At 55.9% G+C, this 57,671-nt stretch carries 39 protein-coding genes (2 of these 39 cut by a window edge); 16 read left to right on the top strand and 23 right to left on the bottom strand.

Going from position 1 to position 57,671, the window contains the following annotated elements:
• Together Pla52nx_RS06760 and Pla52nx_RS06765 are read right to left on the bottom strand one after the other, a co-directional pair.
• Window positions 1–363, bottom strand: partial view of a transposase gene (locus Pla52nx_RS06760; protein ID WP_197454928.1) — the beginning only. It extends 489 nt beyond the left edge of the window; 363 of the gene's 852 nt are visible here — the first part of the coding sequence; its start codon is at window positions 361–363; its stop codon lies off the left edge, out of view.
• A 780-nt stretch (window positions 364–1,143) separates the two neighbouring features.
• Complete coding sequence (locus Pla52nx_RS06765; protein WP_146522305.1) at window positions 1,144–3,825, bottom strand: tetratricopeptide repeat protein; 2,682 nt, start codon at window positions 3,823–3,825, stop codon at window positions 1,144–1,146.
• A 943-nt stretch (window positions 3,826–4,768) separates the two neighbouring features.
• On the opposite strand from Pla52nx_RS06765, the gene Pla52nx_RS06770 reads away from it, so the two are divergent.
• Window positions 4,769–6,034 carry an exo-alpha-sialidase gene (locus tag Pla52nx_RS06770; RefSeq protein ID WP_146522306.1) on the top strand — a complete coding sequence of 422 codons (1,266 nt, stop codon included), beginning with the start codon at window positions 4,769–4,771 and terminating at the stop codon, window positions 6,032–6,034.
• A 38-nt stretch (window positions 6,035–6,072) separates the two neighbouring features.
• On the opposite strand, the gene Pla52nx_RS06775 is transcribed toward Pla52nx_RS06770, so the two are convergent.
• A complete protein-coding gene (locus tag Pla52nx_RS06775; protein WP_146522307.1) occupies window positions 6,073–6,507 on the bottom strand; it encodes a hypothetical protein in 435 nt (144 codons plus the stop codon).
• 239 nt (window positions 6,508–6,746) lie between these two features.
• Between Pla52nx_RS06775 and Pla52nx_RS06780 the strand changes: the two genes are divergently transcribed.
• Window positions 6,747–8,378: an arylsulfatase gene (locus Pla52nx_RS06780; RefSeq protein WP_146522308.1), complete on the top strand. Its 1,632-nt coding sequence runs from the start codon at window positions 6,747–6,749 to the stop codon at window positions 8,376–8,378.
• Window positions 8,379–8,429: 51 nt separating this feature from the next.
• Window positions 8,430–9,206 (top strand): hypothetical protein, encoded by a 777-nt coding sequence (locus tag Pla52nx_RS06785; RefSeq protein ID WP_146522309.1) that lies wholly within the window; start codon window positions 8,430–8,432, stop codon window positions 9,204–9,206.
• 1,031 nt (window positions 9,207–10,237) lie between these two features.
• On the opposite strand, the gene Pla52nx_RS06790 is transcribed toward Pla52nx_RS06785, so the two are convergent.
• Window positions 10,238–10,657 carry a hypothetical protein gene (locus tag Pla52nx_RS06790; RefSeq protein WP_146522310.1) on the bottom strand — a complete coding sequence of 140 codons (420 nt, stop codon included), beginning with the start codon at window positions 10,655–10,657 and terminating at the stop codon, window positions 10,238–10,240.
• A 255-nt stretch (window positions 10,658–10,912) separates the two neighbouring features.
• On the opposite strand from Pla52nx_RS06790, the gene Pla52nx_RS06795 reads away from it, so the two are divergent.
• Window positions 10,913–11,320 (top strand): reverse transcriptase domain-containing protein, encoded by a 408-nt coding sequence (locus Pla52nx_RS06795; RefSeq protein ID WP_261344273.1) that lies wholly within the window; start codon window positions 10,913–10,915, stop codon window positions 11,318–11,320.
• Window positions 11,321–12,074: 754 nt separating this feature from the next.
• Here the strand turns inward: Pla52nx_RS06795 and Pla52nx_RS06800 are convergent.
• From Pla52nx_RS06800 to Pla52nx_RS06815, 4 genes are all read right to left on the bottom strand, one after another.
• Entirely contained in the window at window positions 12,075–12,851 is a 777-nt protein-coding gene (locus Pla52nx_RS06800) for a hypothetical protein (RefSeq protein ID WP_146522311.1), read from the bottom strand.
• 1,586 nt (window positions 12,852–14,437) lie between these two features.
• On the bottom strand, window positions 14,438–15,007 hold the full coding sequence (locus tag Pla52nx_RS06805) for a hypothetical protein (RefSeq protein WP_146522312.1): 570 nt from the start codon (window positions 15,005–15,007) through the stop codon (window positions 14,438–14,440).
• A 488-nt stretch (window positions 15,008–15,495) separates the two neighbouring features.
• Complete coding sequence (locus tag Pla52nx_RS06810) at window positions 15,496–16,893, bottom strand: DUF1501 domain-containing protein (protein ID WP_146522313.1); 1,398 nt, start codon at window positions 16,891–16,893, stop codon at window positions 15,496–15,498.
• A 59-nt stretch (window positions 16,894–16,952) separates the two neighbouring features.
• Window positions 16,953–19,736, bottom strand: a complete 2,784-nt coding sequence (locus Pla52nx_RS06815; protein ID WP_231742361.1) for a PSD1 and planctomycete cytochrome C domain-containing protein — start codon at window positions 19,734–19,736, stop codon at window positions 16,953–16,955.
• Window positions 19,737–19,862: 126 nt separating this feature from the next.
• On the opposite strand from Pla52nx_RS06815, the gene Pla52nx_RS06820 reads away from it, so the two are divergent.
• The 5 genes from Pla52nx_RS06820 (at window position 19,863) to Pla52nx_RS06840 (ending at window position 25,915) form a co-directional block, all read left to right on the top strand.
• Window positions 19,863–20,132 carry a hypothetical protein gene (locus Pla52nx_RS06820; protein ID WP_146522314.1) on the top strand — a complete coding sequence of 90 codons (270 nt, stop codon included), beginning with the start codon at window positions 19,863–19,865 and terminating at the stop codon, window positions 20,130–20,132.
• A gap of 28 nt (window positions 20,133–20,160) precedes the next feature.
• A complete protein-coding gene (locus Pla52nx_RS06825) occupies window positions 20,161–20,817 on the top strand; it encodes a sigma-70 family RNA polymerase sigma factor (protein WP_146522315.1) in 657 nt (218 codons plus the stop codon).
• Window positions 20,818–20,822: 5 nt separating this feature from the next.
• Window positions 20,823–23,600, top strand: a complete 2,778-nt coding sequence (locus Pla52nx_RS06830) for a serine/threonine-protein kinase (RefSeq protein ID WP_146522316.1) — start codon at window positions 20,823–20,825, stop codon at window positions 23,598–23,600.
• Between the two features lie 201 nt (window positions 23,601–23,801).
• On the top strand, window positions 23,802–25,145 hold the full coding sequence (locus Pla52nx_RS06835) for a fatty acid desaturase (protein WP_146522317.1): 1,344 nt from the start codon (window positions 23,802–23,804) through the stop codon (window positions 25,143–25,145).
• Window positions 25,142–25,915, top strand: coding sequence for an SDR family NAD(P)-dependent oxidoreductase (locus Pla52nx_RS06840; RefSeq protein ID WP_146522318.1), 774 nt, complete (start codon window positions 25,142–25,144; stop codon window positions 25,913–25,915). Before Pla52nx_RS06835 ends, Pla52nx_RS06840 begins: the two co-directional genes overlap by 4 nt.
• 23 nt (window positions 25,916–25,938) lie before the next feature.
• On the opposite strand, the gene Pla52nx_RS06845 is transcribed toward Pla52nx_RS06840, so the two are convergent.
• Window positions 25,939–27,291 (bottom strand): condensation domain-containing protein, encoded by a 1,353-nt coding sequence (locus Pla52nx_RS06845; protein ID WP_146522319.1) that lies wholly within the window; start codon window positions 27,289–27,291, stop codon window positions 25,939–25,941.
• 291 nt (window positions 27,292–27,582) lie between these two features.
• Here Pla52nx_RS06845 and Pla52nx_RS06850 point away from each other — a divergent pair, with 291 nt between their 5' ends.
• The gene (locus Pla52nx_RS06850) at window positions 27,583–28,167 is read left to right on the top strand and encodes a sterol desaturase family protein (protein WP_146522320.1); all 585 of its coding nucleotides are present in this window, start codon (window positions 27,583–27,585) and stop codon (window positions 28,165–28,167) included.
• A gap of 9 nt (window positions 28,168–28,176) precedes the next feature.
• Here Pla52nx_RS06850 and Pla52nx_RS06855 read toward each other — a convergent pair whose 3' ends face one another.
• The 3 genes from Pla52nx_RS06855 to Pla52nx_RS06865 are packed head-to-tail and all read right to left on the bottom strand — an operon-like array spanning window position 28,177 to window position 31,399.
• Window positions 28,177–29,205: a bile acid:sodium symporter family protein gene (locus tag Pla52nx_RS06855; RefSeq protein ID WP_146522321.1), complete on the bottom strand. Its 1,029-nt coding sequence runs from the start codon at window positions 29,203–29,205 to the stop codon at window positions 28,177–28,179.
• Window positions 29,206–29,211: 6 nt separating this feature from the next.
• The gene (locus Pla52nx_RS06860) at window positions 29,212–30,213 is read right to left on the bottom strand and encodes a hypothetical protein (protein WP_342190355.1); all 1,002 of its coding nucleotides are present in this window, start codon (window positions 30,211–30,213) and stop codon (window positions 29,212–29,214) included.
• 46 nt (window positions 30,214–30,259) lie between these two features.
• Window positions 30,260–31,399, bottom strand: coding sequence for a hypothetical protein (locus Pla52nx_RS06865; RefSeq protein ID WP_231742363.1), 1,140 nt, complete (start codon window positions 31,397–31,399; stop codon window positions 30,260–30,262).
• A 219-nt stretch (window positions 31,400–31,618) separates the two neighbouring features.
• Here Pla52nx_RS06865 and metK point away from each other — a divergent pair, with 219 nt between their 5' ends.
• Window positions 31,619–32,779, top strand: a complete 1,161-nt coding sequence (metK, locus tag Pla52nx_RS06870) for a methionine adenosyltransferase (RefSeq protein WP_146522323.1) — start codon at window positions 31,619–31,621, stop codon at window positions 32,777–32,779.
• Window positions 32,780–32,827: 48 nt separating this feature from the next.
• On the top strand, window positions 32,828–33,670 hold the full coding sequence (locus tag Pla52nx_RS06875) for a metallophosphoesterase family protein (RefSeq protein ID WP_231742365.1): 843 nt from the start codon (window positions 32,828–32,830) through the stop codon (window positions 33,668–33,670).
• Between the two features lie 450 nt (window positions 33,671–34,120).
• On the opposite strand, the gene Pla52nx_RS06880 is transcribed toward Pla52nx_RS06875, so the two are convergent.
• The 3 genes from Pla52nx_RS06880 to Pla52nx_RS06890 are packed head-to-tail and all read right to left on the bottom strand — an operon-like array spanning window position 34,121 to window position 37,324.
• On the bottom strand, window positions 34,121–34,885 hold the full coding sequence (locus Pla52nx_RS06880) for a 2-phosphosulfolactate phosphatase (protein ID WP_146522324.1): 765 nt from the start codon (window positions 34,883–34,885) through the stop codon (window positions 34,121–34,123).
• Window positions 34,886–34,889: 4 nt separating this feature from the next.
• Window positions 34,890–36,311: an MATE family efflux transporter gene (locus Pla52nx_RS06885; protein WP_231742366.1), complete on the bottom strand. Its 1,422-nt coding sequence runs from the start codon at window positions 36,309–36,311 to the stop codon at window positions 34,890–34,892.
• Complete coding sequence (locus tag Pla52nx_RS06890) at window positions 36,308–37,324, bottom strand: rhomboid family intramembrane serine protease (RefSeq protein ID WP_146522325.1); 1,017 nt, start codon at window positions 37,322–37,324, stop codon at window positions 36,308–36,310. The genes Pla52nx_RS06885 and Pla52nx_RS06890 overlap by 4 nt, the downstream gene beginning before the upstream one ends.
• Window positions 37,325–37,691: 367 nt before the next feature.
• On the opposite strand from Pla52nx_RS06890, the gene Pla52nx_RS06895 reads away from it, so the two are divergent.
• A complete protein-coding gene (locus Pla52nx_RS06895; RefSeq protein ID WP_146522548.1) occupies window positions 37,692–38,024 on the top strand; it encodes an iron-sulfur cluster assembly accessory protein in 333 nt (110 codons plus the stop codon).
• Window positions 38,025–38,439: 415 nt separating this feature from the next.
• Here Pla52nx_RS06895 and Pla52nx_RS06900 read toward each other — a convergent pair whose 3' ends face one another.
• Window positions 38,440–39,861 (bottom strand): DUF6666 family protein, encoded by a 1,422-nt coding sequence (locus Pla52nx_RS06900; RefSeq protein WP_146522326.1) that lies wholly within the window; start codon window positions 39,859–39,861, stop codon window positions 38,440–38,442.
• A gap of 88 nt (window positions 39,862–39,949) precedes the next feature.
• On the opposite strand from Pla52nx_RS06900, the gene Pla52nx_RS06905 reads away from it, so the two are divergent.
• Window positions 39,950–40,906 (top strand): SMP-30/gluconolactonase/LRE family protein, encoded by a 957-nt coding sequence (locus Pla52nx_RS06905; protein ID WP_146522327.1) that lies wholly within the window; start codon window positions 39,950–39,952, stop codon window positions 40,904–40,906.
• 328 nt (window positions 40,907–41,234) lie between these two features.
• Here Pla52nx_RS06905 and Pla52nx_RS06910 read toward each other — a convergent pair whose 3' ends face one another.
• On the bottom strand, window positions 41,235–41,915 hold the full coding sequence (locus Pla52nx_RS06910) for an RNA polymerase sigma factor (RefSeq protein ID WP_146522328.1): 681 nt from the start codon (window positions 41,913–41,915) through the stop codon (window positions 41,235–41,237).
• A gap of 103 nt (window positions 41,916–42,018) precedes the next feature.
• On the opposite strand from Pla52nx_RS06910, the gene Pla52nx_RS06915 reads away from it, so the two are divergent.
• The gene (locus Pla52nx_RS06915) at window positions 42,019–44,340 is read left to right on the top strand and encodes a serine/threonine-protein kinase (protein ID WP_231742369.1); all 2,322 of its coding nucleotides are present in this window, start codon (window positions 42,019–42,021) and stop codon (window positions 44,338–44,340) included.
• Window positions 44,341–44,655: 315 nt separating this feature from the next.
• Here Pla52nx_RS06915 and Pla52nx_RS06920 read toward each other — a convergent pair whose 3' ends face one another.
• Window positions 44,656–45,498 (bottom strand): hypothetical protein, encoded by an 843-nt coding sequence (locus tag Pla52nx_RS06920; protein ID WP_146522329.1) that lies wholly within the window; start codon window positions 45,496–45,498, stop codon window positions 44,656–44,658.
• 443 nt (window positions 45,499–45,941) lie between these two features.
• Between Pla52nx_RS06920 and Pla52nx_RS06925 the strand changes: the two genes are divergently transcribed.
• Window positions 45,942–47,903 (top strand): alpha/beta hydrolase family protein, encoded by a 1,962-nt coding sequence (locus tag Pla52nx_RS06925; RefSeq protein WP_146522330.1) that lies wholly within the window; start codon window positions 45,942–45,944, stop codon window positions 47,901–47,903.
• Window positions 47,904–48,084: 181 nt separating this feature from the next.
• On the opposite strand, the gene Pla52nx_RS06930 is transcribed toward Pla52nx_RS06925, so the two are convergent.
• The 5 genes in view from Pla52nx_RS06930 to Pla52nx_RS06950 are tightly spaced (at most 51 nt apart) and all read right to left on the bottom strand, a layout consistent with a single transcriptional unit that may run on beyond the window.
• Window positions 48,085–50,448, bottom strand: a complete 2,364-nt coding sequence (locus Pla52nx_RS06930) for a WD40 repeat domain-containing protein (RefSeq protein ID WP_146522331.1) — start codon at window positions 50,446–50,448, stop codon at window positions 48,085–48,087.
• 16 nt (window positions 50,449–50,464) lie between these two features.
• Complete coding sequence (locus tag Pla52nx_RS06935) at window positions 50,465–52,864, bottom strand: DUF4062 domain-containing protein (protein ID WP_146522332.1); 2,400 nt, start codon at window positions 52,862–52,864, stop codon at window positions 50,465–50,467.
• 9 nt (window positions 52,865–52,873) lie between these two features.
• Window positions 52,874–53,686 (bottom strand): polysaccharide deacetylase family protein, encoded by an 813-nt coding sequence (locus Pla52nx_RS06940; protein ID WP_197454932.1) that lies wholly within the window; start codon window positions 53,684–53,686, stop codon window positions 52,874–52,876.
• Between the two features lie 51 nt (window positions 53,687–53,737).
• Complete coding sequence (locus Pla52nx_RS06945; RefSeq protein ID WP_146522333.1) at window positions 53,738–55,141, bottom strand: DUF1552 domain-containing protein; 1,404 nt, start codon at window positions 55,139–55,141, stop codon at window positions 53,738–53,740.
• On the bottom strand, window positions 55,138–57,671 hold the 3' portion of the coding sequence (locus tag Pla52nx_RS06950) for a DUF1592 domain-containing protein (protein ID WP_146522334.1). Its footprint extends 322 nt past the window's final position; only the last 2,534 of its 2,856 coding nucleotides appear in the window; the start codon falls outside the window, past its right edge — the gene reads right to left on this strand; it ends in the stop codon at window positions 55,138–55,140. Before Pla52nx_RS06950 ends, Pla52nx_RS06945 begins: the two co-directional genes overlap by 4 nt.

A 57,671-nucleotide genomic window follows, 5' to 3' on the forward strand; every position in this document is an offset into this window, starting at 1 on the left:
TGCCGTTTGCTTGGCGACGTATTGATCAAGCACACTTGAGTTTGCTTCGCCGATACTTTGAATGTGGTAGTTCCTTCGAAATGCCTTCGGAATCTGGTCGCGAATCAAGTGCTGCAAACGACCTTTGATACTTCGCACGATTTCTGAAGGTGTCGATGCTGGTCGTGTGCTGACAAAGAACTGGAGCGTGTTCTCAGATCGCACATTACTTGAGAGAATTCGCACCCCATCCGATTCTGTTGCCGCTTGCAAGTCCTTCAGCCAAAGGGATTGTTCGGGAAACCTGCATTTCCCGAACAACGCAAGCGACCAATTGAGTTGGTAAGCTGTCGTCGTGTTCTCAGCGGTATAGATTGGTTCCATGCTGACGCGGCTTCTTGAGTCGTTGATTCCGCCGGGGCAAGCCCGGGACGGAGATCCCAGAATGAAGAAGTGTTTGATGGCGATTGATTGTAACCGTTGGTAGCCTCCAGTTGTTGCACCGCCGGGACAAGCCCGGACGGAAGCGTTTGGGCGTTGGGTTGGATTGATTGCCGTGTTCGGTAGCCGCCAGTTGTTGCACCGCCGGGGCAAGCCCGGGCGGAAGCGTTTGGGCGTTGGGTTGGATTGGTTGCAGCGTTCGGTAGCCGCCAGTTGTTGCACCGCCGGGACGAGCCCGGGCGGAAGCGTTTGGGCGTTGGGTTGGATTGATTGCATTTCTTGCATCCCTGAATCCTTCCGTCGGGCTTGTCCCGGCGGGGGAAACAAGTGGCAGCTACACCTCGCTGCTGTGCGTCAATCTTCTTTTTCCGTCTCCTCCGGCCTCCGCTTCGGGCTTGTCCCGGCGGAGCCAGCGACTCCTTGCTGAGGAAGCGAACGGCATTCTTCGCAAACGCCAGGACGGCCGACATCGCCTTGACTTCGATCGATGCGGCGTTGCCATCGCAAATCCCCTAGAGCTCCAATCCGTTGATTCCAGATTCGGACGGCTCCGCCCTAAGCACACTCATCAAGCTGCTGTCGCTGACTCGGTCGATCAATGCGTGGTTGGCTCGGGGTGCGTAATTGGAACGCCTCCGTTCAAGCCCAGTGATCGCAGAAGGAGGTGTTCGACAAATTCTTGTGTCCGAACGAGAATGATGTGTCCCATCGCCCAACTGATCGCTATTGATCGTCCATTACAGACACAATCAATGCATGATTCCTTCGCACGGTAACCGTTTTCGGATGCTGATCCCCGAGACTTTGTTGAAAAATCTCCACCGCCCGGCGCATCAACGGTTCGGCCTCCGCTAGACGGTTGGTGTCCTGAAGCAACGTCGCCAAGTTATTGAGGTCTCTGGCGACATCCGGGTGTCGGGCTCCGTAGGACTGCTGGTCGATGGCCAGCGCCCGGCGCATCAACGGTTCGGCCTCCGCCAGACGGTTGGTGGCCTGAAGCAACGCCGCCAGGTTGTTGAGGTCGGTGGCGACTCTGGGGTGTTCGGCTCCAAAGGACTGTTCGTCGATGGCAAGCGCCCGGCGATACAGCTGCTCGGCCTCTGCCGGACGATTCGCGGCCTGAAGCAATGCCGCTAGGTTGTTGAGGTCTCGGGCGACATCCGGGTGTTCGGCTCCATAGGTCTGCTCGTCGATGGCCAGCGCCCGGCGATACAGCTGCTCGGCCTCCGCCGGACGGTTCGTCTCCTGAAGCAGCGCCGCCAAGTTGTTGAGGCGAATGGCGACATTGGAGTGTTCGGCTCCGAGGGACTGTTCGTCGATAGCCAGCGCGCGGCGCATCAGCGGCTCGGCCTCCGCCGGACGGTTCGTCTCCTGAAGCAGCGCCGCCAAGTTGTTGAGGTCGATGGCGACATCCGGGTGTTCGGCCCCGTAGGACTGCTCGTCGATGGCCAGCGCCCGGCGCATTAGCGGCTCGGCCTCCGCCAAACGGTTCGTCGCCTGGAACAGTGCCGCTAGGTTGTTGAGGGCTGCTGCGACGCTGGGATGATCCTCGCCATAGGTTTGTTCGAAGATGTTCACCACTCGAGCTGTCAGCGGTTCCGCCTCCTGGTGCGCAGCGCGAGTCTTCAGGTACCCTGCCAGACAACTCATCAGTCGCGGAGTCAGAGCTAACCTGACGCTGGGCGTGGAACCGGCGGCTAACGCCTTGCCGCTCATTTGGTCGGCGAACTGCACGACCGCAGCAATGTGACTCTGGCCGGGTATATAGATGGTGGGCCAGGATCGGACGTCGTAACAGGTGGGCTCTGCAGGGACGAAATCGTTCACCATTCGTAAAGCTCGCTGTAGCCAAGCGACACGATCGGGCTCGGGTAAACGGTAGCGTGTGATTTCTTCCACCAAACGATGGACTTCGACCGAATGGTATTGATCGTCGGTCCATTTCAAGAGCGAGTACTCCGCCAAGTCAGCGATTCCGGTTTCGACGTCGATCGGCTGTTCGTTATCGGTCGATGACACCTTTTCAATCATCGTTAACGGAATCGGATCGGGGGCCAGCCAGCAAAGAACATTCAACAGGCCACGACCGTCGTCGGTAAGTCGATCGAAACTGGTTTGCCAAGTGGTGGCGACACTAGCCGGGTATTTCATCGTCCGCTGATCATGCCACTGCAGAACCTTGGCTTCCAGCTGTTTCCAGCGGTCGAGATAGGTCCGGAAACCGGTGTGATGTTTGACGATAAACGCCCCAGCTTGTTCCAGGGCCAGCGGCAACCGTCCCAGTAAGTTGGCCAGGGTGAGTGCATCCGCTTCATCGGCAGGTGTTGATTTGCGTTTGCCAGCGGTGCGTTCCAGCAGAAAATCTTGCGCCGCCGGTTCGCTGATCACATCCAGCGACAGTTCCTGCACAGCGTCCCCCCACTGCGATAGACGCGAGGTCACTACGACGTGACCGGAATCGAGTTTCTGCAACAGCGATTCGACTTCCACTGCGACGTCTGGCGTGTCGACATTGTCGACAATCAAAAACCAACCGGAATGCTCACGTAGCCAACGAAGTGCGGCGGCCACTTGAACTTCCTGCTCAATCGCGTCTTTCTCGGGCAAGTTTAAGACCAACGCACCACACAAATTGGCCAAGTTGCGTTGCAGGTTGGCCGGGCTGTCAGCGGTGATGAACAACAGCGCTGTGTATTCGTGTGAGTAACGTTTCGCGTATTCGAGTGCGACGCGCGTCTTACCGATTCCGCCCAGACCGTGGATGGCTTGCTTTGCTGTGACTGCGGCGATATGGGTTGGTTTGTCGACCAGGACACTGCGAAGCTGTTTTATGAATTCGTCGCGGCCTTTGAAGAGAGATCCGACGATCGGCAGGTTTTGTGGTTTCGCAAGCGTTGACTTGATCTCGATTTTGTCGAGCAATTTTCGTAACTCGTCGTGGTTGCTGAACTCGTAGTACAACTCGTTGCCGGTGGTGCGAGAGGTCGCGGACCAGGCTTCATTGCCTTCCATCAAACGTTGGCGATGAAGACGCTGTAACTCTGCCTGTTCATCGGTTTGGCTAAAGTGGTTGTCTGGTACGTAGTCCTGACGAGCTATGAAGCGGAACACTTGACGCCGAAGTTCTCTCCCCAGTTCGTATTCCAACTGCGTATAGGATCGACGCAATTCGCCGTCGGGTCGATTCGTGGGTTCAAATCCGTAGAACAGCCCGACCAGATGGATCACAGCATCGCAAGGGGCCAACTTGTCACGTAACATCTGCACCACTGTGTTGTAGTCGGATTGCACAGGGAAATCGTCCTGTACGACAGGTTCGTGACCGTGTTCGTTTGCCCACTGGGCAACCACCTCGCGGAAGCTTTTCAGGTCGCGGGTGGTCCCGCTGATGAAGATTCTTGGCATCGATATCTCTATTTTATTTCATCTTGGTGGGGCCAAGTAAGGAGTGAGCGGGATGTTGATTGAGTGCGTTGCGCTGTTTTCTTGAACCGACGACGCTAGACGCGGATTATTCATGATCCGCAGCGCGATAGCGGTTCCCAAGTATAGACGTGAGAACCGGACGCTATCGCGTGGCGGCTGATATACGCAGGCTGTTTTCGCACCGATCTGCGCAAGCCGGAAGGTCAATGGACGCCCGACATCAATGAACACGCCCAGCGGCTATTGGATCTGTTGCGGCAAGCTGCCCCACGATCCAAGGGTGCAAGATGAGTTCGGATAGTGAGTTCGGTTGTTGTATGTCGTTGACGCAGTAGAGTTCGGTTGTTGGGCTCATGTCAGGCCACCTCAATCTGCGCACATTTCCGGCGTGTATTGCCCCCTCACCCGGACGAAGGCTTAACGCCTCGTCCGACCTCTCCCCCAACAAGTTGAGGGAGAGGTTGCAAAGTCGATTTGGGATCGATTTCGATCGGACAACTGTTATTCGTTCGGCTCTGATTGTCTTTCGACTTTCCAACTCGAAAACGAACACCACCATACGCCCAATTAGAAACAAGACGCAGTGAGCCGCAATGCGTACCGTCACCTCGCCCAAGGAATTTGGGCGTGATCGACCAGGAAGCTTCCGGCGCATGTGAGGGATCAGGGCCTGACTTCGCAAGTCATCCTTTGGGATTGGCAAAAACGTTTGGCGGGGCACGCTATCGACTTGGAAAGTCGAGCGACGATCGAGCACTTTATCTTCACTCCAGCACCTCTCCTCCGACTTGACGGAAGAGAGGGGACCGAAACTCCTGATGAGTTTCGCTACACTGTGGGCGTCGGAAGCGGTTGCTCGCATGAGGAAACTTGTTTGCCCCTCACTGCTGCAGACCGCAGACATCCAAAATGAATTACTGACATGAATGAATTGCTTGGCCGGTTTCTCTTCTTTCGCTGCGTTTCCTCGACTCAGCGACTCCCCAGAGCGAATGAAAAGCATGTTCTGCTTCAAGTTTCCCTCGGTCTGATTCCGTTTTTCCTGTTGATCGGCGGTGCGTCTCTGGCTGCCCAGTCGCCGGTGATTTTTTCGTTGTGGGACGAGTCGAATATGCTCGGCGTCGCGGAGGACTTGCCCGAACTCGCAGGCGTCGAATTTCATGTCATCAAGAAATGGGACAAGCCGAACGATGGCTACACGTTTCTTCATGGCGTCGGATTGGCTTGGCACCGTGGGAAACTCTACGCTTCGTTTGGTCACAACAAAGGAGCGGAGAACACGGTCACCGAGGAAGCCCAGTATCGAGTGAGCGATGACGGCGGAAAGACTTGGGGGCCGCTCCAAGTGATCGACGCGGGCGAGGAAGAAAATCTTGCCGTCAGCCACGGTGTTTTCCTTTCCCATGACGGAAAACTGTGGGCGTTTCAGGGTGCCTACAGCGGCTTCATGAAAAACATCCACACGCGTGCCTACTCGCTCAATGAAGAAACCGGACAATGGACCAAACATGGCGTCGTGATCGAAAACGGTTTTTGGCCGATGAACCAACCGGTCCAGATGGATGACGGGAACTGGATCATGGCTGGCGGTGCGTTGGGGGCTTATTCCAGCGACAAGGTTTTTCCGGCTGCCATTGCGATCAGTCACGGTGATGACTTGACGCAATGGGATTTCATCCGCATCCAAACGGCTGACGGTATCGATCGGATGTGGGGCGAATCATCGCTGATCGTCGACGGCCCGAACATCATCAACATCGCCCGATACGGTGGCGCTGCTGTCGCGTTGGTCGCGAAGAGCGGCGACTACGGTCGCACTTGGACGGCCAGTGAAATCAGTGATCTGCCGATGGCAACTTCCAAGCCGGCCGCCGGGATGCTCAGCAGCGGCCAACGATACCTCGTCTGCACCACCGCACGTGACAACGGTGGCAAACGTTCGCCCCTGACCATCGCGGTAACCCGTCCCGGCGAGACGCAATTCAGCCAAGTCTTTGTCATTCGCCGCAGAAAGCACGACGGTCCAGGTGAATCCGCCGAGAGTCTTTCCCTGTCGTATCCATGTGGCATCGAACACGAGGGGAAACTCTATGTCGGGTATTCAAACAACGGCGGACGTAAAGGAAACCTCAACAGTGCCGAGCTGGCGGTCATTCCCATCGCATCGTTGGCAATCGAAAGGCCGTGATGAGAAGTTCGAAAGGCGGGATGATTCAAGGAGTTTTTTCAGTTCCACCCGCTTGAGTTGCCCTTGCTCAGGATCGCGTCGATCTCTTCGCGAGTGATGTTGTATCGCACCATGAATCCTTTGGTCATCAACTCCATTTCCTGCTGCATTTGTTGAACCCCACGGCTTGGCCCACCATTGTTTTGAATCCCCTCGATTATCTTTTTCTTTTGGTTCAGGGTTTTGTAGATTTCTCGCTCTACCGCTTCCGTTAGTTTTGGCGGACCCATGGTTACCTTTCCGTTCTCAACGGTAATGGCCTCGTTGGAAATGATGGTTGTTTTCCCATTCGTCTCCGCTGGCGAGGTTTCTTGTGCGATCTCGGGAACCGCATCGATCGGTGTCGCTTGCTGTTTGTTTTTGGTGGCGACGTTGTCGCATCCTGCGGCTAGCAGCAACAGAACAACGAGACCTGAGATCATCGGACGAGCCATCGGATTCCTTGTCCTGAAAGAGTGGTGAATAGCGGATCGTCGTTGCTAGCGAAGCAAGCGGTTTGTAGCCGGTCACTCTGTTTGTACACCGGCATGATGGGACGAACAAGCATTTTCAGTAATCAGCACCGTTGGAAAGTATTCCACTCCGTTGGACAGCATTCCACTGCGTTGGGTGCTGGAAATGATTAGAATCTGAGTCCCGAAAACAGTTCCTTGCCACCATCGGTCATTTCGCCATGCGTCAACGTTTTGTCTTCCTACTGTCACTCTGTCTGTTGCCACTGTGCCTGCTAACGCCTCCGAGTCTCTGTGCCGCCGATCGGCCGAACATCCTGATGATCATGGTCGATGATCTGGGGTTCTCGGACTTGGGATGTTATGGCAGCGAAATCGAAACGCCGAACCTTGACGCCTTGGCCGGCGGCGGAATGCGGTTTTCTCAGTTTTACAACACCGCCAAGTGCCACTCGTCCCGCGTTTCATTGTTGACCGGTCAATACTGCATCGCCGCGGGTGATACATCGCTTCGCAACGCGGTGACCAGTGCGGAAGTATTGCGGGCGAGCGGTTACTCGACCGCGATGACGGGCAAGTGGCACTTGCAAAAGCAGCCCACGGATTTTGGATTCCAACGCTACTTTGGCCACCTCAGTGGAGCATGCAATTATTTCCTCGGCGACAACACGTTCCGTCTCAATGGCCAGCCGTGGCAAGTGCCCAAGACGGATTTCTACACCACGGTTGCCAACGTCGATTACGCCGTCGAGTTCTTGAATGAAGCTCGCCAGAAGAAGGATCCATGGTACTTGTACGTTGCGTTCAATGCACCGCATGCTCCCCTGCAAGCTTTGCCGGACGACTATGCGAAGTACGATGATGGTCGCTACGCCGCCGGTTGGGATGCGATCCAGGCCAAACGTGTGGAGAAACAAAAGCAGATCGGTTTGTTGGCTGCGGATCTGCAGGCGAGTCCTCGTCCCGATCATATTCCCGCCTGGTCGACACTGAATGACGATCGCAAAGCGTTTGAAACGAAACGCATGACGACGTTGGCTGCGATGATCGACCGAGTTGATCAAGAGGTCGGTCGACTGGTCGCGAATTTGAAAGCCGCCGGCGAATTCGAAAACACTCTCATTTGGTTCGTCTCGGACAACGGTGCCTGTCCGTATGATCGACGCAGCACGGGTATCCACAAGTTGCCGACCGATGGCAGCGTCAGTTGGAGCGACTCGACCGGTTGGGCATGGGCACGCAACACGCCGTTTCGGTTCTACAAACAGAATCAGTTCGAAGGCGGAATCAGCTCGCCTGCCATCGTCCACTGGCCGGCCGGAATCAAAGTCGCACCGGGTAGCATCGTGCGTACACCGGCTCACTTGATCGACATCATGCCGACGTTTGCCGACGTCGCAGGGGCGACGATCCCGTCAGAGTTTGCCGATCGCGAACTGCGACCCGTCTCGGGCGTTTCGCTGAAACCCCTGTTGCAAGGCGGCGACGTCACGCGAAGCCAACCGATCCACTTGTTGTTTGCCTCCGATCGTGGACTACGTGATGGCGACTGGAAAGCCGTCAGCTATCGTTCCAGTCCGTGGGAGCTGTATCATATCGCGACCGATCGTACGGAACTCAACAATGTGGCGGCGCAGAACCCCGAGCGATTGCAGTCCATGGTGCAGCAGTGGACCACGATGGCTGAAAACGTCTTGCACGCGAATAAACAAACGACCAAGCCTGTTTCGGAGGAAGTCAAACCGCATCTGCACCCCGAATGGACGGATTTCACCAAGCCGCTCGTCGATGGCGGGAACGGTAAGTCAGGCGAAGCGAAAAAAGGCCGACGCAAGAAGGCAACGGCCAAGTAAAACGTTTAAGCATTCATTTCCTTTCCCTTTACTCCCCCCCTCGGTGTGATCATGAGAAACATTGTCATTTGTGTTGCCGTGTTGGTGATGGTTTGTAGCGTTTCGTTTGCCCAAGATGCCGGCAACGAAAAATTGCCAGACAACGCGTCAGGCAATCAGGCCGACAAGCCGGCAGAGATGCGACGTCAACAGCAGGCGAGAACACGGACGCGTCCGCCGGTGGAGGTCAAGGATCCTGCGGGATTCATCAAGCCGAAGGACAAGGATGTTTTCTCAGGGCCACAAGCCGGTGAAAAACTGCCATCCTTTAAAGCCATCGGGATCGCCGGCGAGCAAAGCGACAAAGAGTTGGACCTTGTCGAGATCGCGGACGGCAAACCCATGATCTTGATCTTTCAAGACGACACACCCGCAGGAATCCGCGGCCTGTTTGGTTTCGCCAGGGCGATCGATGCGATCAAGAAACAGACGGACAAACAGCTCACCTTTGCATCCGTCTTTTTGGACGATGACGCCACCAAGATCTCAGCCAACGCAAAACGCTATCCACCGAACTTGACCCAACTGTTGACGTTGGCTGTTTCTCCCGATGGTCGTAGCGGACCAGGAGCCTACGGATTGGATCGCAACATCCCGATGACGATCTTGATCGTCAACGAAGGCAAGGTGTTGCACAATTTTGCGATGACGCAGTCAATGGCGTATCCCGATCCGCACGTACTGGGCGCCGTCGCCGAATTGATCGGCGCTGAGCGTGAAACGGTGGCCAAATGGATCAACGATGCACAAGCTGCCCAACAGAGAATGAGACCGGCTCCGGCTCGGTAGCGGGCAAGCTCCCTGGGCAAGACAGCGGTAGCGGGCGTTCCGCAGACGCAACCAATGCATCGTCCCACCAGAAACCCTCTTTCTGACCGCGAAGCCGGTCAAAGACGGTAGCCGTCGGTTGCGATATCGCACCGACGGTCAGCTTGTTCTGTAGGCGAACGTTAGCAATCACACGGCGGCGACGAACAGCTCTCCACTTCAGCCAACGTGATTTCGCCGCTCGTGTGTATTTTGTGGTTCGTCCGAATTCCGTCGCGAAGATGCCTTCACGTTGGGAAGTGACTCTAGAAAGCTTGGCGAGCAGCCAGCCAACCATATGTGATGGCGGGTTGCTTTTGTACATCGCACAATATAACGCTTGCTCAGATTAGGCCATATTGCTCCCAGGGAAAATATCGGTGCTCCGATTAAGACTCCCCAAAAAAAACGCTCTGATTCCAACCCGAGTACGAAACTAAACAATCCAGTCAGCAGTCCAATGGCACATAACACTCTTCCAAGCCATTTGTTCCTGCCTAGCTTATGCAACGCTTCATCAGAAACCGGAACGTGGAGTTCAGCGATGTGTACAATGAACATCCAGTACAGGAAAAATACGGTTGTTGACGCGAGGATTCGAGTTAATGCAAGGAGCGCGAGGACGATTGAGTTAACGTTGTCAAAAAGTGCATTGACGACGAGACCGGTAAAAGAATAAGTCACAACAGACAATACGATTATGCTGAGGTGGACGAGTTCGGTTCTTGAATTGGGCACAAATGCCACACACTTTGTGATGCGATTCCGAGTTGGGTTGTTAGTGACAATGCATCGATTTGGAAAAAGATACTTCCGCATGTCAATCACGAGATATGAACTGTCTCGGTAAAGACCGGTTGATGACTCAAGATTTGAGTTCGCGATCGGTTCTTCCAAATCTTGTATTGCAGCGGCAAGGTTCCGGCCACATTCCGGACATGCGAATCTTGGCATCCCCCCAAGCGTCTTTTCCGGGAATTCAGCCCCGCAATCACATTGTCTCGTGACTCTAGTCATTTATCGTTGGGGACGGGGGACGACGTGTTCGAATCTGGCCATGCGGACGAACGCCCTCGATGTACGGGCGTCGGGAGTTGGGCTTCCATGTCGAATTGCTGACCACTGACTCGCCGTACCATTGCTCGCTTCTGTCGCCTTCCTTGGCTGAACCGAACCGCGCGGATGCGATCTTTCGATTGTATCGTCCGCTGAGACGTCAGTGCAAATCGAGTCCTGGATTCCACTCCTGACTTTGCCCCGCTGACGATGTGGCCGAAGTCGAATGCCGATGCCGGAATGTCACCCGCGATCCAATGGCAACGACACTGCAGGCCCATCGCTGTGCGATTCCCAAAATTCCACTGGTTGCTGCTCCAACGCGGGGTGGGCCGTGGTAACATGAACCCACGATCGAAGTCGGCAGCAGAAGGCATAGGAGTGATCCGCCGAGTCCAACGGCGACACAAAGGCCTGAACGTCACAAGACAAGGGACGAACCATCGATGAACTCTGATGCTTCCTCGCTCTCCATCCGGGCTTGACCCGGTGGAAGCAAGACTGATGAGCTACAAAGAAGCGGTCGATTCTCTTGGCTCCCCTCCGGCCTCGTGCCGGTGGAAGCAAGGACGATCACTGGCCATCTCAAGTCGCGTTCGTCACTTTGCCACTGGCACGAGGCCAGTGGGGAGATGGTTGCGATTGGCCTGCGGTGTCGTAGCCAGTCAGTCGGATTCACCACCGGCACGAGGCCGGTTGGAGTCTGGTCAAATCGAACGCATGGTAACAGCTATGCAGACGACTTTGTGATTTTCACAAAGACCGAAGCGGCGGCGCAGCGTGTGTACGGGAGCATGGAACGCTTCTTGACCGAGCGTCTGAAATTGTCCGTCAATCACGACAAGAGCAGCATCCGCGAGACGGATGAGCTTGAGTACGTGGGCTTCGAATTTCGTGGCTTTGGCGGCCAAATTCACGTGAGCAAGAAGGTCGTCGGGTACGCGCCTGCTACTGGAAACAGTGGCGGAAATCGAAAACCCGGCTGCGGAAACGGATGTCGTTGGGCGTGTCCTATCGTGTCGCTCGTGGCTTTGCGATGAGCGGCAAGGGTTCGCGTTGTTTGGCAGACAGAGCGTCTTTCCGCGACGTCAGGCGTCCAACTCGCTTTATCCAACGAGTACCTGGCCGCCGAGGGCTTGTTTATTCTTGAAGAGTGATGGCTATCGCTTGCATCCTTGAGGCGAAACGCACTGTATTCATCGATCCTGGGCGGACTCGCATGCTAGGTGTTGTGAGAGGAGTCCCGGGTAACCGGGCTCCTATCTCGATTGGCATGGTTACATGATTCTTGTTTGCCAGTGTCAAAGTGCGTTTCGCAGCAGCATCAGTCTAGTATCCACATTCTCGGTGATCCAGTCTCCGTCGTCAGCATGGATTGTACCAAATCGCTCAACGCCATCGCCGTTAGTGTCGATTAGCCAACCACCTGCGTAGAGCAGTCGGTGTGTCTCAGTCCCATCGGACATGAACCGTATTGTCGCCAAATCTCCGGGCATGTTTGCGACAAAGGGGGCCCATTGTGCATTCCGACAAAGTTGGATGAAGCGTCTAACGTCCGATCGATTCGTAATTGTCAGTTCTTCGATTTGAATCGCGTCGACGCGATCCAACTGCGTTAAGAACTTCGGTTGTGAAGCAGCATCAATCACGGGATCTGAGACGACGCTAGTGGAGGCGCATCCAGAGATCAATACAACGCAAGCAATTAGTCCAATGCGCGGGTGCGACATTCCTTCGTCCATGTAACAACCGCGATAACCGAGTCGCGCCGGTAGACTATCCATTTCAATAAGCTCAAGGCCGCGACTTCGGTTCATCGATTGGTTTGCCCCAATTCGCGTCCCATCTGCCGATCGTGAAGTCACCGACGTTGCCAGAGTCATCGGCCCACACCGTAAACTCCCGAGGGTCACGGTCTTCGTGATTTACCTCGACGAAATGGAGTGACCATGCGACGGATTTGTGTTTATCGTCACCAATCCCCGGAATGTTACCTGGAAACTCATGGGACACCGCTCGGTCAATCCGAAACTTGTACGCGTAACCCGCTGCTTGAAAAGTCTCGCGAACCCTATGCATGGCAACGCGCTTTAGCTCAGTGAGTTCGGAAGCCGTCAGGGCTGCGGGTGCGGGTGTCAGGCGTGCCATCGGTAGAGTGCAGAAGATCGTATTTTCGGGTCCAAAGTACGACGCGAAATGCGACTGAAGGAACAAGTGCGGTTGAACGAACTGCCCGTCGTGCGTAATTGCCGCCTTCCACTTAAACGGAATACCTGTAGAGCCACCTAGCTTCGGGAACAGTTCCCATGTGACCGTCCATGCGTACCCGTATGCACCATAATCTTCAAGCGTTGCCGAGCGAAACATTGGTCGATGTTGCGCACCGAGCAGTTGTGTCAACAATGAATTCAACTCTGGACTAGGAAATCCCGTTTGAATAGCGAACTCGGCGGAGCAAACCTTACTAAGGTTCACTTCGTCAGCATTCGCTATCGAGAGCCCGGTTAGAGGAGTAGCGAATGTAATGTCGCGAATTGCGGTCAAAGCCAGTATGTTGTCAAAATCGGTCAAGTCCTTGCGAACATCGAGATCACCTTGACCAGACGCCGAACCGACCAGCTTGAGAGTGAGTGCAAGAATTAGAAACGTACGAACCATTGATCTTCATGTAGGGCGAACGGTAGACATCACGGGGGACGGACGAAAGACTTTCCACTTCAAGAAACCGCGCAAGTCGTCCTCCCGTGCATGTCACGGTTCTGTTTTGACTAGTCTGGAAAATTCACCTGGGTGCTATCGTGCACATAAGTAGTAGCCCATGCAGTTCGACCTCGCCAGTCGCGTAGTTCTAACTGTATCTGCAAAGGATAACGTATTTCCCCAGAGTCCATGCTCTCGTTACAAGGAATGAATGCGCCAGGTGAAATGCGATTCCAATTATTCGATGATCGCCACTTAACTCGCCATAAACTACGTGTGTTTACTGTGATCCAGGTATAGTCATCGATACCGTTCGACGCACTGGTCTGCAAGTCGTGTCGCGCGAGCACGGCAACGTACGGACGATGGTCGACTGCACGATACCAAACGGGCAAGAACCCGTCGTTCCGGATATCAAATTGGGCGAGTCGTTCGCCGGAGTCGCGCATCAAGCGAAGTTGGTGGCATGAGATTTGGGGCGAAAACGGTGAGACGAACGAAAAGACAACTGCGGATACGGCTATCGCAACAAAGAGCGTCAAGAGCTTGAAGCGGGGAGGGTGCATGTACATTCATTTGTAAGCAGAACTTGTAATTAAGGGGAGTCAGGACTTGGCGGTTGGTTATTTGACGCCTTATGGGCGGTTGGCCCTCGCGTTATCCCGGTATTATTGGCAGTTGACTGATTTTGGCTTGGTTTTACAGCAATTTGCCAATAAGAACGCCACGCATTATAGGCAGTTGCCGCTTTAAATGCAACACTGGGTGGGGTTGACGCCCCTTATTAGGGGTTGCGTTTTGATAGGACGGACATTTTGTGCATTTGGATTTCCGATTTGAGGGGGCATGCAATGACACGTTCTGAGAGCAGGCGTGGGAGTGGGTACGGTGGGGGGCATGAGAGCGTTGTCGCTTCGGGAAAGCCGGATTGGCCGGCGATCTGGTATGCGAAGTTGCGACGGCATCACCAAATTGCTCAGCGCGAGCGGTGGGAGTTTGATGGCGAGCATGTTGTTGCCTATTTGATGAGGGGCAATGCCGAGGACATGGCCATCTCGAAACGCCTGAAAGTGGCAGAGGCGCTGCTGGAGTTTCGCCGGTGGAAACGATGGAAAGAGTGCCCGCTTTTGGATAAGGTGTGTGAGACGCCGCGCAATGCTAAACGTGCCCAACAAAAGGGAGGGCCTAGAATGCTGAAAGGCAATCTCGGGACGCCCGAATCGCACCTGGAGGGAGTCCCATCCTACGAATTTAGCAGTATCTGTCGCTGCATCCGCAGCTTGATGGGGTGATTGCCGGTTGGACGTGGGGCTGACGCCCCACGCTTTATGCTGTCGCTGCCTCCGCAGCTGGAAGCGGTCACAGCCAGGGGAAGTTTTTATGTTCCATGGGCAGCTTCCATCGACACGTTTGATCGACATAGCAAAGTGCTGTGTCCCCAAGATCGCCGTCTTTTCCTAAGGCGACCGTGTTCTCTTGCATCGCCTCTGGGTTGCAATGATCGCCATGCAGATCACGCACGCAGAACAGGCGGATGGTTCTGGCACTGCAGCAACGGTTATTGGCGCATTCATGGTCAAACCCGATGTTGCCGAACTCCAATCCCATGAAAATGTCCCGTTGGCAACAGCCTCTGACAAATTCATTGCCAGTAAGATTGGCGTGCCTAAAGACAGCGACTCGTTCGGCTCGAGAATCGCGCCACTTGAAACCGTGAATTCACTCAGTTGATTTGGAGTAGAGTTGAATTCTGAAAACCCAAGCGCGCCGACGCCGTATTCGTTTACCACACGAGCAGAGTCACTGGCTAATTGGTCTTCGATGCTGTTCCATGATGTAACGGAAAGACAGCCATCGGCGCATTTGATAGAGTAGGCATCGAAGTCAATGTCGAGCATACCACGATTTCTCAGCGTTGCAGAACCATCATTTCCAAGTTCCAAAACGAGTTCCGCTTGAGCCTGACTAACAGCAACTAGGGTTACCAACGCCGCAAAGATAAAATGATGGTGAGTTGATTTGATCATGGTGGATGCGATTGTTCAACCAACGATTCATCTAGTGTGCGAACATCGAGGACGGTGAAGTCGGCCGGGTTTCCAGGGCGGAGACTGGACTTCAAATAGATCGATGAAACGTTTGTATAGGTGTTTATGTGTTGCTTGAAGTGGACTCGAGCCCGATCCGCGTTGCCATGTCTGAATGATCGAGCAAACGAATCATACTTTGGCACAACGGCGTAGGAAAGCTTTGAATCCGAGCCATTTCGATCTGACAATTTTTTGGACACTACTCGCTGATCGCCACCACTGGTTCCCAGGCTCCTGCCTGCCGATCTGCTGACAATTTCCAGGCTACGCTGTTTTTCGCGAGGCAGAGCCTCGAGGGCAGTGCGTTCCCAGGCGTGAGCCGGGAATGAGCGTTCTGCGGGGTGGCGATCAGCGAGAAGTGTCTTTTCTTGTTCGAGACTGGTAGGGGCCGGCGAGTAGATCCGCCTGGAAAGACTGACGTCCGTCTATGCAATGATGTCGTGGGCGACGTCGCCGTAGACGTCGGTCAGACGGAAGTCGCGACCGGCGTAACGGTACGTCAGTTGTTCGTGATCCAAGCCCAACAGGTGCAGGATCGTGGCGTGCCAGTCGTGTACGTGGCACTTGTTCTCGACCGCTTCGAAACCATGTTCATCGGTGGCACCGTAGCTCATCCCGCCTTTGACTCCGCCGCCGGCCATCCAAATCGTGTAGCCTTTGTTGTTGTGGTTGCGGCCGTCGCCGTTTTGGCCCGACGGTGTTCGACCGAACTCACCGCCCCAAATCACCAACGTGTCCTTCAGCAAATCTCGTTGTTTGAGGTCTGCCAGCAGGCCTGCGATCGGTTTGTCACAGGCTTCCGCGCGTGCTTGGTGGTCTGCAGAGAGACGCACGTGTTGATCCCAGTTTCCGTGGGTGACTTCGATGAAACGCACGCCGGCTTCTGCAAATCGTCGAGCCAACAAACATTGTTTGCCGAACGTTGCGGTGGGGCCGCCATCGGCACCGTACATCGCCAGTGTTTGCGAGGACTCGTCGGACGTGTCCATCAATTCCGGCATCGCGCTCTGCATGCGGAATGCCAATTCATAAGATTCGATCACGCCCTCGACGCCCGGATGATCGGGTTGTCGCTTTGCTTTGTCGCGATTGAGTGCTTGGATGAAATCCAACTGGGTGCGTTGTTGGCGATCGGATAGATTTGGGTTCTTGATATCGGGGACCGTTTCTTGACTCGCCATGCCTTGCGCGAATCGGCTGCCGCGACCGACTTTGGTGCCCCCGTAGATTGCGGGCAAGAACGCGCTGCCGTAGTTACGAGAACTGCCCGAGGGTGGGCTGAGCGAGACGAAGCCGGGCAGACTATCGTTCTCGGTTCCCAAACCGTAAAGCGTCCAGGCACCCAAGGAGGGACGCACGAACTGGGCCGTCCCGGTGTGCATCTGCGTCATCGCGCCGGGGTGGACCGGTTGATCACAATGCATCGAACGCAGCAAGCACATGTCGTCGGCGTGCTCGGCGACGTTGGAGAACAAATCCGAAATCCACAAACCGCTGTCGCCATGCTGGCGAAACTGCCAAGGTGATTTCAACAGAGAGCCGCCGTACAAACCACGTTTGCCGTGGTCCAACGCTAGTCGTGGTTTGTAGTCAAAGGTGTCCACATGCGACGGTCCGCCCTGCATGCACAGAAAGATCACGCGTTTGGCGCGAGCGGGAAAGTGCGGCTGTTTTGCCGCCAATGGATTCTGACTTTCTCCCACGGCCACACCTGCATCGGTGGCGAGACCGCGTCGAGCGTTGGCAGCCGTCAGCCCGGCGAACGCCACATAGCCGAATCCGGCCGAAGTGGATTTCAGCAAGTCGCGTCGTGAAATATTCATGAGATGGACTCTCGAAAAGGTGGCGTATTGAAAAAGCAGGTGAAGCGAAAAGACTGTCTCTAATCCAAGTATCGGAACTCGGCGGCGGCGAACAGCGACTGGCAAAACGCGGCCATCACGGACAAATCAGAATCGCCGCGACCGGTTGGATTGCTGGAACGTTGCTCGGCTGATTTGCTGAAGCTGCGCAGGAAATCCGCAGACGCTTGTTTCTCGCCGGCGGTCGGCGGTCGACCGTACGCCAGCAGGAAGGCTTGCGTGATCTGGTCTCCGACGCGACTGGCGTTTTGAGTCAATCGCTCCGCAAACGATTCGCTGGCTCTCAGCACCAGCGGATTGTTCATCATGTATAGGGCTTGATTGGGAGTGTTGGACGATTCACGATCTCCGATCACCATGCTGGCGTCCGCGAAATCGAACACGTCGAGCGAGCGGGGGACCAGGTCACGAACGATCGGCAAGTAAACGCTTCGGTAATTCGCGTCGACTTTATCGAGCGAGACTTTCTTGGCGACTTGTTCGGCGACTGCCTGCATCGTTTCTCGCTGCATCTGTCGACCCATTTCGCCGTCCACTATGGCTTGTGCTGCTTGACTGGGCCTTCCAGATGGACCGGGCCTGCCTCGAAATGTTCCGCCTCGCTGAGCGAAGCGTTGTCGCATGGCTTCACCAATTCTCTCGCGATACTCCTCGCGTTTCTGCTCGATGACTTCCTGTGTCACGGTTCGAACCATTTCACGCGGATCGGCGAGTGTTTCACCACGCACACGCATGTAACCGGCTTGGGCGACGTCGGAGCCACGCGGCCGTTGGGTGTCCAGCTCGCCACAGATGCTCAGCATCGCATCTCGTAGCGACTCAGCATCCAGACGTTTTGCGTTGGCGTGCCACAGCAAGGCGTTGTCGGGGTCGTATTGATGGCTGCGTTGGTCGAAGGTCGTGTCCATTCGATAGACGCGTGACGTGACGATTCGGCGAATCAGAGATTTGACAGACCAACCCGAGTTGACGAACTCGATCGCCAAGTGATCCAGCAATTCGGGATGCGACGGTGCGGTTCCGGTGGCACCGAAGTTTTCCGTGGAGGTCACGAGTCCTTGGCCGAGCAAGTGTTTCCAGATGCGATTGACCATCACGCGGGCGGTCAGTGGGTTGTCTGGACTGGCGATCCAGCGGGCCAGTTCCAAGCGACCGCTTTCGTCGGCGTCGATCGAAAGTGGTTGATCGGAAAGTGCATCGGGAATACCACGAGGAACGACTTGCGCGGGTTGATCGATTTCGCCGCGAACCAAAACGCGGGCGTCGCGGGGGCTTGGCGAGTCTTGAACGCCCATGCAGTAGCTGAGCGGGTTGCCGTTTTCGTCAACGACGCCCAACTTTGCGGAGACTTCTGCCATTTGGTTGCCGATGCGGATGCGTTGATTGATCCCGTTCTGGGCCGAGCCGGAGTCGCGACGCAGATTGGCGAGCTGGCTTTGCAAGTCTCGCATCTGATCGTGCAAGTCCTCCAGTTCCGAGGCGGTGTAGGACTTGTCGAACGGATTGGGGTCTTGGACGGGCAACAGGATCAAGCTGCTGATGCGACGTGACTGCGGCGTCACGGGAGTACCGTACTTGGACGGCGGGTTACCGAAATAAGTTTTGGTGCTGGCAAAGATCCCGGCCATCGCGTAGTAGTCCGTTTGGCGGATCGGGTCAAACTTGTGATCATGGCAACGTGCACAAGCGACCGAGGTGCCCAAAAAGACACGTGTCGTGGTATCGATTTGTTCGTCGATCAAATCGGCGTTGAACTGCACACCGCTTTGTTCGTTCACGTTCTTGGTACCCATTGCCAGGAAGGTCGTCGCGATCAAGTTTTCCGTCCACTGCTGATCGTCTTGGACGGGCAACAGGTCGCCGGCGATTTGTTCTTGGATGAAGCGGTCGAATGGCTTGTCATCGTTGAACGAGTCGATGACGTAGTCTCGGTACCGCCAGGCGTGCGGATACGTCGTGTTGACTTCGCGTCCGGTCGATTCCCCGTAGCGGGCAACGTCCAGCCAGTGGCGTCCCCAGCGTTCGCCGAACTGTTCCTTTTCCAACAAGCGGTCCAATGTTGTCGCGATGGCTTGATCGGGATCCGACTGCCATGCTTTTTCGAACCACGTGATCTGTTGCGGCGTGGGAGGCAATCCGACGATGTCAAAGCAGAGTCGTCGCAAGATTTTGTAGGACGGTGCGTCGGGGGCTGGTTGCAAATCGACCGACTCCAGTTTTCCCAGGACGTGTCGATCGATATCGGTTCGCGACCACGAGGCATCATTGACGACCGGAGTGGTGGTCTTGGCAGTCGGTTTGTATGCCCAAAAGGATTCCTTGGCTTCTTGGATGTCTTCGCTGGTGATCTGTGATTTGATCTCCGCGATTTTGGTCACGCGGGGATCGGGCGCGCCCATCTCGATCCATTCTCGAAAGTCGGCGATCTCACGATCACTCAACTTGCGTTTGGGCGGCATCACAAAATCCGTGTGCGTGATCGCGTTGTAGATCAGGCTTTCCTCCAGGTTGCCGGGAACGATTCCAGGACCGCTGTCGCCACCCAGATGAGTCAGCGATCGGGTATCCAGCCGCAGTCCGCCTCGGGCTTGGCCGGACTGGTTGGAGTGGCAACCGTAACACTCGCGGATCATCACCGGTCGAATGTTGGTCTCAAAGAATTTCAACTGCTCTGGCGTGATCACTTGTTCGACCGATTCGCCCATTTCGTCGGTTATCGCGTCCTGAGCGGTCGATGTGGGAGCAAGACATAGCAATAAGACGAGGATTGCGGCGTAGGCGACGGTACCTCTTTGAGACTTCAACGCCGATCCGTTTCTCGTCGCGATTGGTAATGGGATTCGCCAGAATTCCTGTTGAGAGGGATTTTCGCGAGAGGGATTTCTGGCGAAATCCATTACGTGGCGGGGATTTCTGGCGAAATCCAATGCGTGAGTGAGCTTTCTGGCGAAAGCCATAACGTGAGTGGCGGCTGCCCGTTTTCGGCTGAGCAAGCGGTCAAGAACCGTGAATCGGTGGTTACTCATGGCGGTGACTTTTCTCTAATGAGCGGCGATAACGGACATTCCGGCGGTGTCTACAATCAGTACGGTACAGGACAGCGTGTCGCGACAGACAATTTGGAACAATCTCACAAGAATGAAAAACCGCCCTCGGAAGCGGGTTTCGGCGAAACGAAGCTGAAAATGGCGGGGTTGTAACGTAGGAACGGACGCGACTTTTCTAATCATGGCAACCGCAGATCGATTCATGAACGCCACCGACCGACCCACCGATGAGCTGATCGACCGAATGCGGTCGGGGGACACCGATGCGCTGGCGGAGGTTTTTTCACAGTGCCAAGACCGCTTGCGACGGATCATTCGATTCCGATTGGATTATCGGATCGCTGGGCGGATCTCCGACTCGGACGTGCTGCAGGAGTCCTATTTGGCAGCGGCAAAGCGTTTGCAGCACTTCGCCGCAGACAGCGAGATGGATCCCTTTCTCTGGTTGCGATTGATCACCAGTCAGAAACTTGTCGATCTGCATCGTCAACACGTCGCGGCGGAGCGACGCGATGTTCGTCGTGAGATCTCGATCGCCGATCAGCCGATGTCCGCGGCGACTTCGGTTGCGATCGCCGCGCATCTGATCGGGGGCGATCCGACCGCCAGCAAGTTGCTGGAGCAAGCCGAGCGGATCAATCGATTAGAGCAAACGCTGAACGAAATGGACGCGACGGATCGAGAAGTCATCGCGTTGCGACATTTCGAAGAGCTCTCCAACGTGGAGACGGCCGCCGTGCTCGGGATCGAACCGCCCGCGGCGAGCAAGCGATACGTTCGGGCCATGCGTCGCCTAAGCGAACTGATGGCAAGTTTGCAACCCAGTCAGTCGGAGTGAAGCCAGTGGACTCGACTTGGGATCAGATTGCCGAAGCCTATGCAGCTCAGTGTCGTCAAGGATTGTCGCCCGACCCCGAGTCTTTTTTAGCCGGGCAGACCGATCCCGACGGTGAGCTTCGCAGCCTGCTGGAATCGATCGCCATGATCGAAGGGCTCAAGAAGGCCGGTCCTGACTTACCCGGCAAACGCAATCGGCTCTCGCTCAGCAAACTTACTCGGCTGGACGAGTATCGAATCGTCGACGAATTGGGACGCGGCGGAATGGGCGTGGTCTTTCAAGCCGTCCATGAATCGCTCGGTCGCCGTGTGGCCATCAAGGTACTCTCGACGCGGGACTTGGATGACGAACGTTTGTTGAAACGGTTTCAGCAGGAAGCCAAGGCAGCGGCGCGACTGACACATTCCAACATCGTGCCCGTCTATGGTGTTGGTCATTGTGACGGATATCACTACTACGTCATGGACTTGGTCGATGGAAAAACGATGCGGCAATGGCTGGATGCAAAGCATGGTCAGGTAGGGTCCACTTTGCCCACTCTGGACGAAACGCTGGAAACGGCAACCGACGATTTTTGTTTGTCCGACACACTCGGGTCACTCGATGGATCAACGCGTATTCAAACTCAAGTGGATCGGCCAGAAATCAAGCCGGGCACTGAAATCAAGCCGGGCACTGGTGCTTACTTTCGCTGGGTCGCCGCACGAGTCGCCGAAGTTTGTGATGCGTTGCATTACGCACATCGGCAGGGCACGTTGCATCGTGACATCAAACCCGCCAACTTGCTCGTGGATCGCAGCGGCGTGATTCGCATCACAGATTTTGGGTTGGCAAAACTGTCTGAATCCGATGGCTACACCAAGACCGGCGACATTGTCGGCACGCCGCAGTACATGCCGCCCGAATCGTTTGAGGGTCGTTACGACGAGTTGAGCGAAGTCTACGCGGTGGGACTGACGTTGCACGAGATGTTGACGGGCAAGCCGGCGATTGCAGCGTCCAGCCAAGCCGAAGCGATTCGGTCGGCCATCGACGGCGTGACGATTTCACCAGAAAAGATTGAGCCAGCGGTCCCTCGCGATTTGTGCACCATCGCCATGAAAGCGTTGGCGATCGAACCGACGTTGCGGTATCGCAATGCCGCAGCGATGCGAGACGACTTGCGAAATTTTTTGGCGGATCGACCCATCGCTGCCCGGCGAGCAAGCTGGAGTGGCCGGCTGATCCGTTGGAGCAGGCGAGAACCGCTGGCCGCGGCGCTGACTGCGGCGGTGTTTGCATCGTTGTTCGCGCTGGCGGTCGTCAGTTCGCTCGGCTACCTACGCGCCCAGTCCTTGCTGACCGAAACCAGAGAGTCGAACGAAAAGGCCAACGCGGCGCTCGCGGCGCGCGGCGAAGCCCTGACGCTTGCGCAGCAGCAGAGTCGGCGGGCCACCAAGAATCTCAACGTCGCGATTTCTGCGTTTGATGAGATCATGAACAACGTGATCCAACGCGGATTTGATTTGGAGACGGAGTCGTTCGGCGACATCGGCGAGTCGACTTCCCCGGACGTGTCGGCCGCCGACGCGCAAATGCTGCAATCGCTGCTGGGATTCTTTGACGAACTGGCGGAGAACAATGACGAGGATTTCCAGAGTCAATCCGCGGCTGCTTTGCGTCGAGTCGGTGACATCTTTCAACGACTGGGACAACTGAAGCAAGCCGACGAGGCGTACGCCAGGGCTCTGGTCAGAGTGGATGCCGTATCCCAAAATCGCGAACCCGTTGATCCGGTTGCTGATGCGACTTGGCGTGCCGAGGTGCTCAACGAGCAAGCCAATATCGCGGGGCTTCGCGCACAGGTGCCGCGTGCGATCGAACTGTATGGCCAGACGGTGGACTTGTTGGTTCACGACGGCGAGCTGTTGGACTCGGACGAGGCGCGGTTTCAGTACGCGAGAGCCAATTCGCTATTCGCATCCATCGTCACGCGAGCGGGTATCGAGCTGCCCCCCAACGCCTCCTTTGCCAATCTGATGCGCCGTAATGCGTTTCGTGAGTTTGCACCGCAAGCCAAACAGACGTTTCAGCAGCAACGTGCCATCATGGAATCGATCGACGTCCTGCAGGAATTGAGCAAGCGAAATCCGGACGATGCCCGCTATCGAGTGTCCTTGGCTCGTGCGTATCGCGATCAAGCCAAGATTGCCTCTTTGCGTCGCCAATCGAATATGGCCCGAGATTCGATCAACGAATCGATCAATCTATTGCGAGCATTGCAGCAACAGTATCCCGAATCGGAGTCCATTCGCTACGAGTACGCCAAGACGCTGTGCAGCTCCGAGGCCCTGGCAGTGACACCGATGTTGCGTCTGGGGCAGGCGATGCGGTTGAGTGAGATGCTGCTACGGTCCAACCCGGACATGGCCAGATACCAGGAACTGAAAGCAGCGGCACTGCGTCAAATGTCGGAAGTACAAATGGGCCGTGGGAACACGACGGCTGCGATCGCCCACTGTCAGGAGGAACGGGGGATTCGGCGTGATTTGATCGAAAAATACCCCGATCGTGTCGCTTATCAGACCAGCCAGTGCCAGACGCTGGAGCGGCTTTCGGAGCTGCAGGCCAAATCGGCAGACCCGTCGATGGCCGCTCAATCGCTGCAGGAAGCCATCCTTTTGGCCGAAAACGTCGTGGAAACCGACAGTGTATCACACCATGCCCAGCGGCTCTTAGGCCGATTGAAAGACAAACAGCGTCGACTGAGAACAGAGCAAGTGAACAATCCTGGCGATCCGTAAAGATGACCCCAGACGCACAGATGCACACTTTTTGCCGCAAAAATACAGCCAGACGCGATCGTTCGCCGCACCAGTTGGGCTTGCTTACCAACCCGGTCGAGCTAGAATCGGAGCCCGCCGAAGTCGAGCGAATTGCATTTGCCAATGCACGCGGCTTCGTCCCTGTGCGAACTGCACGCTCTGGTAGGTGAGTGTTGATCCATGACTTCGTCCAATCACTCTGCAGTGCCTCCGGGTGGATTCAAGCTACGTTTTCACCCGCGAATTTTTGGCAGTGCGGCTCCTGTTTTTCCTGGATTCGAGATCGATATCTCGGACCGTGTTGATGATGCCGATCGCCCGGATGCCGTCTGGCACCGCGATCGTGCGAAACAGATGATCAAGGCGCATCCGGAGATCAAGGGGCTGATCGGAAATAATCCATACACGTTCATTTGGTGCATCCTGTTCACCGGAGCCCAGATCGGCGTGGCTGCGGCTGCCGGCATGGTCAGTTGGTGGTTGGTCCCCGTGCTTGCTTACTTCATCGGTGCCTGGATCAACATCTGCCTGTTCATGTTGGCACACGAGTGCAACCACAATCTGGTCTTCAAGAAAACCGCGCCCAACCGCTGGCTGTACACCCTGACAACGATGCCGATGTTTCTATCGGGGCATCACACGTGGTGGGTCGAGCATCACGTGCACCACAATGATTTGGGCGCCAAGAAGGACTTTGTGAAACGCCGTCGCAGCTTCATGTTGCTGACACGTCAACAAGTGTTGTGGAAAACCGAAGGGCCGCTGTACAAGGCATTCTCTTGGCTGGCAACGCCGTTGTTCTCACCGTACTCACTGTTGATGCTGGTCACACAAGTGATGCGGTCTGTCCTCGGGCTGATCGTGTACGTCTTTGAATCACTCTTGCGAGGGCGTCTGCGTCCGGGAACCTTGTCGCTCAAGATTTTGGCAGATGAGCATTTGGTGAGCGGATACGTCCGCAACTCCATGACGGGCTGGGCCGTGATCTATCCGCTCTTTAGCCTGGGGCTCACCGTCGCGTTGTTCTTTGTCGGTGGCTGGAAAGCCCTGGTGTTCCTGCTGCTCTCACAGTTGTTCATGACCGGATTCCTGAACCCCGTGATGTTCGGGATGATCCTCAGCAACTCGCACTTCCATGGTCACAGCCGCTATCAACCGTCCTCGTCCTATTACGGATGGATGAATTGGTTCACGTTTAACTTTGGACTCCACACCGAGCACCACGACATCTCGGGTATCCCCTGGAATCGATTGCCCAAGATGCGTCAGTACGCGCCCGAGTTTTACGACAACATCGTGCAAACCGAATCCTACGCACGTCTGGCGTTGCAGTTCGCATTCGGTAGTCGCGACAAAGGCGACACGGATTTTGACAATGAGGTCTATCGAAACGCCGAAATGTTCCGAAAGATGGAAGAGGAGCAAGCAGCAGCGGCGGCAGGCAAGACATCGGAATCCGACTCTGAGAAAGCGGAACCGGCAGACGAAATCGTCGATGACGCGCGGCAGTTCTCGCGTCCATGAGCCTTGCCGATAAAGTTGTCTTGATTACCGGTGCCACCGGAGGCATCGGTTCCGCGCTGGCAACCACTCTGGCTGCCAAAGGCTGCAAGATCGGCTTGCTCGCTCGCAACGAAACGCGGTTGCGGGAAATCGCTGACTCTCTGCAGTCATCGAGTACCAAAGTCGCCTGCGCGGGTACCGAAGTCGCCTACGCGTGTGCCGATGTCGGGGAACGAGCCGAGGTCGCCCATGCCGTCGATCAAATCACACAGCAGCTCGGGCCGATCGACCTGCTGATCGCAAACGCGGGGGTCGGGGACCCGGACCAGATCGAGCCCTTTGACGGCGAATTGTTCGAGCGTCTGATGCGTGTCAATTGGCTGGGCATGGTCAACGCCATCCAAGCCGTTTTGCCTGCGATGCTGGAACGTCGCAGTGGTCACATCACTACGGTATCGAGCTTGCGAGGCTACCGTGGCCTCCCCGGCTTTGCCGGCTATGGCTCCACCAAAGCCGCCGTCAATCATTTCATGGACGCCCTGCGAGTTGACTTGCGTGGCCGCGGCGTGGCCGTCACGACCGTCTGCCCCGGATATGTTCGCACCGCAATGACGGATTCCAAAGACTTTCCCATGCCGTTCATCATGGAACCGGAGCAAGCGGCCAAGAAAATCGTCTACGCGATTGAACGCAAAAAGAAAGTGTTCAATTTCCCTTGGCAATTGGCGTTGATGAGCCGTGTCGTTCGATCGCTACCCGACTGGGCCGTCGACCGAGTCGCACCGCGCTGAAACTGAGAGCCCTGCCAGGCGGTTTATCTGACAGCAGCCCTCAGTCTGCCGGCGATGTCGTCGGCCAATCGAACGCCGCGGAATTCGTTGATCGTTGGCTCGGGACACATGAAATTCAACAGCATGCGATCCGCATAAGTTGCTGCGGTGCAAGCGAAGTCGCCGATCGCGCCCGGTGAAACCGCAAATGTCAATGCGCGGAGCTGAAGCGGTCCATCGCCGATCGAGAGGTCCAAACGGCCGACATTCGTCAGTCCGCTGGTGCTGCGTGTGTGTCGCTGCCAACGCTCGGCCAGTGTTTCCAGCGGCAGTTTGTCGCCGCCGATGGTTTGATACAGCCGAGGCAGCATGCTCGCCATCACCGCCGGCTGACCGCGATCGATACTCGATTTGAGCTGACCACGGATGCGGCGTGCAAGATCCCAAAACGGCTCGCCAGGATCAACACGCCCGCGAAACAAGACCATGGATGCAAACATTCCGACGTCCTCGCCCACGGCTGGCACCAAGCTATCTCGCACGTTGACCGGACAGCGGTGCTTGATGCTCAATGATTTTCCCGCGTCGTGAACGACGCCCAAGACAATCGCGGCCGACAACGCACCGTGGACCGTCGTTTGTTCCTGGCGAGATCGCTTGGCCAGTGAGGCGACGAAGCTTTCGTCAAATTCTTGCGAGATCACCTTGGTATGCCGCTGATTCAACGCTGCCTGTTGATCCATCGGGATCGGTGATACCGCGCCGTATCGCAAGTTTTCGAAAACCACACCGGCGACCAATTTTGCTCGCCGCAACGATCCCGCACCTCCGAGAACCGCAGCAGGCAAACGTTCATCCATCGCAGTGGTATCTGCCAATCGTTGTTTGACTGGCCCGAAACCGTCCGACTGAGGCGTCTGAATGTGCTGTAAGAGATCGCGGAGCAAGTACATGCCGGACATGCCATCGCCGACAACATGGTCAAACGTGATCAGTAGATGGCTTTCGTCGTTTCCGTGATCGGCCAAAACGCAGCGAAACAGCGGGCCGATGTCCAGCGGAAAGGGTGTGTTGATTTCTTCTTCGACAACCGCTGTCCACTGTTCGGAGTCACATTGCACCACGCGCAACGGAATCTCGGGGACATTGTCCGTCCGAAAAGCCGGGCCATCGTTTGTCGTTTCGATACGTACTCGCAACAACGGATGTCGATCACGGACGAGATCAAGTGCGTTCCGGAGCAGCGTTTCAGAAATCGTACCTTGAACGTGCGCGATGGCGCTGACGCAAATCTGTGCGTAAGAAGTCAGACGCCAAAAAACGTTTTCAAATGGGCTGAGCGGTCGCCCGCTGAACACTGCATCGTGCATGGTTTCTTCTGAATCACGCTGCGTCATGTTGAACCTTCAATGCTCGCATTGCGGCTGATGATCGTGTCAAAGGGTCATCGATTTGATAGCGATTTTCAATGTTGAAAGCTAGGCAACAGGCAATGTCGTTGCCGTCTACCCAAACTGCCATGCTAATTTACATAGTTTGACAATCGGGCGGTTGTGAGGAGCACTGCCCCGGCTATATTCCGGCGGTTTCAATGAAGAAAGGCGGTTGTCGTTTGTTGAAAAAGGTGCAGGAACCTTTTCAGACCGCAGCGCTGCCTCATTCATCTTTGTCTGATCGGAGTACGCTAAGTGAGTGAGTTTGCAACTGAAATCGTCATTGGAATTCTGTGGCGAATCCCTGTGATCCTGCTGGCCTTTTCGATCGGGGAATGGTTGGTTCACAAGTATCTGTTGCACAAACCACTGTCCATCGCACCATTCATTGAGCGACAGCATGGCCAGGAGCACCATGGGCAGGGGCAGAACGAGATCATTCCGCACATCGACCTCACCTTGGTCGACTACTTTTGGACGCTGCCCTTCTTTGCGCTTGCCGGGTTTCGCATTTCCATGGGGCACGCTGGTGGTTGGGCGGGAGTGATCGCGCTGTCATCCGTAGTTTTTGCGCATCGCTATTTTTGGAATAAGATTCACCGTGGAATCCACCGCGATGACTCGGGCAATCGGCTTGAGAACAATTGGATGACTCGTCGATCTTGGTTTCCCATGTTTGAGAACCATCACTTGGATCACCATCGCCGCCCGGATCGCAATTTCGGCGTGGTGTTTCTGTGGATCGACTATGCGTTTCGCACAAAGTGGACCAGTGCGGCAACTCGTGCGACCATGAAAGTGGCGGAGGAAACTCACGCCGCCAAGACGACGTCCACGTGAGCCGCGATTTCAAGTGAGATGGGACTCACGCGGCTGATCCGCGGAGTCGCTGACAGCGTTCTCGTCCGAATGGTCGTTGGCACCGCCGCCCCGCGTTTCTTGTTTCTGCGTGTCCGATTCCTGGGGTTCTGGTTTCGGATACAGGAATCCGATCCCGAGGCGTTTAGCGGTCGATTCTTCGATGCCGATGGCCAGTGAGACGCCCATATAAAACAGGATCACATACAGGACACCATCCGCGATCGGATCCGCCAGTCCATCGACTGCTGGAAAGATCGCGGCCTTGAGCAACAGCGCCAGTCCGGCATTGCGAAACACGGATTCGATCGAGATCGCAAATCGGTCATTCGGGGGCAAGCGAAACGCAAACGACATCAGGATCCCGCTCCAAAGTGAGCCGGCACCGAACAGTGTCAGGGCGAGTGGGGTCTGCCAGCCATAAACAAAGATCTCGAGACGTCCGCCGAAGAATGCGCTGAGGATGTAGCATCCGAGCAGGAAACTGCTCAGATGAACAAAGATGCGACTAAAGCGAGGCGCATGGTGAGGCCAAACTCGCCGAATGGTCAGGCCGGCAAAGAGGGGCATCAGCACATACAGGAGGATGTCCAAAAAGATCCGCCCCATCGGCATCGCAAAGTCGGCCGGCAGTTGCGATGCACCATACAGTCGCAACAGCAAGGAAGTGCTCAGCAGGCACAAGAGCGTGGAAACCGATGTGGCCGTGATCGATAAAGCCACGTTTCCACCACCGAGGTGCGTCAGCAAGTTCGAAAACAAGCCTCCGGGCATCGCGGCAACCAACAGCAAGCCGAACGCTACTCCCGCGGGCAACTGAAACAGACGCGACAAGCCGATCGCCAGCAGCGGTGAAATGACAACCTGTGCGACCGTGACCGCGATGATCCCCTGAGGCATTCGACAAACGGCGGCAAACTCACGGAGCGTCAATGTGGCTCCCATCCCGATGGTCGATGTGACCAGAATCGCGATCGACAAATAGGATTCGACGGCGATGAAGTCCACGTCAAAATCCACTGCGTTTTACTCCACTTTTTCAACCAAGGGCGTTAACTCAAGCGATAGCTTGATCCGCAACGCATCCTCTGCCAAGCCTGCTGACTCCATTTTCGCAACGAGCAATTCCAGGGGCCCCGCCTGCAACGATGGGGGCAAATCATTGATACTTTGTTCCCACTGAATCCATCGATCGGTGACATCGCGCGGGGACGCAAGCTTCCATCTCAGTTGGTCTACCAGTCCTGCGATTAGCGGCCGTTTTGTGTTCGCCGCGAGCTGATCCAGGATCGCCTCCGCCTCGGCTCGCTGTGTGGGCGATTCCAATAGCCAACTGGCACAGACCAGACGAACCGCATCGGATTGCTCATTCGTCTTGGTCGTCGCGGCGGTGATCGCGGCAACCGCACGCTCTCTCGGCATCGGCGTCCAAGCAATCGGCAAGGAGGCGAGCGACATCGGGGCGAGGGAACGTTGATCGAGTTGCGACACCAGCTCCAGTGAGATCTCCGCGCGATTGGTTCGCCATGCCGCGTCGGCAGCGAGCATGGAAAGCCATTGTTGACGCCAAATCGGAGGTCGATCGCTCGGATCGTCTTCGCTGCCCAGTGCGTTGATCAGCCCCAACAAGGCATCACCGTACTGGCCGTCGAGATACAGACGAACTGCGGTGGACTCCGCGTCCGATCGATCCAGAGATCGCACCCAGATGACCCGCTGAGCAGCGATCTTTGTCAATGCGTCGTCACCTGCCAAGCGAATCGCTAAGTGCTGTCCATCCAATGACGCAATCAGCCCGGATTTGATTGTGATCGCGCGAGGATACCAAGTGCTGTCCGTGGACGCTCGCTGGGCCGGTGCCAGCCAAACGGTGTGCGGTGATTCGGTCACGGAACTCGTCTGCGCCGATACCGAGCTTGGGCACCCGATCCATGCAAGCACCACAATAGAAACCATGCGAGGAAACATGCGACAGAGGGCTAAATGGCGAAAGACATTGATCAGTGCGTTGATCAGTGCGTTAACCATTGGAAACTCATTCCATGAAATCATTTCTTCCTCCATTCCTCGTTGGTCACTGCTTGGCTTCATCCGCTGACCGTTCGGTCTCATCCGCTGGCGGAGTCCTTAATTGCTCTCGACTGAGTTGTCGAACGTCCACGTACTGGTACTGACCTCCGTTTTGCTCCGCCAATTCTCTGAGAAAACCGGCAGGTGGAGCCACTGCGGTGGAGCCGAATTCGATCGCATGGATGGTGGTACCGCTTTGCTGAGCGCGGCGTTGGATGTCTGCAAGCTGTGTGGCGGACAAGCGTGGAATGCGTGCGTCGGTCAAAAAGAAGATGACGTCGGGAGACATCCGCAGCGCCATCTTCAACGCGGCTTCGTGCTCCGTTCCCCCCACCGCCGTCATGGCTTGGATGTAGCGCTCGGCGCGACGGATCAACGCTGATTCTCCCGATACCATTTGCAACGCCATCCCAGAGAGTTCAAACGGTTTTGGCTGGTCGTTGTAAAAGATGATTTGAAACTGTTGTCTCGGCGAGAGCGTGCGTAGGCTGCGAATCAGTTCGGCTTTGGCGCTTCGCAAAGGTCGGCCTTCGAAACCGTTCATGCTGTCGCTACGATCGAAGACATAGACAAAACGTGAACCGCTGCCTGACACGCCGAACACCATCGTCGTAGCTTCTTCGCCTTTTGCAGCAGGACTTTTCCGGCCATCACTTTCGCCAAAGGCATCTCCATCGAGATTGGTTTCGCCCGAGAGGCCGGTGCCGGAGGTCGGTGCCGGTGTGGCTTCGATCGCGGCCAGGACACCGGCCAGGTCAATCGGAGGCGAGAGATCGGCCGGTGGAGCAGATGCGGCCGCGGCGTCGTTGCTGGTTTGCTGGTTGTCGGTCGCCGACTGCTGCTCCGGTTTGGCCTCCACGTAGCGATCACGATCGGGCAGCCGGTGCACCATCGCGATCCCGACGGGGCGATCGGCGGACTCGCCCGTGCCATGCGTCGTCTGTGTCAGGACCAGCCCCATCACGACCAGCAGCACCACATGTGCCGCAATCGACAGGATCATGGCCGGCGCGGTCCGCTGTGGGATGACTAGCTCGGGAGGCCGATCAGGCGGCAAATCGCGGTGCGAGCGGACCGTCGATTCGGCGGCCCCCCGCTGGCCGGAGGCGGGCGATTGCGGTGCGATTTTGTCGGGCTGGGGCATGAAAAACGATAAAAAGTCAACCTGGTGGGAGAAAGACGCGACCGGTGCAGTCTGTGTATCCGTTGCCACGCTTCTCAGAACAGTTCCGGACCACTAGTTTATGGGGCGAAATGGCGGTGGACATGTCGTTTTTTCAAAAAGCAGTCCGATTACCGACCTCATTGTTTTCCCACCTCGACCAGCCGGGTCCGCCGATCCGAGCCGTTTGGAGAATCTGTTGTGAGCAAAGCTCGTTATCTGTTTACCAGCGAATCCGTCAGCATGGGCCACCCCGACAAGCTGGCCGACCGGATTTCCGACGCCATCCTCGATGCCATTTTTGAACAAGACCCGAACAGTCGCGTCGCATGCGAGACCATGGTCACCACCGGCGTGGCCATCATCGCTGGTGAAATCTCTACCCAAGCCAAAGTGAACTATGCCGACGTTGTTCGCGCAACGATCAACGAAGTCGGCTATACCGATGACCAAATGGGAATCTGCGGCGACACCTGTGCCGTGATGGTTTCCTTGGACACACAAAGCCCGGACATCGCGCAAGGCGTCGATGCGGGTGAAGGCAAAGACGTCGGCGCGGGCGACCAAGGCCTGATGTTCGGCTACGCGTGCAAAGACACCGATGAACTGATGCCCCTGCCCATCGCCCTGTCGCATCGTATCATCAATCGAATCACCGAAGCTCGATTCAACAAAGAAGTCAACTGGCTGCGTCCAGACAACAAGAGCCAAGTCACGGTCGAGTACGAAGGCAACACGCCGGTGCGAATCGACACGGTGGTCGTCAGCGCTCAGCACTGTCCCGACGTGACCAACGATGAGATCCGAGAGTTCATCATCAATAAGGTCATCAAGCCGTCGTTGCCCGCGGAACTGGATAAGGGTGACATCAAGTACCACATCAACCCGACGGGCAAGTTCGTCGTCGGGGGACCTCACGGCGACTGCGGCTTGACCGGCCGCAAGATCATCGTCGACACCTACGGTGGCTGGGGACGTCACGGCGGCGGTGCATTCAGTGGCAAGGATCCGACAAAGGTCGACCGCTCGGCGGCATACATGGCTCGCTACGTCGCTAAAAACATTGTTGCGGCTGGACTGGCCGAGCGTTGCGAAGTCCAACTCGCGTACGCCATCGGCGTCAGTGAACCGGTCAGCGTCCACGTCGATACCGAAGGAACAGGAACCGTCGCGGACGACAAACTCTGCGCCTTGGTTCGCGAGCATTTCCCACTGACACCCGCAGGAATCATTGATCACCTGCAACTGCGTCGCCCCGTCTTCAAGGTCACCACGGCCGGCGGTCACTTCGGTCGCGAAGGTGACACGTTCACTTGGGAAAAGACCGACAAAGCAGACGCATTGGCCGCAGCGGCGAAGTGAACAAGCGTTTTGGTCCATAAGTCGACTCGATTGTTTTGGTCCACTGACGTGCATCTCAACCACGTTGCGATGCCGCAGTGGGACCAATGGATCGAAGCGATTGAGGACGCCAAAGCTGACGCGGACAAACATGACGCTACCGTCGCCGGTTTGATCATCACCGGCGACATCTCCGAAGCGGACGATGTCATCTTTCAGTTGGAGCGGATCGTCGGCGTCACCCGGTTGCCGCTCTATTTCGTTCTCGGCAATCATGATTTTTATCACGGTCTGATCGCCACGACTCGCGGCGAAGTCGTTCGGATCATGCGTGAGAACGAAGACCTCTTTTACCTGACGGACACCACTCCGATCGAGATCGCGCAAGACGTGTTTTTGATCGGCGACGACGGATGGGGCGACGCCACCGTCGGAGACTACGATGGTTCGCCCATTCGGCTGCACGACTTTCAGTTGATCGCTGACTTTGTCGAATCCCGTACAGCCGATTGGCCCAAGCTGTTGCATCGACTCGGAAAAGAATCCGCCGATCGGCTCCGCGACAAACTCTTGGCATTGCCCGAGCGTGTGCGGCAAGTCCTTGTCGCCACCCACGTGCCCCCGCAGCGCGAGTCATGCTGGTACGAAGGGAAGGTTTCGGACGACGATTGGGCGCCGTTCTTTGTCTGCGGTCAGATCGGCGAAGTCTTGGAGTGGTATGCGGATCGACATCCCGATGTTCATCTGACCGTTCTCTGCGGCCACACCCATCATCAAGGAGTTGCCCGAATTCGCGACAACCTGATCATCTACACCGGCAGCGCGGTCTACGGAGAACCCACTGTGCAATCGGTCATCAACGCGGATGCCGATGAGGTTGGTCTTGTGGATCCTAAAAGCGGCGACACGTAAGAGTTTTTGTCTTGCACACCTCTAGCCCGGATGATTCATCAGCCGCTGGCGCGATAGCGTCCGGTTCCCGAGTATAGGTGCAAGAACCGGACGCTATCGCGTGGCTGCTGATGTGCGCAGACTGTTTTCGTGCCGATCCACGCAAGCCGTTTCACGCAAACGTGTTGCGATGACCGTAGTGAGTCGCGTGAATAATCCGGGCTAGTGCTTTGTCACCATTGGTTTCCAGGCTCCTGCCTGGGAACCCAATGATTAGCAGGCTCCTGCCTGCCGATCTGCTGACAATTTCCAGGCCACGCTGACTTTCGCGAGGCAGAGCCTCCATGGCAGTGCGTTCCCAGGCGTGAGCTTGGGAACGAGCGTTCTGCGGGGTGGCGATCAGCGAGAAGTGTCGAGAAATGGCTGGTGCGATCAACTTTCTCAGCGGGACGCTCTCGTCAGCGGCCGGGTCTACCGTTTGGCATCCGCCGCCTGATAGCGAAACGTTGGTGGGTTGGATGACACGCGGCGGATGATTCCCTCGACGCTGTCGATTTGCGAACAGACAGCGATGTCGTCGCCGTGGCCGATCGCCTGCAAGTTGCGTCCTCCCTGTGATCGCCGCAATTCCTCGACGATCCGTGACGCATCCGGCTTTCCCGTTCCCACACTCTGCTGCCACAAGGCCCACGCGATCCGCGCGGAATCATCCAGTCCGGTTTCCTGATCGCGGACTTTCAATGCGTCGACCAAACCGCCGGCCAGCAACACATCTTCGCTGCTGATCCGGCCGTTGGTGCCGGCGCAAACGATGCATACGGACTCGTGCCCTGAAAGCTCTTTCACCGACGCAGAGAAATTCAGCAGCGAGACGCAGATCATCTCGCCAGCGGTCTGCGATTTCGCGATCGCAGCGGTGCCGTTGGTCGTGGTCATGATCACGCGTTTGCCGGTAACCTGCTCGGTGGTGTACTCAGACGGTGAATTGCCCAGATCAAAGCCTTCGATTTTGATGCAGTGACGTTCGCCGCACAGCAGCGAGGGAACTTCTGACTGTTTCGCCATCCTTCGGGCTTCTTCACTGGACGCGTAAGTCACGATGTCCAGCGCACCCGCCTTTCCGGCGGTTGACATCACCGACGTGGCCCTGAGAACATCGATCACTGCGACGCAGCAACGTGTCAGGTCGAGTTGAGGATCGATTTCATCAGGCAGCAATGCAACCGAGACATTCATACGCTCACACCATCCTTTTCTCTTTCCAGCGACCTTGGATGAATCGTCCCGTCATGGCGATCCCCAGCATCCATATCCACATCGTGATGATCCACCACCACCATTGCAGGGACGTGTCCAGGTATGCCGAATCCGGCTGTTCGGGCAATCGTGTGGGTTCGAACTGATAGCCGATCGTCAGTGCGACGATCGAAGCAGTCAGTCCGGCGAGCAATACAAACCAAGTGTCGCCCGCGCCACGCAGAGCGGATGCGAAAATCAGTTGCGAGGAATCAAGAATCAAATACATCGCCACAAATCCCAACAGACCTTGCGCGATGTGAGTCGAATCCAACGTCGACTGGTCCATCTCGCCGTACGTATACAGCGACATCATTTTGTCGGGCAGTGCGATGTACGCGATCGCCCAAAAAACGGAATAGGTCAATGCGAACAGAAACGCCGCCACCGCGCTCATCGTCGCACGTTTTGGGCCTGATTCCAGCAAGTGGCGTCCGACCAAGACCGAGGTCGCAATTCCCACGCCGACCAGTGGAATGAAAGCGATCATATTGAAGTTGATCGCCATGGCGGTTGCCCTGAGTGGCAAGTCACCCAGATTGCCGATCCGCAGAATGATCACCGTGAAACCGCCCGCCTCCGCCAGATTCATCAAGCCACTGGGCAGCCCGTAGAACAACAGATTCAAGAACACCGCGCGATCGAATCCGAATCCAGACAGGATTTCGTAACGTGACTGAATCGCAGGGCGACACAACAAGACGGCGTAGCAGGCGGCTTTGAACCAGAATGCGACCACCGAGCCGATTGCCGCGCCGACGATTCCCATCGCGGGGATCGGCCCCAAGCCAAAAATCAGCACGGCATCCAGGATGATATTGAGGATTCCCGAAAAGACGGAGACCCACATGATCACGCGAGTCCGCTCGGTGCCGGCAAAGAATCCGCTCAACGCCGTCTCCAACATCAATCCCACCGCGCCGATCATCAGCCAACCCAAATAGGCCGACTCCAGTGCGATCAATTCCTCCGGCTGATTCGTCCAGCGAAACGGCAGATCGGCGTAGAGAGCAACGGCCGAAAAGAACGGAATGGTCAGCAGTGCCATCCACACGCTTTGCCAAATCAGCCTGCCGACCTTGTCGTCCTCCCCAGCTCCGACGTGCTGACCGATGATCGCACCACTCATGGAAATCACTCCCATCGGCACGCAGATCAACACCCAAAACAGATTGCCGCCGGCCATCGATGCGCTCATCGACGGACCATCGAAACGCAGCAACAAGGTCCGGTCGGTGAACAGGACCAAGCAAAACGTGCCGGTGCTGACCATCAATGGCATCGCCACCCGGATCAGCTCCAGCATCACATTCCAAAAGGAAGGCAAGGATTCATCGGCTGGTCCCGATGCGAGGGCTTTGTTCACTCCGAATCACTCAAAAACCGATTCGGAATCAGCATGGCAAACGCGACCCCGGCGATCAAACCACCGATGTGCGCACCGTTTGCGATCCCCGATATGCCAAAGATACAGAACACCAACCAGCCCAGCATCAACATCACGTTGCGAGGCGGGATTCGCAGGGGATAAAAGGAATCGATCATTGGGCGGATCCAAAGGAAACCGAACAATCCATAGACGGCTCCCGACGCTCCGATCGAAAACGGAGACCCGGCGAGTCCGCGTGCCCAGACCGGTAGCGCAGAAGGCGGCGGTAGGAACAACTGAAACGCCATGCCAACCAAATAACTGACCATCAGGAGGACAAAGTATTTCTTGGAGCCATGCAGTCGTTCCAACACGGAACCGAGCATGAACAACGCAATCATGTTGAAGGCCAAATGGAACATGTCCCCATGCAAGAACATGGGCGTAAAAATTCGCCAGACCTCGCCCTCACGCACCGAGTGAAAAGCGTCCCCGGTCTGGATATATTCGCCCGGATCCACAAATGAAAGTTTGTCATACGCTTTTTCTTCAAAAGAAATCTGGCCTGGAATCTCAGAGGTATTCTGCCGCGCAAAGCCCGTGGAAAAACTCAAAATGACCGAAATCAGGACCACACCGAGCGTGACCGGGATGGCTTGTTGCCGACCCGGCATCGAACTCATCGCTCCGACGCCGCGTGTCTTGGGCATCGACATCTTTAACTTCCGTTGTGTTTCCAGCCGACGGCGGTTTTCTGCGATCCGCTGGTCACGGATTCGGCTGGCCTCCGAACTGACCTTGAACTTGGGGTCATCCGGCGACGCCAGAAACTCGGCAAACGCCTGCTTCGCCTCATCCACGCGCTCTTCGTCACGCACCCACAACGTCCAGCCACCTTGGCCATCCGAATCGACCGAAGATTCGATCGACAACGTGATCAAGTAGTCAGCCAATCGCTTGGCCAGCTCCTGTGCTTTGTCGGGGTCGTTGACGGTTCCAATTCGCCGCATGCCGTACCAATCAGGTCGTTGGGGGGATTTTCGGGTGAGAGGCTCGCCGATATCGATTTTGGAAAATTCTGAGTTTGGGAGCCGGTGGATCGGTCACTTTACGCCCGAAGTCCATAATTTGCACGCGGGGTGCCTGGATTCCCAAAAGAGAAAGCGACCGGCAAAACCCGGCATTTCGAGCCACACAAGCCGTTCATCACGGGGGGGACGAGCAAGATGTGCCTTGCCCAGGCTACCCGAACGTGAATACTATAGCCGAACGGCCGAGTACACCCTTTGGCCGGAAAAACATTCTGTCGAGACGCTTTTGCGTTTCGATACCGTCAATTCACAGTACACCTCCAGTGAAGGGGTTTGGGAACGAACGATGGCAATCAAGCTTAGTGAGCGAGCGGCTCTGGAAGTCGAACGATTCCGCAAAGAGCATAATTTCGGCGAAGACATGGTGCTCCGCATTGGCGTCGCCGGCGGCGGATGCAGCGGATTCAACTACACCCTCAACTTCGACGACAGCTTTGACGAAAAGGCAGACTCCAAATACGAGTGCCACGGAGTCGCGGTCGTCGTCGACAAAAAGAGCTCCCTGTATCTGGACGGCACCACCGTCGATTGGCACGAGAGCTTGGAGAAACAAGGCTTCACCTTTGACAACCCCAACGCAGTGAAGAGCTGCGGTTGCGGCAGCTCATTCCAAGCCTAGCTTTCCAGTCGCTGAAAAGTCACAACGTCTGCTCGGCCGTGATCGATATTCGATCCCGCCGCAGCAGACGTTTTTTTGTGCGCCCACTGCGTCAAAGAATTCGGGGGCACACCTGGTAGTGGGACTCGCCAGGAATTCCTTTCGCACAGGAATCCTGACGAAACCCACTATGCCACCTATGGATAATGCATCACCCAAGGTGAAGAATGTCGATCAAGTGTGACCGACAGACGGGGCGATCGATGATCTGCTAGCCCGGAACATTCATAACCCGACGCGTGAGCGAGGGATACCCGTTAAATCCCTCGCTTACGCGTCGGGTTATGAAAAACAATCTGCATTTCCCAGCGATATCACAACTCATTGTCAAGAATCTGTTTGCGATAAAATCAATCATCCGCGTGAATAATCTCGACTAGCGACGGTCCACCATAAAGGTTCCGTTGTCGGCGACGTTGAACATCGGGCGGCTGTGACGATGGCATCCGCCCAGCCCACCGGGTCGGAACGTGAATCCGATCGACAGATTCCAGCTTTCTTGCTCCGGCTCATTGGCCAGATCGTTCTCGCTCGCACTGAGATACGTCGCGCCCGTGTTGAACGATAGACGTGGACCGACCGGGATGTCGGCCAGCATGCCCATCAACGCGTCGCTGTTGTCGGTCCAGCCGCCGAACACGTCGCAACTGCCGCGATTGCCAAACAGCTGTCGATAAAAGAATCGGTACTGATTGGTGGCTTCGAACGTGATGTTTTCCGAAAACGCGGTGCCGCTGGTGTTCGTCACGCTGGTGTTCGAGCTATCACTGCCCGAACTGGCCATGAATTGAAATCCAACCGTATGCGGTCCCTGCGTCTTCCAACTCAGTTCCGTTCGGATCTGAGTCAAGTGTGCTTGGTAGTACCAATCGTCGTACAGATTGTCGACGACCACACCGTACTGAAACCCATAGTCGACTCGGCGAAACAAACCGCTGGTCATGAAGATCTGGTGACGCGTTTCATCGGAGAAACCGGTCCCACCAAGATTCGCTTGCGTGGCTCGCAAACCCCATTGCCAAGCCATGTCCCAGCCGTTCAACCAACTCAACGAACGGCCTTCATTGAATCCCTCGTAAAACCCAAAGTTGCCGCCGTCTCCTCGACGCTCGCCAGCCGCGTTGACGGTGGCGAAATTCATCGGGCCTCGGAATCCTTGAACACCCGCGAACAGTTCGATCCGCTGCCAAGCGATGTACAAGACAGGAACGCAAAAGTTGAGTTGGCCGTAGCGTCCTGCAGTTCCTGAGCAAGAGTCGCAACCACACGGTCCCGACTCGGCACCACAGGAGACTTCGCCACACCCGTGGCATCCGAAGCTGTCACAGCCGACCGCTCCACAGCCCATCGGCCCTAAGCCTTCCAAGCCACAACCGGGTTCGAAACCACAACCCGGCTCCAGCCCACAGCCTGGCTCGATACCACAGCCTGGTTCCAGTCCACAGCCGGGCTCCATGTACGTTCCGCAATCGCAAACCGGACCGCATCCACCGTCGCATCCGCCGTGAAAATAGCCGACCGGCTGTACCGCGGATTGTTTAGGCGATTGTCCTCCGTTGCGCTCAGACGCATCGTCAAAAACCGGCCGGGCGACCGCGACCGCGCGGACAGGTTGAGCATGACTGACGTCGATCCGCTGACCTTCGAATCGGCTTGAGTTCTGTGCCCAAGCATTCAAATTTGAAGTGATCACCCCCAGCACGATGACCGCCGACGCGATGCGTGAGGCAGATTTGGTAATCCGTTTGGCGGTTTCACTGGCCAGGGGCAGCGTGTGGCGTCGTCGTGACGTTATCATGTCTTGGGTATTCCCGAGCGTATTGATGGCGCCGGGGCTGCCATCGAAGTCCATTCCTTGTACGTTATCGGCCGCTAGAGCTTTGCTGATGAGAAAACTTTGCGCAATCGCTACACTTTCACACCTCTTGCTTGCATTCGCTGCAGCCCCATCATGGGGCCAGGATCCGGGGGCAGCCGATGCCACGGCGGAACAGCCCGCGGCCGAGAAACCGGCACCTGCAGCCGATCCGGCTGCCGCTGTCGTCGCCAAGTCGGCCGAGACACCTCAGCCGATCGATTCCGAATCTGCGAAGGTGACGTATCCGCGTGTGGTGAAAGCATCTGGTGATGACTTGTGGGTCGTGGATTTGGATTTGCCCGGTATCTGGAAAGTCAGCGGAGAGGAACGGACTCTGTTCGCGCCGGGGACCAAGTTGCTCCGCAAGCCGATGAATCGGCCTTGGTGCGTCGTACCACATCCCAATGGTGGAATCCTGGTCGGTGATTCAGCGACGCGTGAGATCTATGCGATCGCCGAGCCGGGGACGAAGTTGACCGCATTGAACAACGGCTACATCGGAATCCCGATGGCGATCGCGGTTTCACCGGACCAGAAAACGATCTACGTCGGAGACGCGGAAAAGCGAGCGGTGTTTTCACTGCCGATCGGTGGTGGTAAGCCCGAGTTGGTCGTGCGAGTGAACGCGCGTGGATTGGATTTTGATGATGACGGCCAACTGTGGGCAGTAACGCCGGACGCGGATGCGGTGGTCCGAATCGATGTCGCGGCAAAAACATCAACGGCCGTCATTACAGATCGTCCTTATCAGTTTCCTTGCGGGATCACTTGGTCGGGAGACCACGGTTACGTGACGGACGGTTATGGAAAGTCCATTTGGAAATTCACCGCCGATGGCAAGACAGAGAAGTGGTTCGAGGGCGATCCGTTGACGCATCCGGTCGGTATCACCTCAACGGACAAGTCGATCTTGGTCGCCGACCCCAAGACCCAGCAGGTCTACGAAATCGACCGCGGGACCCAAAAGGTCACCAAGCGACTGTAGTGAGCATGCGTTGGGCATCGCATCGTTTGACCCGCAGCCGAAGGCGCAGGAGACGCTTCCAACCGGTCTGCTCCGCAGAATCAAACGCCGCTTCCGCCTACGCCCTGAAAGGGCCCGGAGATGACAGCCCAGGGCAAAGCGAAGCGACGCCCTGGGTTGAATGGTTGCAGTCCCCATTTCACCCTGAAGGGGTGAGACAATCGCTCAGCAGTAGATGCCCCAAGTGAGCCTCAGACGCTAGCCGTGAGCCTGAGGCGGATTGTGGTGCCTGCCCACGGCTAGCGCCTGAGGCTCACTTTCTCAAGTTTCACCCTGAAGGGCAACGATCTCAACGAGACGGGCGAACGTCCTCGAGTATCTTTTCCAGTTGCCGCATACTGCGTGACAACAGCACTCGGACAGCGACATCCGTCTTGCCCAAACGCTCCGCGATCTCCTTGGTCGGCAGGCCTTCGGCGTATCGCATTCGGACAGCCGACTTTTGCTCGTCATTGAGTCCTTCGATCGCTTCTTGCAATCGCATCATACGGATGTCGCGGCTGAACGCGGCGCTGGGGCTGGTCATGCTGGCGGCCAGCATCTGCTCCAATCCCATCCCCGGGGAATCGCCGTCGGCACCGCCCGCATTCATCGACTGTTGACGATTGGCGTCTCGCCGTTGGGCACCAAAATGAAAACGATGGGCGTCGACGACACGGCGGCGGGCGACGTGCTGCAACCACTGCATCGGTTCGTACTGTTCCAAGGGCGCCGTTTGCAAGCTTGACAAGGCCGTGGCGGAAACCTCTTGGACCAGATCATCGACCTCGACCAGTTTCAGGAGATGTTCACCGGTGATCGCGCGGATAAAACCGGCCAAGCGATTTTGGTGATGCTGGATCAACTGCGCCAACGCATCGGCATCTCGCTGCTTGACCCGGGCGATCAACTGTGCGTCGCCGCCCCAGTCTTCACACTCAAGCTGCTCAATCGCAGCATCATCGTCAGGAGCGTTCTCTTCTGATTCCATGGTAGACCTCGCCGCAGGAGTCGAAACAAGTCATAGTATAGCGGTTCCGCGGCCACCGCGTTTGCCGACCGTTTTATTCGTCAACAAAGACCCCGACTCAGCGTTGACCACTTCATCTCACTCTGACGACCGTTCCGACTCCAAAACTCCTCCACACCTGGAGGACACGACGGACGTGCCGTCACGGATCAGCGAGACGTTTCAAAATCAGCTCGACGCCGTTTTGGAGTCTTGCCTGGATCGCTTGGTCGAGATCGCACCGCTGGAGTGTCCCTCGCAGCTGGCGGAGATTTTGCCCAAGGATGATCCCACGGTGGCGAGATTTGTGTTGGTCGAGTTGATCAAGATGGACATGGCGATCGCATGCGAATCGGGCGCAACGGCCGAGGAGCCGCCCTGCATCGAACGTTACCTGGACCAATTTGGCGAATTGTTGCCACTGTCCAACGTTCCGGTCGATTTGGTGATGGAGGAATTGCAGTTACGCCGCGAGATCGGCGTGTCGATCGACGCCGCAGATTATCAGCGACGATTTCCTCAGCATCGCAGCGTCATCGGACAGTTGCTGGGGGTCGCCGAAGCCACTGCGGCGGTCCAAAACCGTCGTGGGCCGCCGACCGTCGAGATCGGTGAACAGATCGACGATTTTTTGATCCTGCAGACTCTCGGCAGCGGTGCCTTCGCCAATGTTTACTTGGCACGGCAAGTGTCGATGTATCGCTTGGTCGCCCTCAAGGTTTCCAGGGGAACTGGCGACGAACCACAAACACTGGCCCAATTGGATCACCCCAACATTGTCCGTGTTTTTGATCAACGAGGACTCGCTGACAGCGATGTCCACTTGCTCTACATGCAGTACCAGCCCGGTGGAACGCTGGCCGACGTGGTCGCAAGAATACGGGCACTGGGCCAGTCGACAGAAGGACTGACCGGTCAAGTGTTGCTTGATGCGGTGGACCGACAGTTGTTGCGTGCTGCGCAGGTTGTGCCTGAGCGATCCAGTGTCCGCGAGTGGATGGCCGGGGCACCTTGGCCGATGGTCGTCGCTTGGATCGGGCTTCAACTCGCAAGGGCCTTGCAAGACGCACACGATCGTGGCGTCTTGCACCGAGATGTCAAACCGGCCAACGTGCTGTTGTCGGCCGAGGGCATTCCCAAGCTGGCGGATTTCAACGTCAGTTTTGCCGGCGTGGCCGGGCGTGCAGGTGCGGCATCCAGCTTCGGCGGATCGATCGGGTACATGTCGCCCGAACACCTTCGCGCGATCAATGCGACCGGACTTTCGCAGCCCGAAGCTGTGGCCGAGCGTTCCGACATCTACGCCTTAGGAATTCTGCTGTGGGAACTGTGGCAGGGCGTTCGTCCGTTCGACACCGGCTCGTCACCGAACTCATGGACGCAAGCCGTTACGCAGCAGTTGGCCGCTCGCGAGCAACCATTGGTCCAACCCCATCGCCTGGGAGGCGTTTCCGAACGAGTCTTAGAGTCGGCGCTTCACCATGCGTTGCAGTATGCACCGGAGGATCGCCCGGGCAGTGGCTCGGAGATGGCGGGACGATTGAAACTTGCCCTGCATCCCGACGCGGCAAGACTTTTCGATCCGGACCCTGATAGCTGGCAGGGCTGGTTGATGCGTCGAAGCCCCTGGTTGGTCGCTGCGGTGGTCATCTTGGTGCCTAACGTGCTGGCGATGATTTACGGGTATTACTACAACTACTGGGAGTCTCTGAAGAATCATTTTGAGAACCAAGTCGTGATGAGGCAGTTCAATAATCTCGCGGCCTGTGTCAACATTGTTGCCGTTCCCTTAGCGGTGTTGTTGGTGTTTTGGTACACGCGAAAGGTGGTTCACGAACTGCAGCGGGTTTCCCGAGGCGAGCCGTTGACGAAGCAAGGTCTTGACGACACCATCAGCTTGGCATCACGAGCCGGAATGATTGGCGGAGCCTTGTGGTGTGTCGCCGCTGTGCTGTATCCGATCGCGTTGCGGATGATGTTGCCCGAGTTCACGTCCAGTGAAGCCAGCCACTTCTTTGTCTCGCATATCATCTGCGGCGGCGTGGCGGCGATTTATCCGTTCTTTGGGATGACCGTTTACGCGACCGCGGCGGTCTATCCACGACTGGTTCGTGTTTCGATGAACGACGCCCAATTCGACCAGCGCTGGTTTGCACTGGTTCGGCTCTGCGAACACGTCTTGTTGTTGGCTTGCCTGATTCCTTTGGTCGGATTGGCGCTGATGGTTGTGTCGGGAACCGATTCACGCGGAGTGATGATGACCGCCGTGATGGCCACCGCCGCAGGACTGTTTGCCGCGTTCTACGCATACCGAATGATCGTCAGACAATGGGCCCAAATGAGCACAGTGCTTTCCGCACGCGGTTCCTCCGTCGTTCCAACAACCCCTGGCGACCAATCGGTCTAACCGCCCTGGGGACACAGCACTTTAAAGATTGCCAGACGGGAAAGACCGAATTGCCCCTCAACGGCGTTTCGTCCTCCTGGACAATCTGCCACCACGAGCTATCTCACATACAAATAGTGGTCAAAGTTGGAGTCCAGGCTTCAGCCGCTCAAACCTGTATCTAACCAAGACTCTAACACCTAGCACCTGGACTTCAGCGGTGGAGTAAAAGTATTCGTTGTTCACGACGTGGCGCGAATAAAACCCCTTTCCCCTTTTCGAGCTCTGGCGCAAAACGGCGTCGGTGGTCGCATCCGTTCTTGGATTCTGTTGGCTTCAGCCTTTCCGATGCAGCATGTTGACTTCATGTTTGGATTCCCTGTCGATGATGTTTGCTAGAAAGCTGGAGAAGTCCGATTCATACATCTCGTGTTTATCAAGTCTTTGCTTCCTGTTTTTGCGACCCACCAGCGTGAACCCCAGTCCTAATAGAGTCTTCTCTCCGTCTTGTGTCGCCGCCATCGCGTAAACCTTCTCAACGACGTCAGGGTTACAGAAGTGGCAAATCATCGTCCTCAACATTCTGACAATACAGAACATCGCATGACGTCGGTGAGCTTTTTTGATGATGATGCTTTCAATGTAGATGCTCTTGATCGAGTCTTTTTCTTTATCGCTCAAGAGATTGTAGTGCCTGATCCCTGTTTCAAGAATGTCGCCCTCTCGATAGAGTTCCATGCAGTCATCTTTGATGGCGAGCAGTGTGAAGTGTCCGACAAGTTCTTTCGATTCCAAACCGTTGGAATCGATCGTTCTTGCCTCGATGACGAAGAAGCCGTCCTGGTTGACGTCGTACCATTCCTTGTAAAGTTCAACAGGTACCGCATCGTCGGGATAAAAGGAAGCCTGCAGCTTCGCAATCTCAACAAGATCGGATTCCATCGCTTCTCGTACTGAATACATGGGAGGCATTTTGTATCCGATAACGCTCGCGAATCGGCGTCTGATTTCGTATTGGATTTGGTAGAAAAATGCCCCCGAGAGCACAATGAGCATTGTGGAGATCCCCACGATTCTAAGATTCCCATCGGCACCGATGATGCCGATGATGCCACTGACGAACCCGATTCCCGGACCGATGAAATTCAGGCTGTTTTTCGAGCTTTGCGATAAGTGCATGTCAAGGATTCGTCTGGGAATGGGATGGCAGGGAACGGCTTGGGCAGCATCGGCCCGGAGGCAGCCACGGAGAAGCATCATGTGGCTGATTGGAGGAATGTGTCACGGATCAGATTGGGTTTGACCACCTAACGCGAACCGGATGCGGACGAGTTGTATTCCGAAGGTCTCACGCATTCAATGCCCAGTAATGTTGATTTTGGAGTCTGGCAAGTGCATTATGATTGTAGACGGCCGGTTGACGAGTTATTTCATCCAGATGCCAGTTCATTTCCCGTAAAGTACGTTGCCTGCCACGACTTCTCAGCAACGGGAAATCAATCGGCCCAATCATAAACGCCCACCATCGTGTGACCTGTTCGCCTGCCTGATGCTGGGACGCAAACTAGGTCCCCTCCCACCATATCCGCTCGCCCAAATCCGCTCACACGAAAGTCCCGCCAATGAGATCGCTATTGAGTGTCATCCTTGTTCTCCACCTGACTCTCGCCACCGCTCACGCGCAGTTCAACCAGCCTCCGGCCAACGAAGGTGATCGTTTGCTGGCCGAATACTTTCACAACCAAACGCGGCAATTGAGTGAAAAAACGTTTGCAGACATTCAGACGCTGGACGACTGGACGAGCCGACGCGACGAGTATCGGTTGCAATTGCTGGAGATGCTCGGCTTGTCGCCGATGCCGGAAAAGACACCCCTGCAGCCCGTCGTCACGCAAACGCAGGAAAACGAAGGCGTGATCGTCGAAAACATCCAGTTTCAATCGTCGCCCGGTTTGTATGTCACCGCCAATCTTTATCGTCCTAAAGAACAAACCGGCAAGCTACCGGCGATCCTCTACGTATGCGGGCACGGACGCGAAGCGGTCGATGGGGTCAGTTTGGGCAACAAGACACACTATCAACACCACGGGGGTTGGTTTGCCAGGAACGGATATGTCTGTTTGATCATCGACACGATTCAGTTGGGCGAGATCGAAGGAATCCATCACGGAACCTATCGAGAGAAAATGTGGTGGTGGAACAATAGAGGTTACACGCCCGCCGGTGTCGAAGCATGGAATTGCGTCCGATCGCTGGACTATCTGCAGTCACGCGAAGAGGTCGATGGCGATCGGATCGGCGTGACCGGACGCAGTGGTGGCGGTGCCTACTCATGGTGGATTTCAGCGATCGATGAGCGGATCAAGGTGTCGGTCCCCGTCGCGGGCATCACGACGCTGAAGAATCACGTGGTTGACGGTTGCGTCGAAGGACACTGCGACTGCATGTACTTTGTCAACACGTACCGCTGGGACTATCCGATGGTCGCTGCAATGGTCGCACCGCGTCCCCTGCTGATCGAAAACTCAGACAAGGATCGCATTTTTCCGCTCGACGGCGTGGTCGATCTTCATGCCAAAGTCCGACATATTTATCGGCTCTACGACGCAGAAGAAAACCTGGGGCTGCATGTCACGGAAGGTCCGCACAAGGACACCCAAGAATTGCGGATCGGCGCGTTCCATTGGTTCAATCGCTTCCTCAAGAAACAGGATCCTTTGATCGAAACAACCGCCACACCGTTGTTCGAGAAAAAAGATCTCAAAGTGTTTGAATCCTTACCCGACGACCAACGGGTGACCACGATTCACGAAACCTTTGTTCCCCAAGCCAAGGCGGACCAAGCGATCGCGACGGGGGATCTCAAAGAAGCGATCCGTGAACGAAGCTTCGGCGGTTGGCCCAACGAACCGGAGGACTTGACGCTTGAAGTCGTTCAAACGCATCCTGTCAACGAAGCGTTTCGTTTGATCGAGTTCACCAGCCAAGCCCCTTACCGACTTCGCATCTGCCTGCATCAACGGCCCACGGATGAAAAGATTCCTTTGCGAGTGATCGTTTTGAACGACGCCGGATGGAAGCAATGGGGGCCGATGCTGGCCGCGCTGTTCCCCAAACAGTTTTCGGACATCGAACCCAACGAAGCGCTGTTAAAAGAGTTTGAGCAACAAACCGAATTGGTGAATCACGCGTTTGTCATGCCTCGCGGGATCGGGCCGACGGCTTGGACGGATGACGAGCGAGAACGAACTCACGTTCGTCGTCGATTCATGTTGCTGGGGCAGACCCTGGGTGGAATGCAAGTCTATGACCTTTGTCGAGCCGTCGAAGCGTTGCAACACGTCGATGGGTTACTGACCGACGGAGAGGACATGCAGTTTCACGCCAGCGGCGACGCTGCAATCTGGGCTTTGTACGCAGCATTGTTCGCCGACGGCGTCGATGGATTGGTACTGAGCGATTTGCCCAAGAGCAACCGAGACGCGCCGGATCTGTTGAACATCAGCCGTTTCGCGACCCTCGATCAGGTCATCGAGTTGGCACGTCAACACGTCGATCATCTCAATGTCAGGAACCGCAGGTAGCCCCCTCACGTGACAGCTCCTCACCGCCAACATCAAGAGCATTTCGGATTCGGCCAAATCAGCGAACTTGGTAGCTCAACCTGATCGTAGCCTTCGCTTTCGTCTTTTCGATGTTGACAACAATTGTGCGATGTCTCCCGCGGATGTTGGAGGACAACATCAGGGGCTGTCGAATCGGACGCTATCGCTTTTCTGGCTGCTGGATGACTCCGGGCAACGGCATGTTGCCCTCGATAGCGACGATGCAAAGGTGGTTGTCAATGCTGCCGGCCCAGATTCGACCCGATGGGTATGCTGTGACTGAGGCGAGGGGACGCGGGAACCAAGCGGCGACGGTCTTGCCGTCCATCGTTTCAATCAGTGAATCGTCCGTGCGGCCTATCCAACGCCACGGGTGTTCGTGCCGTTTTATCGCTAACGCACTCAGATCGGTTGTCCCGGATATCGACTCAACGCATGATCCACGATTGAGATCCCAGATCATGATCTCTGGCTCATGCTGGGAGGCAGATAGCAGGAAACGACCATCCGGCGTGAACGCGAGTTGCGATATCTGTTGTCGATGGCCGCGAAACTCATTCAACAGTCGTCCATCATTGGCATCCCATAGCGATACGGTCATGCTGGCACCACCGGAGGCAACACGTTTTCCGTCTCCTGAGATCGCAACACAGGTGACTCCGAGCCAACCTTCTGATTCACATACGATGCAAAGTCGTTCCCTGTTTTTCTGCAGGTCCCAAACTCGAACGGTCTGATCCGCTGCACACGAGACCAACGTTTGACTCTCTGTATCGAAAGCGAGTTGATTGACCCAGTCCTTGTGCCCGTCGAGTCTCGTTCGGAGAACTTTCGTCGGCCAATCCCAGATCAAAATCGCCCCTTCTCGTGAACCACATGCGAGGCAGTTTCCGTCGGGTGCGAACAGCGGCCGATCCAAACGGTCAGTCGGGAGATCGCTACTCATCATCGTGGGTGTGACCGCATCCACGTCGAAGGCAGACAGGAGGCCAGCCTCGTCCACGACCACGACCGATTGTCCGTCAGGCGAAAAACTGGCAAAGCGTGCGTCGTGGGGCGTCGAAGAAAGATCACGCAGTTTTTTTCCGTCCGTACCGTCGCAAAGTCGCGGCACGGGGTCAAATCGTCCAACGGTAACCAGTCTGCGACCGTCTGGTGAAAGCTCCACTCCATCCAGGTAAGTGCCGTGGTCGTACGTCATTTCCCTTGGATCGGCATCGGATTGCATATCCCGGATTGCGATGCAATGACCAGACGTGCAGGCGATTGTCAGTCCGTCGGGGGCGATCGCGACGGCTCCACCTTGCAGGTCTTCGGTCGAAATGGATCGCACAAGAGAGCCGTCTTGAAGACTGAACACGCAAAGGGAACCGTCGTCTTCCATCACAGCTAGCAAGAGCCCATCAGGCGAGAACGACAGTCCGCGGACGCCTGAATGTAGCTTCTGTGAATACTGGATCTTCTTTGTCTGGACATTCCAAACCGTGAACGTGCCGTCGTCCAATCCCCATGCTGCTCTGTCAAAGCTTGACGCCACCTCCAGAACGTTGATTCGACCTTGACCCGAGGGTCGAATGGCCTCACATGAGTCATTTTTCCAGTCGTAGAAGACAATGGACCCATCGAAGCATCCTGCCAACACTTTTTCCGCAGTTCCGACAAATCGGACCGCAGTCACCATGTCAGAGCATGTCGTTTTTGCAACGACGTCCCCTGTGGCTGGGTCCCATATACAAACATGGTTCTCATTTCCTCCGGTAACCAGGCGTTGCCCGCACGGCGACCACGCAACATCGTTTAAGATCTCACCGGCACCAAAACAAGAATGCTCTGTCCCTGACTCTGAGTCCCAGATCCTCAACGACCGATGGCTTGCTGTCGCGATAAAACGGTCATCGCGACTCCACGCGACGGCGTGAACATCAAGGCCAGGAACTCGGTAGCCGACGCCACCGTGAACGATGTCCACAAACTCCTGGGGCGATAACTTCGCTAACTCATCCGATGTGAATGTCTTGATCAGGCTTTGAAGCAGAACGCCGCTTTTCAAGTCCCATACTTTAACGCTGCCATCGCTTGCCCCTGAGGCCAAGCGACATCCGTCCGAAGAAAAGTCGATCGAATTGACTGAACCCGTATGGCCTCGGAAGACTGCGATCAGACCTGAGTCGATTGGATTTGCCGGTGGGCGCAGGGATCTGAGCCAGATGAACCCAGGTGTGCGGTGCTGCTTACCTGATCGCCATGTTTCCAAGACTTGAAAAAGCTTTGTCTTTCGAGTGTCCGGTGTTTCAGATTCATCCGACCCTCGATTCACTGATTGCATGGAGCTTGCGGCGACATCGCCATCGTGCCACCAGCACTGATTCCACATCGTTTGAAAGAGCGTTGTCGGATGTTGCTCAAGGAAATGCGATTCTCGTCGGATTGCCTTCTGCAACAAACCCAACGTTTTCGCGTCCGGACGCTCTTTCGGAAAGGCGGCAATCGCTTCCGAAAAATCTCTTAGAAGCTCGAAGATCATTGGAATGCTGTTCGCATTAGGGTTTCGCCTCGGCTTTGGCTTCGAGGAACTCCCAGTTCAGCAGCAGATCGGCGACCGCCTTCCATTCCAACGCGGTTGGGTCATCTTTGCCAGTTAGCTTTGCGACTTCGAGTGTGTGATAGGGCAGTTCGTCCACTTTACGAATGTTGACCGGACGTGGCGTCGGGGGAAAAGCTCTCGAACGTTCACGCTGAGCGTCGATATCTTCCAGAAAATAGGGATGACGTGTGTCATCACCGAAATACTTGGCGAGTTTCTGATGCAGATAGAGACGCTCGCCATCGTCCAGGTATCTTCTGCGAACTGCATCTTCCACCTGTCGGTGATAAAAGCTCAATACCGTTGTTCCAAAAGCATTTCGATCAGTGAGATAGGATTCCAAGTCACCGTGCAGGCGTGACCAAATCAAGACCGGTAATCTTGATTGACGCTGACCCGACTCTCGCTCGGTAGGGGATCGCAGCGCAAAGTCCTGCATGACATCTTCGTCGGTCGATAGCACATCGATCAACTCATCCTCCGTCAATCCTCGCCGGCCAGCGGCGATGTATCCGAGCGCACGGCGTGTCAGCACTTCTCCATGCGCCCGGTTGTCTTCCAATCGCGAGAAAAGGTCGCATAGAATTCCAGGAACACCAGGTGATAGTCCTGGGGAACCATCGTGTCCCGTTGGCAATGCATCGTACGATTTCCAATGTCGTGACTCCTCGAACGCCAGCTTCAGCCAGAGGGGCAGCCCGCACTGCTGGGACTCAAAGCCATCCAGAATGCTCTCTTGCTGTTTGGTCGTGAGGCGACGCCCCACATCGGCGTGCCAGCGATTCAATAGTTCTTTGCCCTGAATCCGACTCATTCGACCAAGCTGAATGTGGTTGCGTGTCGGAATCCGACTCGTCGCTCTCTCGTAGATTGCTCGAGATTCGATTGTCACCATCGAATCATCCGAGTCGAGCATGGACAGAACGAGCCTGCAGTTGCCAGGTAACGAGTTCCACGGTATCCAGGCCAACTGATGTGCACCATCAACTTCGTTGAGCTGATCCAACGCATCCAACAGGATCACGAGTGTCTTGTTTGCAGACGCGATGGCAAGCGTCTCGTGAAAGTAACGCACCACCTCGTTCATTTCCGATAGGGATGGGCTTTCGTCTTGCAATTGGAATCGAAAGCGAATTTCATCGGTTAGACTGATCAACATCGAACGCAGGTCCGATGCTGACGGCGTCACACCCAAAAAGCGAACGATGGTTACCGTATTGGAATGCTCCGGTGAGTCAAGCTCTGCGGCAGTGTTCGCCATCAACGCGGTTTTTCCCGACCCGCCAGGACCGGATATCAGCAGCGGTTGGTCATGAGAGCCTTGTCGCAAATACTCTGAAATGCGTTCTCGTTCCTCCACTCTCCCTGTAAAGTGGCGACATCGCTGATCCCCGAACATCGCGTGAAGAGTCGCTTCGGAATCCATTGATTCAGCGATGACATCTCGCTCATCAAGGGCGTCCTGGATGATTGACGATAAATCCAGGAAAACGCCTTCTGTGAATGAACGCAGCCAAGCCTCGTCATTCGGACTGGACACATCGTACGATCGAAAGCGGGCGCCCAAGCGGTCTCGTAGTTCAGACTTCAAATTGCAAAGTCGTTGGTCAGCCTTGATATCCCAAGTGCCATCGTCATCAACGAGGTCGCAATACTCGTGATACTCTTGATCGATCACTTTGTCTCTTGACTGGGATCGCTGTCTCGCAAAGTAGTTCAGATTCCGTGAATAACAGACGACATGTTCGCTGGCTTGGACGCTTGCCAACGCGCCGTTTCGAATTTCTTGATGAGTCGCTGAGTCAAAATACTTCGATCGTCTCGGGTCATCCTCCGCGAACGCTCGCAAAGCTGCTTGTTGCAAAATGAAACGTAGTTGAGCTTCGTCAAAACTCGCGTCACGAGGTTGCAGAACCCGCTCGGGCTCAATGGCATTCAGATCCAAACGATAGAATCGCTGCAGTTGACTCAGTTCCGACTCGGGTGATGAATCTTGAGATCGCTCGACGGCATCACATAGCTGCTGAAACTCGATCTCGGGAATCTCTGACGGCAGCGGACGCCATCCGTACCGGTCGCCCAGCAGCATAAGGAAATTCGGACGAGGCGTTGTCGATTGGCACCGTCGCAACTCATCCAAACAAATTCGCATCGTTTGATGATTCTCAGTCGCCTCCTCGCTGATTCCCCAGCGAAGGTCAATCGCTTGAAATCGTGCGTCGCGACTTTCGCAGAATTCACGCAATCGAGGGAAAACGAGTTGATTCAGCAGTTCGCGTTCTATCCGAAAGTCTCGGAACGACGAACTGACAAAGACACGAAATAGTGGACGCGATTCTCCAAACCAGGCGTTCATGGAGCATCTCTAGCGTTGTGAAACGTACTTGCTGATCTCACGCAGCGCAACGGCTTGAAAATGGTTTGTGGCTAGGTGACGAAGATATTGCTCGAACTTCATTTCGTCGGTCGATACCCATGGGTGCGGCGTGTCCGGGATTCCGTGAAAGGTCATGACGGCGATCTTGCCATCGGTTGCCAGTTCGCACGCGGCTACGAATTGCTCAAGCGTACTTTCCGGCTTGCTATCGAATGCTTGCGGAATCAGCAATGCGTCGTCATGTTTGGGATCGTATGCTCTCGATCCACCAGCCCTGGCGAAACGATAGCCTCTGCGTCGAAGCACCTGTACCGCATCGTCGCTTGTGGCATAGCCGGGGTAGCAAAAGCTCGTGGGTTTTGGGATCCCGTGTTTCTCGCATCGCTGTTCGATGTATTCGATGTCGGCATCGATCTCACTGGGTTTTTGCCGATTGACTCCGACGTGACGACGAGTGTGATTGCCGATCTCAAAACCGGCATCGTGAAGAGCCAGAATCTGCTCCCACGTCATGTAATCGTCTTTGTTGGTGGTGAATTCGAATCCTTCGGTGATAAAGAACGTCGCGCCGAATCCATACTTTTGCAACAACGGTGCCACGTGCGTGTAATGACTGATGGCTGAGTCGTCAAACGTCAACACGACCAGTTTGTCGGGAATTTTCAGTGGTTGTGGTGAGGACGAAACCTGCGATGCGTCACTCACTGGATTTGCGGGATCGTCAGCCGATGCTGCGAGCGAGAGCATTGCGGCGAGCACCGCAGCAAAGAAGGAAGCATAGCAAGCAGATGGGCAGGACATTCTTGTTTACGGGTGTGTGGGAGTGTTTACGTTGCAAAAGCCGCAGGACGTCTAAACGTTTTCAATGAGTCCCGTGCTGTCAGCAAAGGACTCCGTCGGAACACCCAACCGCTGCAACATTGTGGCGTAGAGGTTGGACAGCGGTACGTCTTCGCCTTTCGCTTCGTCCTGCCAAGGCTCTCCATTTCCCAACCAAGGGCCTCCTTGGAAATTCATGCCCGCATGATTGATGTATTGCCCATGCCGAAATCCCATCTGCTTGCCGCCGGACAGGATGATCGGGTAGTTTCGCGACAGGTGAAACGCACTGGAGGCGGAGCCGTACAGCAGCAGTGTGTTGTCCAACATGCTGCCGGTTCCCGCCGGCTCGGGTGTGTCCCTTAGCTTGCCGATGAAACGTCCGTACTCTTCGTTGAGAAAACGGCAATAGATGCCAAAGTTCTTCCAGCCGTCGGGGTTCTTGGTCTCGTGCGACAACTGGTGTGCGGTGTTGAATCCGACCGCGCGAGCCAAGTGGTCGCTACGGCCCACACCGTTCTCGCGACCGATCTGGTACGTCGCCACACGAGTCGAGTCGGTCTTGAACGCGAGATAGATCAAGTCGAACATCGTTTGCAGGTACTCGCGTGGCTCGTCGGTCGACAGTTCTAAATTCAATTGGCTACCGTCGACGCTTGGAAGCGGCGCCCCCAACCAACGTTTGGCCTTTTCCACTTTGATCTCCGCTTGACGAACAGAGTCCAAGTACTCATCCAGGCTGTGTTGATCGGCGCTAGATAGCGACCGCCGTAAGCGTTCCGCGTCGTCCAGCATCTCGTCCAATGCGCTGCGACTGAGTGCCAGTCGACGAGCCGAATCACCATCGCTCTTGACAAACAGTTTGTCAAAGATCTGTTTGGGACGATGCTCGGCGGGGATGGGACGTCCATGATGATCAAATGAGATCGTGTGTGTGCCGCGTGCCGTCCCCGTGCCCCCATCGGTCGACATCACTAATGACGCAAAACGTGTTTGGTCGCCGACGTGCTTGGCATACTCCTGGTCCAGCGAAATTGTGTTCACGTACTCTTTGTCACCACCGCCGGTGAGGGCTGCGGTCAAGAACTGATCCGCGTTGTTATGGCCGTGAACGCTGCGTGACTTGGGGTGTGAAAAACCCGACAGCACCGTTAGGTCGTCTTTGACGGATTCCAGCGGTTCCATGCATTTGGTGAACGTAAACTCGCTGCCGTTGCCGTGTGGAAACCATGCCCATTCGTTGTACGCGGGGTCCTCCGGCAAAGGCATCGGGACGCCATCGGGAAAATAAAAGCAGCCGAGTCGTTTGGGATTGGATTGGGGCTCTGCGCCGCGGGCAATGGACGTCGCCAAGGAACCGAACAAGGGCATCGCCAACGCAATGCCGCTGCCTCTGAGGAATCGGCGACGATCGATTTGGTTCATGTTCCACGTCATGGTGTGATTCCTTGATGATCGGTTGTGGGGGACGTGACGTGTGAGTCAGGGGTGTTCATGGACTGAAACAGATCGCTGAGTACAATCGTTTCGACTATGGTTCTCAGCCCATCGCCCTTGCGGCGAACTTCAGCGGTGATCGCTTCGACGTCAGCACGATCTGCAAACGAAAGCGGACGACCGAGAGCGTAGGTCGCGAGCTTGGAGACCGTCGCACCAACGAACTGATCCTGGCGATCTTGTAACAGAAAACGTTTCAAGCCTTCCATACCATCCAATGTCTGGCGATTGAACAGTTTGCTCGACGCATCGATCGGTTTTCCGTTGATTTCGTTCCGCCATTTTCCCAATGCGTCATAGTTTTCGAAAGCCACGCCCCACGGATCGATCTTGATGTGACAGGACATGCACGCGGCGTGATTGCGGTGATTTTCAATCCGCTGCTTCAACGTCATCTTGGCGATTTCTGGATCGGCCAAGTCGATCTGTGGGACGGCCGGAGGTGGCGGAGGAGGCGGATCCGCAAGGACACTTTCCAGCAGCCAGATCGCACGCTTGAGCGGATGTGAATCAGGCCAGTCCGAATTCATGGCCAGCGTGCCCGCCTGTGTCAGCAGTCCGCCTCGACGAAAATCATCACTGAGCGGTACACGTCGAAAATGATTGCCATGCACGTTCGGCAAACCGTAATGTCTCGCTAGTCGCTCGTTGACCATCGCGTAGTCGCAGTGCAGAAAATCCAACACGCTCGCGTTGTCGCCTAGGATCTGGCGAAACAAGGCAACCGGTTCCTCCAGCATGGCGTCTTTAAGAGCTGGATCAAAACCGCGTACGTTTTGCTTGAAGTTCTGGAACTCCAGCAATTGCAAGTCCAGCCACTGGTGCACAAAGTGTCTAGCAAAACGTTCGCTACGTGGATCATCCAGCATCCGCTGTATTTGCGATTCCAGCATGTTGGGCTCGGCAAGCCGGCCGCTGTCGGCGAGTGTTAGCAATTCCTGGTCGGGAATACTGCACCACAGAAAAAAGGACAATCGACTGGCCAATGCGTATGCGACTTGCTGAGCAGATTCGTCGTTACTTGACGTTGGCTCCGTATCTGTTGGATCGATGCCCTTGGGTGAGCTGGTGATGTACAGGAACTGGGGCGACGAGATCACCGTCGCCAAGACTTCAACAACGGCTTCTTCGAAGGTCTCGCATTGAGGACGCATCTTGGCAAAAAGCTCCAACTTGCGGTCGATCTCTGCTTCGCTGACCGGTCGTCGCCACGCGCGAGTCATGAACTTGGTGACCGTTTCACGGGCGTACGCCTGTTCGTCCCCCGCGTTGTTGCTCTCGAAAAAAATTCGCTGGTGAGATTCGGGCGGCCACTGGTCGTAAACCGGAGCAGCGACTTGTACATAGTCGATCTGAATCTCCGACGGGGATGCCGCGCTGTTCACGAGCCGGATGTATTCTGATGGGCTGGGAATCGCGCCCATCGGTGAAGTTTTTCGGACCGAGTTGCGAGGGTAGATTTCGCTGAGTGGTACGTCCCACTGGACGATTTGGGGTTGATCCGGGCCAGCGTAGATCGGAGTGTCTTCGCTGCTGACTTTCAGCAAAGCACGGCCTTCGTTGCTGGCTTGCCAACCGAACATCAATTGCAAGCTCGGAACGTAATTGGTTTCGGTGTTCACACGTGATGCACGCACCGTAACCCGCATCGTTCCTTCGTCGGGCAACTGGTTTCCTAGCTCGACGATCAAGCGAGGCCCTTGGCCGTTGGGCAAGACCGCAACGCAATCGTAGGAATCGGGAATCGGGCTGGGTTGATCGTTCGGTGCAAAGGCAAAGCGAGCGCCGTGGTAGTCCCACTCCGTTTTCGCGGTCCGACCGTTCATCAGATCCTTGTAGTAAGCCCCATTGTGAGACGCACGAAATTCGTTTTGTAGTTTTGCGAGTTCCGTAGCAAGCTTTTCAGGATCGTCTTTGAGGTCCTGCTGCAATTGTCGGAGCCGCTTGTCTTGCTTGGACCATTCACTTGCAGCGGCATCTTTCATTGCGATGCCCCAGTAGCGCGTTGGCGGTTGGTCACCGACGACCGTCGCTCGACGTAACGCGTTTCGAGCAATGCCGTGATAAGTCTCAAATTGAGAAACCGACAAGTGCAACAAGTTGGAACTGTTCTCAAAGCCTTCGTCGCTGTGGGCCTCCGGTGGCAGATCGGCTGCGAAGTCATAGGGCAAGCCAAGCAAGTCCTGCAGAGCGTAGTTGTACTCGTAACGAGTCAGACGCCGAAATGCGGAATGGTTACCTGAACGACGTCGAACGATCGATGCGGTGTGCAGTTCGCTGGAGAGCCAGTCGATGAGTTGTTGACGATCTGCATCATTCAATTCTCCCTCGTCGGGTGGCGGCATCTCGCCTTTGGTGATGACTGCAAAGATCTCCGACCACCAATCGGTATCAGCTCCGTTGACGAGATCTGGATCCAGCGTATCGACTCGGATGTTGCCTTCGGTGTTGTCGGGGCCATGGCAATCGA

The organism is Stieleria varia, from assembly GCF_038443385.1.
Classification (GTDB): Bacteria; Planctomycetota; Planctomycetia; order Pirellulales; family Pirellulaceae; genus Stieleria; species Stieleria varia.

Bases quoted from the DNA above. Each gene is read 5' to 3' on its own strand.
- Pla52nx_RS06935 (WP_146522332.1), bottom strand. From the start codon at position 52,864: ATGAACGCCTGGTTTGGAGAATCGCGTCCACTATTTCGTGTCTTTGTC.
- Pla52nx_RS06880 (WP_146522324.1), bottom strand. From the start codon at position 34,885: ATGAATGTCTCGGTTGCATTGCTGCCTGATGAAATCGATCCTCAACTC.
- Pla52nx_RS06905 (WP_146522327.1), top strand. From the start codon at position 39,950: ATGAGAAAACTTTGCGCAATCGCTACACTTTCACACCTCTTGCTTGCA.
- Pla52nx_RS06900 (WP_146522326.1), bottom strand. From the start codon at position 39,861: ATGATAACGTCACGACGACGCCACACGCTGCCCCTGGCCAGTGAAACC.
- Pla52nx_RS06840 (WP_146522318.1), top strand. From the start codon at position 25,142: ATGAGCCTTGCCGATAAAGTTGTCTTGATTACCGGTGCCACCGGAGGC.
- Pla52nx_RS06765 (WP_146522305.1), bottom strand. From the start codon at position 3,825: ATGCCAAGAATCTTCATCAGCGGGACCACCCGCGACCTGAAAAGCTTC.
- Pla52nx_RS06775 (WP_146522307.1), bottom strand. From the start codon at position 6,507: ATGGCTCGTCCGATGATCTCAGGTCTCGTTGTTCTGTTGCTGCTAGCC.
- Pla52nx_RS06860 (WP_342190355.1), bottom strand. From the start codon at position 30,213: ATGGTTAACGCACTGATCAACGCACTGATCAATGTCTTTCGCCATTTA.
- Pla52nx_RS06795 (WP_261344273.1), top strand. From the start codon at position 10,913: ATGGTTGCGATTGGCCTGCGGTGTCGTAGCCAGTCAGTCGGATTCACC.
- Pla52nx_RS06790 (WP_146522310.1), bottom strand. From the start codon at position 10,657: ATGCCTTCTGCTGCCGACTTCGATCGTGGGTTCATGTTACCACGGCCC.
- Pla52nx_RS06865 (WP_231742363.1), bottom strand. From the start codon at position 31,399: ATGCCCCAGCCCGACAAAATCGCACCGCAATCGCCCGCCTCCGGCCAG.
- Pla52nx_RS06910 (WP_146522328.1), bottom strand. From the start codon at position 41,915: ATGGAATCAGAAGAGAACGCTCCTGACGATGATGCTGCGATTGAGCAG.
- Pla52nx_RS06825 (WP_146522315.1), top strand. From the start codon at position 20,161: ATGGCAACCGCAGATCGATTCATGAACGCCACCGACCGACCCACCGAT.
- Pla52nx_RS06890 (WP_146522325.1), bottom strand. From the start codon at position 37,324: ATGCGGCGAATTGGAACCGTCAACGACCCCGACAAAGCACAGGAGCTG.
- Pla52nx_RS06845 (WP_146522319.1), bottom strand. From the start codon at position 27,291: ATGACGCAGCGTGATTCAGAAGAAACCATGCACGATGCAGTGTTCAGC.
- Pla52nx_RS06810 (WP_146522313.1), bottom strand. From the start codon at position 16,893: ATGAATATTTCACGACGCGACTTGCTGAAATCCACTTCGGCCGGATTC.
- Pla52nx_RS06930 (WP_146522331.1), bottom strand. From the start codon at position 50,448: ATGATCTTCGAGCTTCTAAGAGATTTTTCGGAAGCGATTGCCGCCTTT.
- Pla52nx_RS06770 (WP_146522306.1), top strand. From the start codon at position 4,769: ATGAATGAATTGCTTGGCCGGTTTCTCTTCTTTCGCTGCGTTTCCTCG.
- Pla52nx_RS06925 (WP_146522330.1), top strand. From the start codon at position 45,942: ATGAGATCGCTATTGAGTGTCATCCTTGTTCTCCACCTGACTCTCGCC.
- Pla52nx_RS06920 (WP_146522329.1), bottom strand. From the start codon at position 45,498: ATGCACTTATCGCAAAGCTCGAAAAACAGCCTGAATTTCATCGGTCCG.
- Pla52nx_RS06945 (WP_146522333.1), bottom strand. From the start codon at position 55,141: ATGACGTGGAACATGAACCAAATCGATCGTCGCCGATTCCTCAGAGGC.
- Pla52nx_RS06835 (WP_146522317.1), top strand. From the start codon at position 23,802: ATGACTTCGTCCAATCACTCTGCAGTGCCTCCGGGTGGATTCAAGCTA.
- Pla52nx_RS06940 (WP_197454932.1), bottom strand. From the start codon at position 53,686: ATGTCCTGCCCATCTGCTTGCTATGCTTCCTTCTTTGCTGCGGTGCTC.
- Pla52nx_RS06895 (WP_146522548.1), top strand. From the start codon at position 37,692: ATGGCAATCAAGCTTAGTGAGCGAGCGGCTCTGGAAGTCGAACGATTC.
- Pla52nx_RS06805 (WP_146522312.1), bottom strand. From the start codon at position 15,007: ATGATCAAATCAACTCACCATCATTTTATCTTTGCGGCGTTGGTAACC.
- Pla52nx_RS06780 (WP_146522308.1), top strand. From the start codon at position 6,747: ATGCGTCAACGTTTTGTCTTCCTACTGTCACTCTGTCTGTTGCCACTG.
- Pla52nx_RS06785 (WP_146522309.1), top strand. From the start codon at position 8,430: ATGAGAAACATTGTCATTTGTGTTGCCGTGTTGGTGATGGTTTGTAGC.